Annotated in this window: 43 protein-coding genes, 4 tRNA genes and 1 pseudogene (1 of these 48 running past the window's edge); 19 read left to right on the top strand and 29 right to left on the bottom strand. The window is 44.6% G+C overall.

Translation table 11 applies throughout. The features are described 5' to 3' along the window. The 10 genes from ACWJAO_RS04785 to ACWJAO_RS04740 all read right to left on the bottom strand — a co-directional run. Positions 1 to 2,763, bottom strand: the 5' portion of a protein-coding gene (locus tag ACWJAO_RS04785) for a UvrD-helicase domain-containing protein (protein ID WP_449139442.1). Its footprint begins 450 nt before the window's first position; the window shows 2,763 of its 3,213 coding nt (coding positions 1-2,763); its start codon is at positions 2,761 to 2,763; the stop codon falls past the left edge of the window. 71 nt (positions 2,764 to 2,834) lie between these two features. Continuing rightward, positions 2,835 to 4,961, bottom strand: coding sequence for a DUF5686 family protein (locus tag ACWJAO_RS04780; protein WP_449139441.1), 2,127 nt, complete (start codon positions 4,959 to 4,961; stop codon positions 2,835 to 2,837). Between the two features lie 64 nt (positions 4,962 to 5,025). Then, a complete protein-coding gene (locus ACWJAO_RS04775) occupies positions 5,026 to 5,898 on the bottom strand; it encodes a sigma-70 family RNA polymerase sigma factor (RefSeq protein WP_006846722.1) in 873 nt (290 codons plus the stop codon). A gap of 117 nt (positions 5,899 to 6,015) precedes the next feature. Beyond that, complete coding sequence (locus tag ACWJAO_RS04770) at positions 6,016 to 7,686, bottom strand: GH25 family lysozyme (RefSeq protein ID WP_449139440.1); 1,671 nt, start codon at positions 7,684 to 7,686, stop codon at positions 6,016 to 6,018. Further along, entirely contained in the window at positions 7,683 to 9,032 is a 1,350-nt protein-coding gene (tilS, locus tag ACWJAO_RS04765; RefSeq protein ID WP_449139439.1) for a tRNA lysidine(34) synthetase TilS, read from the bottom strand. The genes ACWJAO_RS04770 and tilS overlap by 4 nt, the downstream gene beginning before the upstream one ends. 34 nt (positions 9,033 to 9,066) lie before the next feature. After that, on the bottom strand, positions 9,067 to 9,810 hold the full coding sequence (kdsB, locus tag ACWJAO_RS04760; RefSeq protein WP_449139438.1) for a 3-deoxy-manno-octulosonate cytidylyltransferase: 744 nt from the start codon (positions 9,808 to 9,810) through the stop codon (positions 9,067 to 9,069). A 172-nt stretch (positions 9,811 to 9,982) separates the two neighbouring features. Next, positions 9,983 to 11,221: an ABC transporter permease gene (locus tag ACWJAO_RS04755; RefSeq protein ID WP_449139437.1), complete on the bottom strand. Its 1,239-nt coding sequence runs from the start codon at positions 11,219 to 11,221 to the stop codon at positions 9,983 to 9,985. Positions 11,222 to 11,325: 104 nt separating this feature from the next. Then, positions 11,326 to 12,102 (bottom strand): ABC transporter ATP-binding protein, encoded by a 777-nt coding sequence (locus ACWJAO_RS04750; RefSeq protein ID WP_449139436.1) that lies wholly within the window; start codon positions 12,100 to 12,102, stop codon positions 11,326 to 11,328. An 11-nt stretch (positions 12,103 to 12,113) separates the two neighbouring features. Continuing rightward, entirely contained in the window at positions 12,114 to 13,295 is a 1,182-nt protein-coding gene (locus tag ACWJAO_RS04745) for an efflux RND transporter periplasmic adaptor subunit (protein ID WP_449139435.1), read from the bottom strand. A gap of 66 nt (positions 13,296 to 13,361) precedes the next feature. Further along, complete coding sequence (locus ACWJAO_RS04740) at positions 13,362 to 14,696, bottom strand: TolC family protein (RefSeq protein WP_449139434.1); 1,335 nt, start codon at positions 14,694 to 14,696, stop codon at positions 13,362 to 13,364. 350 nt (positions 14,697 to 15,046) lie between these two features. Here ACWJAO_RS04740 and metA point away from each other — a divergent pair, with 350 nt between their 5' ends. The 4 genes from metA to ACWJAO_RS04720 are packed head-to-tail and all read left to right on the top strand — an operon-like array spanning position 15,047 to position 21,415. Next, the gene (metA, locus tag ACWJAO_RS04735) at positions 15,047 to 15,964 is read left to right on the top strand and encodes a homoserine O-acetyltransferase MetA (RefSeq protein ID WP_006846715.1); all 918 of its coding nucleotides are present in this window, start codon (positions 15,047 to 15,049) and stop codon (positions 15,962 to 15,964) included. Positions 15,965 to 16,000: 36 nt separating this feature from the next. Then, on the top strand, positions 16,001 to 18,064 hold the full coding sequence (locus tag ACWJAO_RS04730) for a peptidase U32 family protein (RefSeq protein ID WP_449139433.1): 2,064 nt from the start codon (positions 16,001 to 16,003) through the stop codon (positions 18,062 to 18,064). After that, entirely contained in the window at positions 18,065 to 18,991 is a 927-nt protein-coding gene (locus ACWJAO_RS04725; protein WP_118064184.1) for a zinc ribbon domain-containing protein, read from the top strand. It begins immediately after the preceding gene. A 42-nt stretch (positions 18,992 to 19,033) separates the two neighbouring features. Further along, positions 19,034 to 21,415 carry a TonB-dependent receptor gene (locus tag ACWJAO_RS04720; protein WP_449139432.1) on the top strand — a complete coding sequence of 794 codons (2,382 nt, stop codon included), beginning with the start codon at positions 19,034 to 19,036 and terminating at the stop codon, positions 21,413 to 21,415. 78 nt (positions 21,416 to 21,493) lie between these two features. Here ACWJAO_RS04720 and ACWJAO_RS04715 read toward each other — a convergent pair whose 3' ends face one another. The 11 genes from ACWJAO_RS04715 to trxB form a co-directional block, all read right to left on the bottom strand. Next, complete coding sequence (locus tag ACWJAO_RS04715) at positions 21,494 to 22,738, bottom strand: type IX secretion system plug protein (protein ID WP_287894231.1); 1,245 nt, start codon at positions 22,736 to 22,738, stop codon at positions 21,494 to 21,496. Between the two features lie 104 nt (positions 22,739 to 22,842). Then, a tRNA-Glu gene (locus ACWJAO_RS04710) sits at positions 22,843 to 22,914 on the bottom strand. A gap of 69 nt (positions 22,915 to 22,983) precedes the next feature. Further along, a tRNA-Glu gene (locus ACWJAO_RS04705) sits at positions 22,984 to 23,055 on the bottom strand. A gap of 28 nt (positions 23,056 to 23,083) precedes the next feature. Next, positions 23,084 to 23,170 (bottom strand) — tRNA-Ser (locus ACWJAO_RS04700). Between the two features lie 523 nt (positions 23,171 to 23,693). After that, positions 23,694 to 24,323: an HD domain-containing protein gene (locus tag ACWJAO_RS04695; protein WP_449139431.1), complete on the bottom strand. Its 630-nt coding sequence runs from the start codon at positions 24,321 to 24,323 to the stop codon at positions 23,694 to 23,696. Between the two features lie 65 nt (positions 24,324 to 24,388). Then, a complete protein-coding gene (gene menA, locus ACWJAO_RS04690) occupies positions 24,389 to 25,306 on the bottom strand; it encodes a 1,4-dihydroxy-2-naphthoate octaprenyltransferase (RefSeq protein ID WP_449139430.1) in 918 nt (305 codons plus the stop codon). Between the two features lie 55 nt (positions 25,307 to 25,361). After that, positions 25,362 to 27,710: a putative porin gene (locus ACWJAO_RS04685; protein WP_449139429.1), complete on the bottom strand. Its 2,349-nt coding sequence runs from the start codon at positions 27,708 to 27,710 to the stop codon at positions 25,362 to 25,364. Beyond that, positions 27,710 to 28,060, bottom strand: coding sequence for a mechanosensitive ion channel protein MscS (locus ACWJAO_RS04680; protein ID WP_287861963.1), 351 nt, complete (start codon positions 28,058 to 28,060; stop codon positions 27,710 to 27,712). Before ACWJAO_RS04680 ends, ACWJAO_RS04685 begins: the two co-directional genes overlap by 1 nt. An 11-nt stretch (positions 28,061 to 28,071) precedes the next feature. Beyond that, positions 28,072 to 28,893 (bottom strand): DUF4468 domain-containing protein, encoded by an 822-nt coding sequence (locus ACWJAO_RS04675; protein WP_264899803.1) that lies wholly within the window; start codon positions 28,891 to 28,893, stop codon positions 28,072 to 28,074. A gap of 54 nt (positions 28,894 to 28,947) precedes the next feature. Then, positions 28,948 to 29,036, bottom strand: a tRNA-Ser gene (locus tag ACWJAO_RS04670). Positions 29,037 to 29,146: 110 nt separating this feature from the next. After that, positions 29,147 to 30,079, bottom strand: a complete 933-nt coding sequence (gene trxB, locus ACWJAO_RS04665) for a thioredoxin-disulfide reductase (RefSeq protein WP_264899802.1) — start codon at positions 30,077 to 30,079, stop codon at positions 29,147 to 29,149. A 226-nt stretch (positions 30,080 to 30,305) separates the two neighbouring features. On the opposite strand from trxB, the gene ACWJAO_RS04660 reads away from it, so the two are divergent. After that, positions 30,306 to 31,406: an AAA family ATPase gene (locus ACWJAO_RS04660; RefSeq protein WP_449139428.1), complete on the top strand. Its 1,101-nt coding sequence runs from the start codon at positions 30,306 to 30,308 to the stop codon at positions 31,404 to 31,406. Positions 31,407 to 31,619: 213 nt separating this feature from the next. Here the strand turns inward: ACWJAO_RS04660 and ACWJAO_RS04655 are convergent, their stop codons facing one another. From ACWJAO_RS04655 to rsmG, 7 genes are all read right to left on the bottom strand, one after another. Continuing rightward, the gene (locus ACWJAO_RS04655) at positions 31,620 to 31,706 is read right to left on the bottom strand and encodes a smalltalk protein (RefSeq protein WP_449139448.1); all 87 of its coding nucleotides are present in this window, start codon (positions 31,704 to 31,706) and stop codon (positions 31,620 to 31,622) included. 81 nt (positions 31,707 to 31,787) lie between these two features. After that, positions 31,788 to 32,462, bottom strand: coding sequence for an HU family DNA-binding protein (locus ACWJAO_RS04650; RefSeq protein ID WP_449139427.1), 675 nt, complete (start codon positions 32,460 to 32,462; stop codon positions 31,788 to 31,790). 1,242 nt (positions 32,463 to 33,704) lie between these two features. Continuing rightward, a complete protein-coding gene (locus ACWJAO_RS04645; RefSeq protein WP_449139426.1) occupies positions 33,705 to 34,214 on the bottom strand; it encodes a hypothetical protein in 510 nt (169 codons plus the stop codon). Between the two features lie 30 nt (positions 34,215 to 34,244). Next, positions 34,245 to 35,735: an ATP-binding cassette domain-containing protein gene (locus ACWJAO_RS04640; RefSeq protein ID WP_449139425.1), complete on the bottom strand. Its 1,491-nt coding sequence runs from the start codon at positions 35,733 to 35,735 to the stop codon at positions 34,245 to 34,247. 5 nt (positions 35,736 to 35,740) lie between these two features. Next, complete coding sequence (ruvC, locus tag ACWJAO_RS04635) at positions 35,741 to 36,316, bottom strand: crossover junction endodeoxyribonuclease RuvC (RefSeq protein ID WP_006846693.1); 576 nt, start codon at positions 36,314 to 36,316, stop codon at positions 35,741 to 35,743. 36 nt (positions 36,317 to 36,352) lie between these two features. After that, positions 36,353 to 36,997: an MBL fold metallo-hydrolase gene (locus ACWJAO_RS04630; protein WP_040552607.1), complete on the bottom strand. Its 645-nt coding sequence runs from the start codon at positions 36,995 to 36,997 to the stop codon at positions 36,353 to 36,355. A gap of 104 nt (positions 36,998 to 37,101) precedes the next feature. Beyond that, a complete protein-coding gene (gene rsmG / locus ACWJAO_RS04625; RefSeq protein WP_040552760.1) occupies positions 37,102 to 37,728 on the bottom strand; it encodes a 16S rRNA (guanine(527)-N(7))-methyltransferase RsmG in 627 nt (208 codons plus the stop codon). Between the two features lie 185 nt (positions 37,729 to 37,913). Between rsmG and ACWJAO_RS04620 the strand changes: the two genes are divergently transcribed. From ACWJAO_RS04620 to ACWJAO_RS04555, 14 genes are all read left to right on the top strand, one after another. Beyond that, positions 37,914 to 38,597 carry an HAD family hydrolase gene (locus ACWJAO_RS04620; RefSeq protein WP_449139424.1) on the top strand — a complete coding sequence of 228 codons (684 nt, stop codon included), beginning with the start codon at positions 37,914 to 37,916 and terminating at the stop codon, positions 38,595 to 38,597. Between the two features lie 36 nt (positions 38,598 to 38,633). Next, positions 38,634 to 39,452, top strand: coding sequence for a 3-methyl-2-oxobutanoate hydroxymethyltransferase (panB, locus tag ACWJAO_RS04615; protein ID WP_449139423.1), 819 nt, complete (start codon positions 38,634 to 38,636; stop codon positions 39,450 to 39,452). 69 nt (positions 39,453 to 39,521) lie between these two features. Then, on the top strand, positions 39,522 to 40,742 hold the full coding sequence (locus ACWJAO_RS04610; RefSeq protein ID WP_449139422.1) for an MFS transporter: 1,221 nt from the start codon (positions 39,522 to 39,524) through the stop codon (positions 40,740 to 40,742). 188 nt (positions 40,743 to 40,930) lie between these two features. Beyond that, positions 40,931 to 41,926, top strand: coding sequence for an AAA family ATPase (locus tag ACWJAO_RS04605; RefSeq protein WP_287798256.1), 996 nt, complete (start codon positions 40,931 to 40,933; stop codon positions 41,924 to 41,926). Between the two features lie 97 nt (positions 41,927 to 42,023). Then, on the top strand, positions 42,024 to 42,893 hold the full coding sequence (locus ACWJAO_RS04600) for a DUF58 domain-containing protein (RefSeq protein WP_337501353.1): 870 nt from the start codon (positions 42,024 to 42,026) through the stop codon (positions 42,891 to 42,893). Between the two features lie 90 nt (positions 42,894 to 42,983). Further along, entirely contained in the window at positions 42,984 to 44,060 is a 1,077-nt protein-coding gene (locus ACWJAO_RS04595; protein WP_449139421.1) for a hypothetical protein, read from the top strand. 85 nt (positions 44,061 to 44,145) lie between these two features. Continuing rightward, entirely contained in the window at positions 44,146 to 45,144 is a 999-nt protein-coding gene (locus ACWJAO_RS04590) for a vWA domain-containing protein (protein WP_449139420.1), read from the top strand. 146 nt (positions 45,145 to 45,290) lie between these two features. Beyond that, positions 45,291 to 46,328, top strand: a complete 1,038-nt coding sequence (locus ACWJAO_RS04585) for a vWA domain-containing protein (RefSeq protein ID WP_449139419.1) — start codon at positions 45,291 to 45,293, stop codon at positions 46,326 to 46,328. 30 nt (positions 46,329 to 46,358) lie between these two features. Next, positions 46,359 to 47,096, top strand: a complete 738-nt coding sequence (locus ACWJAO_RS04580; protein WP_449139418.1) for a tetratricopeptide repeat protein — start codon at positions 46,359 to 46,361, stop codon at positions 47,094 to 47,096. 38 nt (positions 47,097 to 47,134) lie between these two features. Next, positions 47,135 to 49,735 carry a BatD family protein gene (locus ACWJAO_RS04575; protein ID WP_449139417.1) on the top strand — a complete coding sequence of 867 codons (2,601 nt, stop codon included), beginning with the start codon at positions 47,135 to 47,137 and terminating at the stop codon, positions 49,733 to 49,735. 30 nt (positions 49,736 to 49,765) lie between these two features. Further along, a complete protein-coding gene (locus tag ACWJAO_RS04570; RefSeq protein WP_144154277.1) occupies positions 49,766 to 50,470 on the top strand; it encodes a phosphatase PAP2 family protein in 705 nt (234 codons plus the stop codon). A gap of 47 nt (positions 50,471 to 50,517) precedes the next feature. Beyond that, positions 50,518 to 51,792, top strand: coding sequence for an S-adenosylmethionine:tRNA ribosyltransferase-isomerase (locus tag ACWJAO_RS04565; protein ID WP_287618801.1), 1,275 nt, complete (start codon positions 50,518 to 50,520; stop codon positions 51,790 to 51,792). A gap of 53 nt (positions 51,793 to 51,845) precedes the next feature. Next, positions 51,846 to 53,828, top strand: a complete 1,983-nt coding sequence (locus ACWJAO_RS04560; RefSeq protein ID WP_449139416.1) for an ABC-F family ATP-binding cassette domain-containing protein — start codon at positions 51,846 to 51,848, stop codon at positions 53,826 to 53,828. Positions 53,829 to 53,860: 32 nt separating this feature from the next. Further along, complete coding sequence (locus ACWJAO_RS04555) at positions 53,861 to 55,894, top strand: M13 family metallopeptidase (RefSeq protein WP_449139415.1); 2,034 nt, start codon at positions 53,861 to 53,863, stop codon at positions 55,892 to 55,894. Between the two features lie 223 nt (positions 55,895 to 56,117). On the opposite strand, the pseudogene ACWJAO_RS04550 reads toward ACWJAO_RS04555, so the two are convergent. Further along, a pseudogene (locus ACWJAO_RS04550) lies at positions 56,118 to 56,279 on the bottom strand (ATP-binding cassette domain-containing protein); the annotation flags it as partial. Positions 56,280 to 57,671: the final 1,392 nt, after the last annotated feature.

Here is a 57,671-nt window from a genome sequence, read left to right as displayed (position 1 = left end):
CTGTTGTTCTTCTGTTTCATCACGCTTTATAAAGTCACGGCTCTGGTTACTCTGTCTGAATTCTGGCATTTCAGGCGTAACATTTATTTTAATTTCTAAAGGTTGAGAATAGGCTGAGAGCACGTTTGTATCCTTCTTCTCGTTTGATTTCTTGGAAGAATCAGGTACATATATTTCATTATAGCAGAAAGATATGTCATCTGTTTTGGCATCAGAACCTATTCCTGTTAACTCCATCTTTACATCATTAGCTTCAAGTCGACTGGCTACCTTGTCGAGTACAGATTCAATAATGGCAGAACGGTATGCACTATTAGCTCGTTTGCCAATTACAATCAGGTTGTGACTGGCACGTGTGAAGGCTACATAAAGCAGATTCAAATTGTCGACTATGTTTTGCAGATGTTCATGATTATAATCTGCTTCATATATACTTTGCTTCATCAGTTTAGCACTGAAATCTATAGGTACCAGTGGAAGCTCGTTGTATGGAGCTTCTTGCGGTGTGCACCAGATAGTGTTGGCTTTTTCTATTTGCCAGTCACAGTAAGGCATGATAACATGATCGTATTCCAGTCCCTTACTCTTATGTATAGTAAGGAATCTTATACCTCCATCGCCATCGCTATGAATGCTTTTCTCGTGAATACGGTTATCCCACTCTTTCAGAAATCCAGTGATATCACTACTGTTATCTGTGAGATATTTACTTAAGCAATCATAAAAAGTACAGATGTAGGCAGTTTGCTTGATCATGTCTTTTATTTCGCCAAGTTTAAGTTCTGCAAAAAGGCGTTCTGTGAGATCGAACAGTGGCATTTCCAGATACTCAGAACGATTGGTCAAAAGTTGTTCCGGCATATTTCCAGCTACAGAATACGTGTCACAAAACTTGTTGAGAGTTGCTAATGCAATATTGTCATTTGGGTGTATCAGTATGTAGAGAGCGTTAACCAATGTGCATACTGCTTGGGAGGCATCCAGCCTGAATGCCTCATCTGAAACCAACGGATAGTCGGAATGGTTCATAAAATACTCTGCAATGTCCTGTATGTTACGGTTGCTTCTTACCAGGATTGCTATTTTGTTGCAAGGAACACCTCTTTCAACCAACTTGTCTACAGTGTCCAGTGTGGTTTGCATCATTCTGTCTTCAATATTTTCACCGCCCAGGAGCTGAATACTTATAGAACCATTAGGATTAGAATGGTGGACTGGTACTTGCTGGCAGACATCGCTATATGCGCTTTCCAGCTGTTTACATTCCTCAGGACATATATCTTTCAGGTCTTTAATCTCCAATTTAACTGCTTCTGTGAAAAAAGCATTGTTGAACTCAATGATGTTTCTATCAGAGCGGTAGTTGGTACCCAAAGTTTCTATGCTTACTTTTGTCGCGCTTTTATTAAATTCTTTATCGATATTATTGAGCAGTCTCCAATCGCCGGATCGCCATCTGTAAATACTTTGTTTTACGTCACCAACAATGAGGTTACCTGCATCTTCTCTACTCATGGTTTCTTCGAGCAGCACTTTAAAGTTCTTCCATTGGATGGTGCTAGTATCTTGAAACTCGTCAATCATTATATGGTCGAGTTGAGTGCCAATCTTTTCAAAGATGAATGGCGAATCGCTATCCTTTATCAGTGAGTTGAGCAAGGTCTGAGTATCGCTCAAAAGGAAACGGTTTGCCTCTCTGTTCATCTCCCTGACTTTTTTATCTATGCTTCCCAAAAGGCGGAGCTGATTAAGATGCTTTATGGTCAGATCGGTACTTTTGAAGATTCGGGTGAGTCTTGGACGATTATCTTCTGCAAACAGCAAAATAGGGTAGAGCACCGATTCTACATAATTGAAGATATCAGTACAATTTTTTACATCTGATTTTTTGACCCATGCTTCCGGACTTTCCCGACATTTATAGAAAGTATCATTATATAGATCATCATCACTGTATTTGCCATTTTTCAGCTTGTTGAAATAGCTCCAAATACCTCTCGTTTTTCCAGCTAAGTCGTCTGACGTAAAGCCTTCTTCTTCAAGGGAATCGAAAAAAGTAGCAGCAATTTCTTTAAGCTGCTCTTTTGCCTTATCGCGCTTTTTCTTCATTCGGTCGGTAAAATCCTTGAAGAAATCTTCTTGTTCCATCAATTCTGTCAACTTGTCGGAATGAGCTTTGTAATAATCCTTGAATATGTTCTCACCGAATTTCTTGATCTGTCCTATGACATTCCAACTCTTATCATCATCAATATTTTCTTTGATATAATCCATAATCCAGAAAAGTAGACGATCGGTATCTTCAAGACTTTCTATAAGTTCATCAACGGCATGCTGTTCTATTTGATAGTCATTGAGTTCTATCCGTAAATTGGCAGTCAGATCAAGTTCACGTGCTAGATTTCTCAATACACTCTGAAAGAACGTATCGATGGTCATAACCCGGAAATAGTTATAATTATGTATGAGCAAATGCAGGGCTGATTCTGCATTTTTCTGAATTTGTTTGGATGAAAGATACGGTAAAGCCTGCTGTATTTGATTTACATAATCGTTTGCTTCTGGTAGTCCGTGTGCAATTTCGTATAATTTTCCTAAGATACGCATTTTCATTTCTTCAGTAGCTTTGTTGGTGAAGGTTACTGCAAGAATGGTTCTGTAGGAAGCAGGATTAGCTATCACGAGTGTCATATACTCGCGAGCCAAAGTAAATGTTTTACCTGATCCTGCACTTGCTTTATAAACAGTTAGTTGTGAACTCATATTTTGATTTTTTTATGATGTTATTGATATTGTGCCCTAGAAATCATGTTTTATCCATGCTTTTATGAATATTACCAATCTCTAAATAGTTCAAAACCGAAGCGACAGCCTATGCCATTAAACTTCGTGTTTTTGAAGGCTGCAAAGAATCCTAATGTAATAGCTCTTGTTGTTACTCCATATCCCCATTCTGTATATGGGTGTAAATGGTTTACAACAAGACTGCTTACATACAGACGCTCTGCTTCTATATATTTCCCAATCAAGGGGAGCCATGCAGTTGCAATCATGGGAGCTTCATAAGTGAAATTTCCGCGAACGTAATAATCACTGGCATTATACCATTGGGATGGTAGTAATTCGAATTCTCCACTCCAGCTATCATTCCAGCCTCCAGGAATATTGTTGTCATGGAAATTGGTATAGTCAACGAAGTCCCAATGGTCACCTTTGCGGGTATAAAAACCTGCTCCTAATCTAACAGAATATGATTGACGGCGTGATGCTTGAAAAATAGTTTGTGCATCTACTTCTACCCGTTCGTAGTCTATGTTTGAACCTAGTAGGTTTTTCCATCCCTTTTCATAGTCTATTTTAAAGATAGAGCCTTTCTTACCCCATGGTAACAGTTCTAAAGCTACTGCTGGTGCTACTGACACATATTTGCTTGGGTAATTAAACAGTTTATAGAAACTTTCAATCACAGCTTTTCGGGTATGTGAAACCAAGCCAATCTCAAAACCTACATAGTCGTTGAAACTCCAGTGGTTGATAAGACGAAGATAATCATCTTTAAACTCTGTTAGTTTTCTGTTGTTTGCATCAATATCTGTTGAGATTTCCGGTAATGATAATCCTGGATATTCTGAGAATAGTGGATATAGAAAATTGTTATCTTCAGGTTTGCTGATGCCTAACATCTTTCGTGCAACACGATTATTCGATATTCTATTACCGTTACCGATTTCTAACTTCAGATATCCATTGTGCTTCTGGTTATAGTTGAATGTCAATGGTATATTGAAATAAAATCTGTGTTGTTTCATACTGTAACCTCCTTTAAAGCGAAGGCCCAATTGCAGATTTTCTGTAAACCTATAGCCTCCCTTCAGATCAAATTTGTATACAATTCCTTTTCGCTCGGAATATCCCATATAGAGTGGGTTGAAAATAGGACTGATACGGAAGTAGCCTTGGTTTTGCTTTCCGAAGCCTTGGGAAATTCTGTTTAATACATTGTCACCGATAACATCCCAAAGTATGTCTTTTGCAAAGTTTTTCTTTGGTATGGTGTTATTCAAGGAATCTGTTATTTGTTTCCTTTTTTCGTAGAATCTTTTGTATATGTCTACTTCTTCTTGGTTTAACTCAATAGGTCGCACTTTTGCCATTAATGCTGTATCAGCAACATTATTGAGTGAATCACTTAATATTTTCGGCAGTCCGTATACAGTTGTATACATGCCCGTTATCTTGTTACCCATAAAACTGAAGTTGGCTCTCATGCTGCACCTTGCAGGAGAAAGTGAACCAAATCCGTCTTTACCCATAATGATCGAGATATAGAAACGGGTCATATCATATTCGCCCTCAAAGTCTACCATGCTTATCTTTCCGCTTTGGGAATCAACAATGGCACGTGCTTCAATAACTTGGGTGTTTTTGAGACGTGGATATACGTAGATTTGTGCTTTGCCGAATGGTAATTGGGTGACGGCATATTTATAATATCTGCGATTCTTATAGTGGAAAGGAGAAAGAATATTAGTTTCGAAAAGTGTTTCTCCGTATACCGTTGGAGTCATGTATTTCAAAACTGATGACAATGTGTTGCTTCTATGCGGAATGGTGCTTATGTTCAGCAAACGCTTGGCAACTGGTCTGCCATTTGCGTCTAGCGTCATTTGGGTATAATACTCGCTGATGAATCTTCTGCCACCGCCATGAGCCACTGCATACATTGTCGGTACTAGCATGAGTGTTGCATTACGTTTGTTTGTTTTGATTTGAAATTTAGTGTAGGCATAACTCTTGTGCTCAGCTCTACCTGTTGTGTCAACAGATTGTGAATATTTAAATACCAAACACATCACCGAGTCACTAAAGGCGTCTCTCGGTGACATTCTTCTTGCATGTGCTGCAAAAGCCATCATGCAGAAGATAATCGTCAAAATGATGTGTGTTTGATATTTCTTCATTTATTATGAGTTAAGATGTTACTTGGCAGAAGAACTGTGCCAAATATTTTGGACAGCAGCTTTCCTAACCAAGATATTTCATAAGGATTCCTATCTTCCCGGATTCTCTCAGTTTGGTGATGCTTTTTTCTCTTATTTGGCGAACTCGCTCACGGGTCAGCCCCATTTTATCACCAATTTCCTCGAGCCCCTTTTCGGTTTCCCCGATTCCGTAGCATGCGCAGATAATTTTCAGTTCGCGATCCTTGAGGCAAACTTTTAAAACCTGTCTTAGGTCTTGTGCCATACTTTCATGGTCAACCTGCTTGTCTGTTCTGGCATCGTCTCCGCTTGCCATTACATCTGCCATAGAGTTGTCATCGTCATCACTGAATGGAGCATCGATGCTTACATGATGACCACTGGCAGCCATGCTCTGAGAAATCTTGTCCTCGTCAACACCCGTTCTGGCAGCAAGTTCTTCAACGCTTGGACGGCGTTGGTTTTCCTGCTCAAACTTATTAATTTCCTGGTTTACCTTATTGAGTGATCCTACCTGGTTTAGGGGAAGTCGAACGATTCGACTTTGCTCTGCTATTGCCTGTAAAATACTCTGACGAATCCACCAGACGGCGTATGAGATAAATTTGAACCCTCGTGTTTCATCGAAGCGTTCTGCAGCTTTGATGAGTCCGATGTTTCCTTCGTCAATCAAGTCTGTCAAGGTGAGTCCCTGGTGCTGATATTGTTTTGCTACCGACACCACAAAACGTAAGTTGGCTTCAATCAACTTATTTTTTGCTCTTTCGCCAGCTCTACCTCCCTTGCGGATAGCTTGAGCCAATTCTATTTCTTCATCAATAGAAACCATAGGGGCTCTACCTATCTCTACAAGATATTTGTCGAGAGCCTCGCTGTTACGATTGGTTATACTCTTTTGTATCTTAAGCTGTCTCATTATCTTTTCCTCTTAGTTACACATTGCACAATTGACGCAAAGATAATAAAAATATTGATACGCAACTAGATTTATAACTTACTTTAACGTAATTAACCTAACTTATTCATTTAAAGGTTATTTTACCGTCTTGTTCTTAACAAAACTTTGAAAAGCGTCATCGTATCCGTTAAACACGTTGATGTCTACCTCTCCATGTATTCCTGCTACTCTTCCGTCGGGGCAGAGTTGCCAATATACCAATCGGATGTCTGGTTTATACTCTCCATATCGTGCAATCCAAACCTGGTAGTTATGTTTCAGATCGGGAGCCTGTGGCAGATAGCGATTTACGAAAGTTTGGTTGATGTAAAGAATAGGCTTAACACCAGTTGCTCTTTCTACAATTCTAAGCCAAGTTCTAATGCGTGCAAACAATACTCTAGCCCCTCCCATTTTCTTGATTTGACTAGGAAGCGGTTCAATATCAAGAACTGGAGGAAAATCGCCTTTCCTAATGATACTGTGTTTCAGAAAGTGTCGTGCCTGTTCGGCAGCAGGTGTTATGGTGGTAAAGAAGTGATAGGTTCCAACCTTGTAACCATGTGCTTTTGCATCACGATAATCTTTTCTATAATATGGATTTAACATCGATTTACCTTCTGTACTCTTGATATAGATGAAGCGAATAGGGAAGTTTACTGTTCCTGACACTGTCTTTTTGCTGAGACGTCCAAGATGTGTAATGCGTAAACGGTTCCAGTTGATAGCATATTTTTTTCTGCCTTTTCCATGTTGGTATTTGCTCAGATCAATGCCATAAATACGTTCCGATGTATATACGAGTCTTTCGCCTTTATAGCGGTCATTTTTCCATTCGCCTATTCGTAATGGCTTCTTGGGAGCAATGCTGAATCCGAATCCTTCCCGTTTCCCGTTTTTCCAGTAACCCTCATAATAGGTTCCATCGTATCCTTGCCAGCATCCATGACCGTTTGGTCGATAGATACTGTCGGTTGTACCCCGATAATATCCTAGAGAATCAGGTAAGAGGGTATAATCAATAGAGCGTCGAAGTGTGACTCCATGAGCTGTTGCTAAAGATACTGCAAGTTGAGGTGAAATAGCTTTAACTCCTTCAGGAGTTGTTTCTGAGGAAAGTTGGAATGTGTGGCTTCCTTGTGCAGTTTCTCCATTCATTGCTTTGATGAGTTTGCATGCCTGACTCTTCCATTTTCCGTTCTCGTCTCTATAATAGGCTTGATATGAAATGGAGCGTTTCAACTTGAAATGTCCCTTTTTCTGTACATGTTTCAGGGAATCAATCAGTTTTTTGGCAGAATCGCGTAGTTCCAGTTCGTGTTGGGTATAAGCGCAAATAGAGTTGTAGCCTACATCCAGGACAGAATGAGAGTGAATATAATAGTTCAGTTCTCCAACTTTCCATTTGGAGTCTCTATACAAACTGTCTAAAGAATCAACTTTCTCTTTAAAGATGCTATCCGCATCTTTGCCAAGATAGTGATTCCGGCTGATGCTGTTGTTGTAGCAGGCGGCAAGTCTTCCTTCACATGAAGGAATCAACGCCCAACGATTCATAAAGTTGGCAGCCAGTGTTGTGGTGTCTTCGTCAAACCGGAGTATTGTTTTTCCATTTTGAATTAATTCATAGTGACTGTATACTTTTATGTTTGCTTTTGCCTTGTTCACTCTATCATTTGATGGGTTCAGGCAATAATAGCTCCATGTGCTGGCGGCAGCCAGCAGAATGAGAACTAAACTTGTGATATATAATATTTTCTTTTTCATTTGATGATGACCTCCAATATTTTCTTGGTGGTTTCGGTAATCTTCGTTTTTTCTGACGTACGTTCGCCGATAAGCCAGATGATTTCACCTTTACTATTAGTTAATACATGCTGTGTCTTCTTTTGTATATAGTCAAATTTCTTATCCGTCATATAGTCACTCAACAGTTTGCTTCCCTTCATGCCGAAAGGTTGAAATCTATCGCCTTCTTTTACCAGTCGGTAGGTGAGGGGAAAACTGACTTTTTCAGCATCCAAAGTGATACGTTGAGATTCTTTGCTTGGCATGAAGTCACCCATATGCGAGAAGATTCTTATTTTGATTTGGGTTCCTTCGTCCATGTTGTAAATGCCTTCTTCTGGCAGTCGGAACGCTCTTTGCTCCTGAATGTTATTCAAGTCTTTTATGTTAGAAATCAACAGCTGTTCTCTGTCGATGACTATCATATAGTCTTCGTTTTTCCAAATTTTACCGACACCACGATCCTGACTGAAGAGGCTTTCACAGATGTCATCAATGACATTGCCATGAAAACCATATCTGCCTAATTCTTTATGGAGTATGAATTCCGGACTTGGAGCATTCATGACAGAAACTTTGGGGATACTTATAACGTTCCTATAAGAGTCGGTTGTACTGATGCTATCCATGCTCTCAAGTATACTTTTCGCTTGGCGTATGTATTTGGCAGTGAGAGCGATATTTTCACTTGCTGCTGGGTTGATACTTTCTAAAAGAGGTACTACATGATGGCGAATTTTATTTCTTAAAGCATCGTCTTCCAAATTTGTTGAATCTGTGACAAAATCTTGCTTTTTTTCTTTTAGGTATTGCAATATATCCTGTCGGCTGATGCAGAGAAGAGGGCGCAGAATATTTCCGTTTTTGGGGGCGATGCCTGCTAATCCGTCTACTCCAGATCCTCTTAACAGATTCAGAAGTAAAGTTTCTACATTGTCATCGCGATGATGGGCCACACAAATGCCTCCTGCATGCAAGTCTTTTACTAATTGGGCAAAATAGCTGTAGCGTAAGTTGCGTGCAGCCATTTCGATACTTACCTTGTGCAAATGGGCATAAGCATAAGTATCAAAATGAATTCGAGACAAACTGATTCCCTGTTGTTGGCACAGATTTACACAAAATTGCTCGTCTCTGTCACTCTCTTCACTGCGAAGGTGAAAGTTACAGTGCGCAGCAGTAATATTCAGTCCTAAATGTTTCAAGATAAGCAATAGGGCAACGCTATCGGCACCTCCAGACAAGGCAACGATATACGGTGTTTGCCACTTGAACATATCGTGGTGAATAATATATTTTTTGACGATGTTTTCAATTTTGTTCATTCTGCGATACTTTAAAAGTATATGATGCTTCTTATTATTTTCCGTTTTTCAAAAAATCTTCTGCCCGCTGCAAATCTTCTGGCGTGTCGATGCCTACAGTTTCTACATCTGTAGTACCAACTTTTATCTTGTAGCCATTCTGTAGCCATCGAAGCTGTTCCAGGCTCTCTGCTATTTCTAGTGAGCTTTGTGGCAGCTGAGTTACCTCTTTTAAAACTTCTTTGCGATAAGCATAGATGCCCAAATGTTTCAGATAAGGAAAACTCTTGAGCCATTCTTCCTCTTCCTTTCCTCTTACGTATGGAATGATGCTGCGAGAGAAATACATAGCAAAGCCTTGATTGTCTACAACAATCTTTGGACTATTAGGATTTTTTACAGCTTCCATACTGGTAAAGGCTTTTCCTAAAGTGGCAATTTGGGTTGTTGGGTCATCAAAACACTGGCAGATGGTTTCCAGTTGACTCTTGTCAACAAAAGGTTCATCTCCTTGAACATTGACAATGACATCCCAGTCTCCACCAATTTTTTCGATAGCTTCTTCTATGCGGTCAGTACCGCTCTTATGATCCTTGCGCGTCATAACAGCTTTACCGCCAAATGCTTCTACAGCATTGAAAATTCGCTCATCGTCTGTTGCAACATAGGCTGCTTCTAGACAAGTTGCAACTTTCTCATAAACATGCTGTATCACTGGTTTGCCATCTAACATGGCAAGTGGCTTTCCCGGGAAACGTGTTGATGCGTATCTTGCAGGAATAATTCCTATAAATTTCATAATCTTCTATATTTAAACCTGTTTACTATTCAATTCATGCGATTCGTTTAACTTCAAATAAAAAAGTTGCACTTCCGCAGACGCAAAAGTACAACTTTATTTTGTATTCACCAAAAAACTTTTTGTTTTTTTTGAAAAACCTCAGAGAATATTTAATGTTCTTCCATCTTTTTTATTCGTATCTGATAGCCTCGATAGGGTCGAGCCTTGCTGCCTTCTTTGCAGGATACCATCCAAAGAAAACGCCAGTAAATGTGCAGACTGCAAAACTCATAATAATGCTCCAAGGCTCTATTTGGGTGGCTATATGGAAGAAAGAGTTCAGGCTGAGCGATAAACTAACTCCCAATATCACTCCTATAATACCGCCAGTTACAGAAAGTAAGATAGCTTCAATCAGAAATTGGTTCAAAATATCAATACCTCGTGCGCCCACACTCATTCGAAGGCCTATTTCGCGGGTGCGCTCTGTTACAGATACATACATGATGTTCATGATTCCGATGCCGCCTACCAGCAGCGAGATTCCTGCCACGGATCCGAGCAGGATGGTGATTGTAGACATGGTAGAATTCATCATGCTTGAAATTTCCTCTTGAGAGCGGATATTGAAGTCATCTTCATCTGCTTCAGTAGTATCTGTTGCGTCTTTCAATTTGTGGTTGCGTCGCAATATTTCTGTAATCTGATCTTGGGCAGGTTGAGAAGCCTCTTCGGTGATAGCTGAGCAGACGATGCCTCCTAAATAGGTTTGTGCCATAATTCGCTTCATTACTGTTGTATAGGGGGCAAGTACCAAATCATCCTGGTCCATACCCATACTATTGTAACCTTTCTTCTTCAAGACACCGATTACTCTGAATGGAATGCTGTTAAATCGTACAACCTTACCGATAGGATCACTGCCATCAGGGAAAAGATAGTCAACTACTGTCTGTCCTAAAATACAAACTTTAGATGCAGCCTTAATGTCTGTATCAGTAAACATTTCTCCATCTGCCACTTTCAGTTGTCGGATGGAAAGATAGTCTTGGTTTACACCATAAATGGAACTTAGGGTGTTGTTGTTTCCGTAGATCCACTGTCCGGAACTGTTTACGGTAGGAGAAATAGCTGAGATATAATTATATTCGTCTTTGATGCTCTGATAGTCGGCTTGCTTGAGCGTCTCCATTGACGACGCATCCTGTCTCACACCGCCACGCATGTCTGCACCTGGTGAAATCATAATCATGTTTGAACCCATCTCTGCGATGTTTGCTTTGATGCTGGCTTTACTTCCTTGTCCGATGGCAAGCATGGTAATAACCGCAGCAATACCGATGATGATGCCAAGTGCGGTAAGGAAAGAGCGCATTTTGTTGGCAGCAATGGCGCGGATGGCTATTTTGAAAAGATTCTGATAATTCATTTTACTTGTTGTAATGTTAAATGTTAAATGTTAAGTGTTAAGTGAAAACTTCGTTTGCTATTGGATGCTAAGTAATTTAACATTCAACACTTAACATTGAAAACTTATTCGTCCGTGTTGGCCGGCAAGGCTGCCAGACCTTCGGCTGCCGAGAGAATATGTTCGTTATAGGTGTCGCTGATGATGTGACCATCACGCAGTTCGATATTACGACTCGAATAATTTGCAATGTCTGGGTTGTGGGTAACGAAGATGATGGTTCTTCCTTCTGCATAAAGTTTCTGGAAGAGTACCAGAATCTCGAAACTGGTTCTGGTGTCGAGATTACCCGTTGCCTCATCTGCGAGTATCACAGCGGGGTTGTTGACCAACGCACGAGCTATTGCTACACGCTGCATCTGTCCTCCAGACATCTGATTACTCTTATGATAGAGACGTTCTCCTAGACCAACAGCTTTCAGCGATTCGATAGCACGTTGCTTTCGCTCTTCTGCACTTACGTTCGGGTTGTACATCAGTGGAAGTTCTACATTTTCTACACTTGTAGTCTTCGGTAGAAGATTGTAGTTCTGGAAGATGAATCCAATCTTTCGGTTTCTAAGAATGGCGCGATCATTACGTGACATCTTTCGTACGCTTACTCCATCCAGATAGTATTCGCCACTGGATGGGGTATCGAGACAACCTAGCTGGTTCAGTAGGGTAGATTTACCTGATCCAGACTTACCCATGATGGTAACAAACTCACCTTCGTATATTTTAAAGCTTACACCTTTTAGGGCATGGACTGTTTCGTCGCCCACAAGAAAGTCGCGACGAACATTGTCGAGTTCTATCACAACTTTCTTTTCGCTGTTTGCTTGAATATTGTCGTTTGCCATACTTTTATTCCTTATTTTTTCTTTCCTCTAGGTCCAGGACCGCTAATCAAACCTTGACTTTGTTGAGGCTCCTCATCCTCTTCAGGAGTATTAACTATGATTTCTGTAACAATCTTCTGTCCCTTCTTCAATCCTTTGGTTATTTCCGTATGAATACCATCACTCTGACCAATGGTTACAGAATGAGCTGTAAGGGTGTTGTTGGCAAGAGTCCAAACTTTGTTCTTTCCTTTGCAGTCCACAATCTTGATGTTCTTACCCACTGTTTCCTTGGTTGGAGTAAAGCGGAGTGCTTTGTTGGCAACAGCAAGAATACCAGCACGTTCTTGTGTAAAGATGGTAACATTTGCTGTCAAGCCTGGTTTCAACTTGAGATCTGCGTTGGGTGCAGAGATGACAACCTCGTAAGTGACAACATTGTTTGTTGTAGTAGCTTCCAGACGAACCTGTTTTACTGTTCCTTGGAATACATCGTCAGGATAAGCATCTACTGTGAAATTAACGCGGTTGCCTTCTTTTACACCGCCAATATCAGCCTCGTCAACATTTGCAATCACCTGCATGTTGGTCAGATCTTTAGCGATAGTAAAGAGTTCTGGAGTATTGAAACTTGCTGCTACAGTCTGTCCTTCCTCTACACTTTTTGAGATGACAGTTCCATCTATTGGCGATGTAATTGTAGCATAGCTCAGGTTGGTTTGGGCTTTCTGTACATTCTCCGTGGCAGAAGCTACTTGCTCTTTCGCCTGGCGATAGGTGAGAAGCGCATTTTCATAATCGTCAGCACTTACCAAACCTTTCTTATAGAGGGTCTGGTAGCGGCTCATGTTTGCACTCTGATAGTTCAAACTGCTTTGCGCACTTGCCAGGTTAGCTTTGGCAGTATTCAACTCGCTCATCAGGTTGGTTTTGTCGAGCTCAGCTATGACTTCACCTTTTTTTACCTGCGAATTGTAATCAACATAAAGCTTGTTTACAATACCGCTCACCTGTGTACCAACCGTTACAGAAGTTACCGCTTCAATAGTACCGGTTGCAGTAACACTATTCTGCAAAGTTTGTGTGGTTACGGCTTCCTGTTTGAAGTCTATTTGCTCTTCGTTTTTACTTCCCGAGAACAGCCATGCTGCCACAGCTACGATGATTACCACAATCATGGCAATCCAGATTTTGCTGATTCTAAGTTTTTTCATAAAAAATGTATGTATACCTATTAATGATTTGCAATATGTTTTCGGATGCTAATACCAATCTTTTCTTTAGATTCTGCCGTTTTGGTAGAATTTCAACATGTTGATATTCAGAATGGTAAGATACTTTGCCTGAAGCTCGTTCTGCTTAGCCTTCAGAAGATTATCTTTGCCTGTTCTCAACTCTACGATGTTCTTTAATCCCAGTTTAAACTGTTCACTTAACAAATCGTAGCTGGTTTGTGCACTCTCGCTGCTCACCTTGGCTGCCTTAAACTGGCTTTGGTTTGTATTAGCTTGCAACCAATAGTTTTCGATAGTAGAGTAGAGCTTAGTTTGCTCATTCTTTATATCGAGCAGGATGCTTTCACGCTGAATGAGTGCTTTGTTGACAGAAGTCTTGGTTTGTCGGTTATCAAAGAGAGGAATGCTGACACCGATTCCACCACCCAGACTGAAGTTGGTTTTCATCTGGCTGCCCCAACCATTTTTGTTCATGGATGTGGTGCTGGTTGTAGCTCCTGCATTTGCGCTGATGGTTGGCAACTTTCCTGCCTTTGCAATTTTGATGTTCAGATCGTTCTGGTCGAGTTGGTTTTGATAGCTCAAAAACTCAGGGCGATTCTGAAGCGCAGCTGTATAGACACTGTTCATTCCTGGGATAGAGGCCAGAGCCATCTGGTCAGTTGTGCTTGGAATAGCGATGTCGAAAGCTTCTTCACTGGTAATCTGCAGGAGTTCCTTCAACTGTCGTTTATAGTTTTTAACGTTACTTTCAGCCTGCACGATGTTAAACTCATCTTGTGCTCTTTGTGCTGTAAGTTGTGCTAAGTCTGCTTGGCTCATCTTGCCAATTTTTACCATTTCCTTACCACGCTCTTCGTTTTGAACACTCGACTGATAACTTTCTTTGTTTACGTTGATAGCCTCTGTAGAGTAGAGTATCTGTACGTAAAGTTGAGCTATCTGTTCTTGCAGGTTGAGGGCTTGTGCTGTCGAATCGAGTTGTGCCGCTTCCTTTGCCAGCTTGTTCAGTTTCACCTGATTTCTGTTTTTGTTTCCGTTCCAAATCGTGTAATTGCCCATCACGCTATAGCTGCCATTGTAATATACCTTGTCGATGGAAGCTTTGCTGAAACCTTCTCCGCTGATTCCATTAGAAACCCAAGGCGTATAGTTTACGCTTTGGTTGGTGCTGGCAGAGAGCGATGGCAGAAGTGCTGACTTTGATTGCAGATAGTCCTCTTGAGCTGAAGCTTTTGTGAGTTGAGTCTTCTGCAGTTGAATGTTGTTAGCCAGTGCGTAACTGATACAATCCTGCAGTGACCATTGCTTAGCTTGTACAGCGATAGGAGTCGACATGATGATCAGCGCTACCGCCATGTTTTTTAAACTTACGTTCATACTCTTTTTACTTTTTGTTTTCATCTTTACAGAACATTCTTTCTCTGTTCTGTTTAAATGTGGATTAATGTTCTTACTTTCCATAATTGCAAATCTTAATAGGATACATCATTTTTAACTTTGACGTAAGCGTCGCCTATAAAGTTGCAACTGATATGATTTTTTGATTAAAAACGAGTTGATAGGTTTAATATTAGCATTTATCTTTAACAATCCTTTTCATGGTGAAAGGTTTCTTTTGCTTTTCCACATTAATTTATTTATATTTCTCAAAAAAATGTTTCTTCTTTCGTTATCTTCGCTGAAATTGTGTAACTTTGCAGAAAAATTTTAAGAAAGGAATAAAATAAATGCCGTTAAGATTACCAGATAAGCTTCCAGCTATCGAACTGCTGAAGCATGAGAATATATTCGTGATGGACGAAAGTCGTGCGCATAAACAGGAGATTCGTCCGTTGAAAATCTGTGTGCTCAATCTGATGCCACTCAAGATTACGACAGAGACTGATCTCGTTCGTCTTCTGTCGAATACTCCTCTTCAGTTAGAGGTTTATTTTATGAAGTTGAAAAGTCACACGCCAAAGAATACTCCAATAGAGCACATGATGATGTTCTACAAGGATTTTCAGGAACTTTCCAAACAGAAGTTTGATGGAATGATAGTTACCGGTGCTCCTATCGAAACGATGGCTTATGAGGAGGTAGAATATTGGCCTGAAATCAAAGAGATTTTTGATTGGGCCCGTACCCATGTTACTTCAACACTCTATATCTGCTGGGGTGCCCAGGCTGGTCTTTATCATTTCTATGGTGTTCCTAAGTATCCTTTAGAGAAGAAGATGTTTGGTATTTTTAAACAGAAGCCTCTCGATTTGTCACAGCCAATCTTCCGCGGTTTCGATGATATCTTTAATATGCCTCATAGTCGCCATACAGAGGTAAGACGAGAGGATATTGAAAAAGTGCCAGGACTTGATATCATTGCCGAATCGCCTGAAAGCGGTGTCAGCATTGTGATGGCCAGAAACGGCCGCGAATTCTTTGTAACGGGTCATCTTGAGTATGCGCCAAACACGCTGGATAAGGAATATAAGCGTGATATGGGCAAGCGTGATGATGTAGAACTGCCAAAGAATTATTATTATCATGACGATCCGAACGAAGAACCTCTGGTGACATGGCGTGCTCATGCCAACCTCTTCTATAGTAATTGGATCAACTATTATGTTTATCAGGAGACTCCTTACAATATTGACGAAATCAGTTAATTTGAAGGAGTTGGATGATTTCGAGAATGATTTCTTATGCAAACATTAGAATTATTGGCGCCTGCCAAGAACTTGGAATGTGGTATTGCTGCCATTGATCATGGTGCAGATGCCGTATATATTGGTGCACCTCGTTTTGGTGCACGAGCAGCAGCAGGCAATTCGCTGGAAGATATCAGACAGTTGTGTGATTATGCTCATCAGTTTGGAGCAAAGGTTCACGTTACTGTGAATACAATCATCTATCAGGATGAGATGTTGGATACGCTTAAGATGATCCAGCAACTTGATGAGATTGGTGTTGATGCACTTTTGCTGCAGGATATGGGTGTGCTTACTGAGGTGAGGGCGCAGAATTTGTGGAGTAGAGAATTGCATTCCAGTACCCAGTGTGATGTAAGAACTCCAGAAAAGGCGTTTTGGCTTACCACGTTAGGTTTCAAACGTATTGTTCTGGCTCGTGAGCTTTCGCTTGATGAAATCAAGGCGATCCATCAGGCGATTCCTGATAGAGAAATAGAGGTCTTTGTACATGGAGCGCTCTGCGTAAGCTATTCGGGTGTCTGTTATGTTTCTGAGAAGTGTTTCGGGCGCTCTGCCAATCGTGGAGAATGTGCACAGTTCTGTCGTATGAAGTTTGATTTGCTTGATTCCAATGGACAGGAGATAGAACATCAGCGTTATCTGTTGTCGCTCAAGGATCTTTGTCAGCTTGATCATCTTAAGGATCTTGCTGATGCTGGAGCTACTTCGTTCAAGATAGAAGGAAGATTAAAAGATATCAACTACGTCAAGAATGTGGTGGCTGCCTATAGCAGTCAACTCGATGCAATCGTAAAAGCTGAACCGCGTAAGTATCGCCGTGCATCGGTGGGACATGTTCAATATAATTTTACACCTAATCTGAAGAAGACTTTCAATCGTGGCTTTACCCATTATTTCCTGAATGGGCGACAGCCGGATATTGCTTCTTTCGATACACCGAAAGCTATCGGCGAGTTTGTGGGTAAGGTTAAGGAGATACGTGGCAATATTTCTTTCAACGTTGCCACAGTAGCCAGCTTTAAAAATGGCGATGGACTGTGTTTTATCAATGATGACCGTGAGTTGGAAGGCTTTCGTGTGAACAGAGTAGAGGGCAATCGCCTCTATCCGTTTGGAATGCCTGAACATTTGCGTCCGGGCATGGCTCTTTATCGTAATAACGATCGGGCTTTCGAGGCTTTGCTGGCTCGTAAGTCTGCTGAACGTAAAATCTATATTGTCATAGCAATGGAGCCTGTGATGGGCAATGAGTTCAGGGAAGAGCCGCAGGGGGTAAAGGCTGTTGTCAACATCATGAAGACGATAGAGGCTGATGGAGGCTTGATTTATCAGGTGGCTGAGGTGTTTAAAGAATTGAAGCTCGAAAAGGCGAAACGCCCACAGGGCGAAAATATAAAGGCTCAGATGAGCAAACTGGGCGATACGATTTACGAAGCTTACCAGGTAGAACTTCTGAAGGGAATGGAGACATACTTCGTTCCGAACAGTATTCTCACTGCTATCCGGCGTGAATTGATAGATGAACTTACCAAGGCAAATCAGAAACAGCTTGATAAGTCGTTGTGGGGTGGATGGGATAGAACCTTGTTCAACAATGGTTTTGGATTCAGTCAGCCTGGTGAACACCGACTTACGAAAGAGGAATTTACTTGGCAGCCGGAATACGGAAAATGGGGATATCTCTATAATATAGCTAACTATGATGCAAGAGATTTTTATCAGATTCATGGTCTGTCGCCAGTAGTTCCGGCATTTGAGTTGGGTAAGAATATTCCTTCTGCATGGGATGCTAAGACCCAGGAAGAATATGATGAGAATATAGAAAAAGACAAGGCAAACCGAAGTATGCAACCTAAGTATACCAACGAAAAGGGAGAATCGCTCCTGATGCAGTGCCGCCATTGTATCCGCTATTCGTTGGGCTACTGTGTGAAGCGTGGAGGCAAGAAACCATCCTGGAGAGAGCCTCTCTTCCTGCAGTTGGGTGATGGTCGCCGCTTCCGTCTGGAGTTTGCGTGCAATGAATGTCAGATGAACTTATATAGTGAGAAATAAATGAAAAAGAAATGGACGATACAGATTCTTTGTATGCTGGGCATCCTCTTGATGTTTAGCAGTTGTTATCATCGCCGTGCTCATCACCAGATGCATGCAGCCATGGTAGAGTACAGTAATAAACAACTCGATTCCATTTCGTTTTCTACTACCCATCATTATACCAACAAATTCAATTTTCTGGTATTCAAGGATTCCCTGGAATTGATAGCGCAACAGCCTGAAGAATTTTTGAGCAATTTGCCTATCGACTCCTTTGCCGTCCGAAAGAACCGCCTGCTGGTGGTTACGGATATCCGTATGGTTCCTCAGGATTCCATAGATTCAGTTTGGGTGCAGTTGGCAACAGAAGATAATCAGTTTGGTTGGACCCGTGAGTCCCGTCTGCTGCCGAAGGTTGTGCCCGATGATCCTATTTCAGAGTTCATTATGACCTTCAGCAATACTCACTTGCTCATCTTCCTGGTTATCATTATCATCATAGCCGTAGCCTATACAGTTCGTAAGATTTTCCATAGTAATGGTAAACTGGTTCATTTTAATGATATTGATTCACCATATCCTACAGCCTTGGTGCTTATTGTTTCGATATCAGCAACCTTCTATGCAACCATTCAGTTGTTTTTGCCAGAAGTATGGCGTCATTTTTATTTTCATCCTACGCTCAATCCTTTTGCCGTACCGCCGATATTGGGCTTTTTCCTGGCTACAGTCTGGGCGATATTGATAGTAGGACTGGCTTGTGTTGATGAGGTGAAACACCGTTTGCCGGCAGGCGATGCAGTTCTGTATCTGGGTGGTTTAGTGGGTGTTTGCGCCATTGATTACATCATTTTCAGTGTCACTACCTTATATTATATAGGTTATTTGCTACTCGTAGCCTATATATGGTTTGCCATACGGGTTTATCTGTTTCCTCATAAATAAGGATAGGGGGTGCAGGAAAAAATATGTACCTTTGCACCCGTTATGAAAAGAATAGTATTTTATAGTAAAAAGAGCGTATGCATAGGTTTGGCAGCGGTAGCATTGCAGGCTAGTGCTGCGGATAACGAAAGGGCTACTTGCTCTGACTTGTCATTGGGTACGAGTGAAAAGTTTACAGAAGCTAACGGCTTGCTGGCTGATAGCAGCCGAGTTTATGACATTGATGAAGTTGTGGTTGTTTCGCAGCCTAAGGAGAATTTCCGTCTTCGTCAACAGCCTCTCAGCAGCACTTCCTTCGGTTCTTATCAGATGCAGCGACTGGGTTCACGCGATTTGCGCGAACTTTCCTGCTATGTTCCTAACTTCGTAATGCCCAACTATGGCTCGCGTTTTACCAACGCCATGTATGTGCGCGGTATTGGAAGCCGTATCAACAGTCCGGCTGTAGGAATTTATCTTGACGGAATTCCGGTGTTGAGTAAGGCAGCTTTCAATCTTCACCATTATCAGACTAGTCGTATAGATATTCTCCGAGGTCCACAGGGAACACTCTATGGTCAGAACTCTGAAGGTGGTTTGGTGCGCATCTATTCCCGCGATGCTTATGATAGCAAGGGCACCTACGTTAATCTGGGATTGGGTTCTCATTTCTACCGTAATGTAGAAGCGGCTCATTATATGAAGCTTTCACCTCGTATCGCATTAGGGGTAGCTGCTTTTTATGATGGACAGAAGGGATTCTTCCATCGTGCAGGAACCAGCGATTATGCCGACAATTATGATGAGGCTGGCGGTAAGTTTAATCTTAAGTTCCGTTTTGATAGAGGATGGAGCATGGATTTGCTAGCCAATTACCAATTTGTCTATCAGCATGCATTTCCTTATGGTCAGCTGGATTTAAACAGTGGCAAGGCTGCATTGCCAAATACTACATTCCCTGGGCTTTATCGCCGCAACATGCTGCTTTCGGGTGTCAATCTTCGCCATGAAGGAGCGAAATGGGATTTTGCTTCTGCTACCAGCTATCAGTTCCTGGATGATAATATGAAGATGGATCAGGATTATCTTCCTGAAGATTATTTGAGTTTGCAGCAAGACCAGTTGCAGAATTCTATCACTCAGGAGTTTACATTTAAGAGCCGTCAGCCTTTCTTCGGTTTCTGGCATCTTACACAGGGTGCATTCTTCTCCCATGTGTGGTTGAAGACAAATGGTCCTGTAAAATTCGGTTCAGCATTGACGAAGCCTATCAGTAACGTTATCCAGAGTCAGATGCAGCAGGCAATGCCTCCGGCAATGGCTAGCGGAGTTTCTGTCAATGTAGATATGGGAGCTCCGGGTTTGTTCCATACTCCTCAGAGCAATTTGGGTCTCTATCACGAGAGTACGTTTGATCTTTCTTCCCGTCTGAAAGCAACGCTTGGTTTGCGTTATGATTTCATGCATACAAGTATTCATTACGATACTTATGCTTATATGGCGATGACAGCTAAGGTAATGGGCAGGGAGGCTACTTATACTTTGCGTTCAATGCTCAACCGCAAAACGGGTGATGATTACAACCAGCTTCTACCAAAATTTGGCTTAAGTTACCAGCTTGATGAGCAGGGTAGCAATGTTTATGCCACGGTGAGCAAGGGCTATCGTGCAGGCGGTTATAATATCCAGATGTTCAGTGACATCTTGCAGACCGAACTGAATGCTAACCGTCAGCATGCGATGCGAGGCAATTATGACGTTCCTCATACCGATGAAGATTATGATAGGGTGAATCAGACTATTGCCTTTAAGCCGGAAACCTCATGGAATTATGAGGTTGGAACGCATCTCAATCTTTTTGATCATCGTCTTCATTTCGATTTGAGTGCCTTCTATATGCAGGTTCGTAATCAGCAACTCTCTGTGATGGCAGGAACCTATGGCTTTGGCCGAATGATGGTTAATGCAGGTAAGAGTCACAGTTGTGGTATTGAAGCCGCGCTCAAGGGTCAGGCTTTCGACGGTGCTTTTGATTGGGGTGTAAACTATGGTTTTACACGCGCCGTATTTGATGAATATACTGATGGCGAGGGTGATAAGGCTGTGAATTATAAGGACAAGAAGGTTCCTTATGTTCCCCAGCATACGATAGCAGCCATGGCTGACTATCATTTAGGACAGTTTACCTTCGGATTGAATATGAATGCGCAGGGCAAGACTTATTGGGATAATGCCAATACCTACAGCCAGAAGATGTATTTCGTGATGGGTGCGCATTGTGATATTGATTTCAGCAAGATGAGCATCAGTATCTGGGGTAGGAACCTCACAGATACTAATTACAATACCTTTGCTGTTGATAATGCAGCAACAGGAAAGAAACTGTATTTTGCCCAGCGTGGCAATCCTTTCCAATGTGGTGTTGATCTGAAATTCCACTTTTAGGATTAAATAGAAAAGGAGTTCCGGCATTCTGAAATGCTAGAACTCCTTTTTCTTTTTAATCTCGTTTATTTCCTTTCTTTATTTTAATTCTCCATATCCTACCAGCCGGTCGGTGCGGTCGCTCAGAGCCCGATAGTAAACCAGTACATTGTATTTGTTCTGGGTCTGGTAGAAATTTCCTTCTGATGGGAGCAGCCTGATGCTTCCGTCCTCCATCTTCATGAGATACTGATAACTGTAATAACCTTGCTTCATGAAGAGACGTGCGTGATAGGTTTTCGTCATTTCATCATATTCCATCCGGTATTCTGGGAGGAAACGGTCGTAGGTCCAATCTGCGTTCAGATAAACATCGCCTGGCAGTTTTGGAGCTTTCAGGGTAAAGTGAATCTGTGCATATTCGCAGTTGTTGTTGTTTTCTACGTTGTCGCTGTTGCGGATATAAAACGAACCTTTGGCAGCTTCGTCGTAAACGTAATTGGGGCGAGGGCTGTCAGTCATTACTTTAACCTGATAGTCGCTTCCATCCCAATCTATAGCGTCTATTCCCATGGTTGGATGATCGGTGTCCAGAAATTCAAACTTTCTGTATTCGTTGCCCGCATCGAAAATCAGAGCTCTTACATGCTGCCAACTCATTTTTCCCGCACTCAGGTAGTCGGGTTTAGGATTAATGACAGCATTGTCCCATCTTCCGTTCTGAAGCACTACGATGTTCAGCTGGTTGGGATGAGTGATTCTCAGCTGGCTGTGATCCAGTTCCATTTTCAGTTGCTGATGGTCCTTCTGGATATCTATATCTGTTGTAGAAGTAGCTTCTAACTTGAGTTTAACCAATGGCTGAGGCTCCGTAATCATCAAGCAGGCTGTAAACATTTTGCCTTCTTCCTCGTTTTCCGCATTGTCGTCATAAACCGTCAGTCTGTAGTTGCCACTCATGGTAAGTTGGCAGTCGGCATTGGGAATTGCCAGATGATAATGAGTGTAAGGATGATTGGTGTTGATGGATTGCTCTACATCTTCAATAATCTGATTGCCGTTGAAGCCTCTCATATAGTCGCTTTCAAAGAGCGAAGCAGATACGTTCCAGTTTGCATCACAATGTTCAATCTTGTAGCTGTACCGATGATAATCGTGCGTCATGTCGTCAAAATCGATATGGATAGGTTCTCCACCCAGTGACGATACTGGGAGCGATAACCAGTTGGTTCCGCCTACAACCTGTAGGGTTCTGATGCGCTGGTTGAATATCTCGTGCTGCTGCGCCCAGGCAGGATAGGTAAACAGAAAGAGAAGGGAGATGACAGTGTATAATTGTTTCATATGGCTTCGTACGTATATATAAAAAAATAACTTGCAGTAGCCTTTTTGACAAAGAACTAAATGCAAGCTTAAACAATCTAAATTAATACATGAAAACACTTTTGTAGTCGATAGGGGAATCGAACCCCTATGCCAAGATTGAGAATCTTGTATCCTAACCATTAGATGAATCGACCATTCAAAAAATCTCTATTGGTCTCCCGACTTATAGAGACTTATAAATCTAATACCATGAAAAACACATGTAGTCGATAGGGGAATCGAACCCCTATGCCAAGATTGAGAATCTTGTATCCTAACCATTAGATGAATCGACCAACGGTACATTTTTCAGACGATAGCTTGCGGAAGGTGGGGGATTCGAACCCCCGGTACGGTAACCCGCACGGCAGTTTAGCAAACTGCTGGTTTCAGCCACTCACCCAACCTTCCAGTCGGATTCTTAACCGAATCAACCAAGCATCGTTCTTAAATGCGAGTGCAAAGGTACTACTTTTTTCTGATTCTACCAAATCTTTTTGCAACTTTTTTTCGATAAAAATGCATTTTCTTTGTAACTCCCACATTATCAGGGGTTGTTTTCTTTCAGTATTAGGAGTACTTTAATTCCTAAACGAGCAGAGGCGGATTTCTTTCTCAGAAATCCGCCTCTTGTAAAAGAAAGGGCCGCTCGATGATGTGATGAAACTCCGAATGTATAAACATTTGAGAGTCCTCCGCCTTTGTAATCCACCGGCTTTTCAGCTTACCTGCCTGCTGCAGTTTATGTGGCCCGCCATGAGCAAGAGAATGTCCTCTCGGTTTCAATAGTGTAATTTGATGAGTATCCCGATCGAACCGAAACGACCCTTATTCCTTCTGGCACCCATGCATCATCACGATGCAACGGTGCAAACATCTTAGTCATTATTTGATAATGCAAAGATAATGCAATATTTTGAAACTACCAAATGTTTTAGCTGTTTTCTTCGAATATTTTTTCGAAATATTTTCTCAACTCCATTTTGTCCTCTATGATATTGCGCAGTTCGTTGAGCGCTTTCTCGTTAGGGGAGTTGGGAATCCATAACCTGATGTATCCGTTTCTTGAATATTTTTCGTCCATGTGCTGGCTGAACCGCTCCCATTGCTGCTCCTTGTCATTATCTGGATTATTTTCTTTGCCATACTGTATGGCGCGCAGAAAAATTTCGTGAACATCAATATCGCGATCGGCTTCTGCTACAATCTTGCCATAGATGCTGCGAGGCTGACGGCTGGATGAAGCCCGATGGTCCTCAACAGCTTCTTTCATGATTTTAATCTGCTCCGGACCGAACCAGCGCTTCAGTCTTGCATCTGCCTGCAGAATCTTACCGCTGGTAATATGATGAATGGCACGCGGACCGCTCATCCCCAGGTCGTGGTAAGCGGCTATTACATACACCATATCGATGTCGGCTCCGGTTACCGGAACCAGTTTCAGAGAGTTTCTGATGACTCGGGTAACATGTCTGAGTCCATGACTTTCGCCAAAAGCATTATATTTGGGGAGAATCTGTTTCTCCACAAAGTCCATGATTTCGAGATTTACCTGTTGCTTCATAGATATTCCTCCACTTTATTTATATAATAAGGTACGCGCGTACATTATTATTAGCTTATTATTGTTCAATTCGCCATTCCGATGATGATCAGGGATGATACAATGCCGAAACAGAAGATGTTCAGAGCTGTTTTGCCTAGAATTCTGTTCAGTTCTCTGCCTTCGCCTATCTTTTTCATCTCCATATAGGTTCTGTTGTGCAGAACGATATAGAGTGCTGCAAACGGCAGGAAGATGCTGCTGGCTTCATGCTGAAATACTTCGTAGGTGGTTACACCTATTATGGTGATGATTCCCAAATTGCCCAATGCGCAGTATAACCGCTCGGCATTCTTCTTTCCTATGTGAACCACAAGGGTCTTCTTGCCGGCTCTCAGGTCGTTGTCATGATCGCGGTAATTGTTCAGAATGAGCAGCGTATCAACTACCAGTCCGCAGGCTACAGATACGAGAACCGCTTCCATGCTTACTCCCTGCATGGTTTCGGGCATTACGAGATAATAAGTGCAGCATACGGGTACAATGCCGAAGAAGAGCAGTACCAGAAGATCGCCCATGCCCAGATAGCTGAGACAGGTAGTATAGAGAAAACAGAAGACTATGCAAAAGATGCCTACGATAACCATTTCCCAACCTCCGAAAAGAATCAGCGGAAGCCCTATGGCGCAGCCCAATAGAGTAGTGAGGATGATTCCCCATTTCATGGCTCTCAATGTTATCCAGCCTTCAGCGCAGGCACGTTTCGGTCCCAGCCGGGTTTCATCGTCATTACCATGTTTGAAGTCGAAATAATCATTCACCAGATTGCTGTCTATCTGCATCACCCATGCAAAGAGCAGGCAGAGTAGGGCTGGCAATGTCTGTATCTGCTGAGCGTCTTTATAAGCCAGCGCAATACCCAATAAAACAGGAACAGCCGCCGCCGTCAGAGTCTTCGGGCGAGCGGCTAGATACCATGCTTTTATAGAATTTGTTTCTATCATATTCTGAAAAGATTAAAATTGAATCTTCTGAAATTCTTAAGGAAAATCAGGAAGATTAATTGAAGAAGTTCCAACTTACTCCAATACGGAACACTCGCTCGTTCATAGGATAATGAGGAGCGAAGAAGTAGTTCTTGTCGCCCTGTCCTGCATTGATGTGGCTCATCATTACGAAGAAACGGGTGTGCTTGATGTGAACGTTGGCGTAAACATTGACGATAGGATAGTTGCCTATCTTTACGTTGTTCTCGCCGTTGCCCTGTACCGTATACTGTCCCATATAAGGTGAATAGTCGGGAGCTTCATAGCTTGTAAAGTAGCGCATGTCAGCACCCAGATCTACGTTCAGCACCTTTACTATCTTGAACTTGATGTAGAGGTTGGTGTAGGCATTGAAGGCTGGTACTGGCAGTACACTCTCCTTGCTTGAGTGCTGATAGGTAAACTGGTTTTCCCAGTTCAGAATGCCTAGTCTGAAGTTCTGTTCCAATTGTGCTGTCAGCAGGTTGATTCCTCCGCTTTCCTGCATTGGTGTAACCATGACTCCTGTTCGCAACCCTTTTTCTGTAATGTCATAGCTCTGCGAGAAGTAGGTGTAGTTCTTGATTTCATCTACAGCCACTCTCAGCTTGGTGCGTGTCTTAGGGAAGGAGAGCGTACCCATGATGCGGGTATGGATGGTCTTGTCGCGATCATTCTCCCACCACAGATGGCGGGCGTGATAGTTGCGGTAATAGAACGATGGGGTTTCTCTATGGAAGAAAGCATCGCCTCTTACCTGAAGCGTGTCGCCCAGGAATGGGATGTTCACGTCTACATTACCATCTATGGCAAGGGTTCCGGCGTCAACACCCGTCAGTCCTATTTCTGCTACGGCATTGTAGTGGAGGGTCTTGCCTTCCTGCTTGCTCAGCTGTCCGCCTACGCTCAGCACATGCTCGTTGTATTTTTCTAAACCGCCTTCCATGGTTGGCAGTTCATAGTGACGGAGGTCGTAGCTGGCGAAAGCCTTCAGTCCTGCCTTTGCCCATTTATTAAAACCTTCAAGCATGGCAATGGCGAAAGTATTCTTCATGTGCCAGTGCTTGGTCTGGTCGTAGATGGAGTCACCGGTCAGCCTGCCTGCATCGTAATATTCGTTCAGATAATAGTCGGCTGGGGTCTGATAAGCTTCGTAAATACGGCGATAGTTGTCAAATTTTACCGTATGGATGAAGCTCGTTACCGGAACATATTCGCTCTTGTAGAAAAGCGAGTCTTCGGCATTTTTCTTCTGGATGGCCAGAAGACTGTCGGCAGCAGCTTTTCCGTTTACTGCGATTCGGGTACTGTCGTTCCTGATGTCCTTTACGGCTAAGTCTTTAGCCGGTTCATCGCCTGCAATCTTGGCTCCGTCAGGACGGCCGCTGAATTTAGCTCCCTGCTGTTTGTCGTAGGCTTTTTCATCAAATTTCTTGCCTTGTTCCTTGGCTTTCTTTCTGGCTTCTTCCTTTGCATCCTTATCAGCATTTTCCTTTTTCGAAGCCATGGCAAATTTCTTTGCCTTGATTTCTTCTTCAGTCATCTTTACCTTTCGGCTGAAACCTACGTTGTAGCGGTGGGTAAAGAAGATGTGCTGGTTGTCCAGTCGGTTCCAGTTCTGTTCCAGAACGGTAGGAATTTCATTGGTGGCAAACGATTCGGTGTAGATTTCCGGATGTTTGATGTAATCATCGTTGGTAATACCGCCGTTCTCGGTCATCTTCTCATGATTGGTACTGAAGAGGAAGTGTGCCTGATAGCGGTCGCCCAGGTATGATGCCCACATGCTGTATTTAAAGTGGCTGGTACTCTGTGCGTTATAATATCCTCTGCCATACTTGTAGTCGAATCTGAAACCGGCGCCTAGCCTTTTGTTGGCATTTACTGCAAACATGGCCTTGAAGTCGTCTTCTCCCGTCACCTTGTCGCCGCAGCTGTTCAGCGTTATGTTCGTAATGGGTGAGTAGGTGTTGGTGAAATGGAAGTCGCTTACCGGATTTACGATATAGTCGTAGGGCTCTGTAAAGATGAAGTTGCCCTGCGTGTTGCGGCGGTCGATGAAGATTCGGTTCAGTCGGGCAGTACCCATGTTTCCGAGAGTATTGTATTCGCCTCTCAGTCCTTCCGTGAAGGTTGTGTTCATATACATGTGCTGCAAGGTGTCTACTACCGCAGCCTTTGTGTCGCCGAAGCGTTCGTCTACGGTCCATACTCTGATGCCTTTCGGAATCTCCTTGTCTGAGCCTAGTGAATCGGTGTTCACCTTGCGGTTGGTTTGAGGACGGAACTGCGAATCTTCGTTATAGTTAAAATCATTTTGTGCCGCAACCGGGATGGTTGCAGCACAAAATAGGAGTGATGAGAATATAATTTTCTTCTTCATTATTTCTTAAATAGTCGGATACATACTTCGGCAATCTTGAGCACTACACCCACGATGAGTACGATGTAGGCGATATTGCGGCTTTCTTCCAGCTGGGTCCAGAGTATTACCCCTACGATGGCGAGCAGCATGAAGGCGATGTTGAGATAGTTGCGCACCTTCAGCATGTTGTTATGGTCGCTGTAGGCCAATGGGCGAAGCCGGTGGTGCTGAGGTCTTACGGCGTAGCTGGTAGGCTGCTTCTGCTCAGTCTGTTCTGCGCCCTGCTCAGCTGTAGGCTGGGCTGTAGCGTTTGCAGGCTGCTGTGCCTCGTTCTGTTGTATCTTATTGTCTGTATTCTGATTATTCATTTTTCTTCAACTTATTGTTTTACTAATGCAGCTAACTCTGCGAATATCTGGTCCTTGCGGTCGATGGTGCATCTGCGGAACTTTCCGAAGATCTTAGCCAGGTCGTTCTGCTTCTTGTTGAGCGCAATCTTGTCACTGATTACCTCTTCTGCAGGTTCCTTGAAACCGGTGCTTCTTCCTTCCTCGTAGTTGTAGATGATGCGGCCGAGCGAGAGATTCAGATGATTGTCTGAAATCCTGGCTACCAGCTGGTATTTGAATTCCGTGCGGTCGAGCGAGATGAATGACTGGCTGAAAACGAGCCATTCGTCCATCGTGTTGGCGATGACGTGTTCAGCATCGTTTACCAGTGCTACCCGGCTTGCTATGTTCTGGTCGTTCTGTGTCAGTTCACTCATGTATTTTAATACGATGTCGTAAATCTGCTTGGCAGTTTTTCCGTTAGCATCCGTATCGAGTGTGAATTCTATCTTGTTTTCATCATTATATGTGATAGCGCCTGCCAGATATTTCATGTCCACTTTGGCTATTGTGCCATTTGCCAGCTTGTTGGCAGGCTTGGCAGCCTCCTTTGGCTTAGCGGCTACGGCAACAGGAATCGCCCATCCCGTGGTTGATGTGGTTGGCGCCTTGGCGCTTGCAGCGTTGATGCTGTCGGCTTGGGCCTTCAGTTTGGCAGCCTGTGCTTTAATCTTAGCCACTTCCAGTGCCTTCTTGGCAGCTTCCAGCTGTTTCTGTGCCTGCTCCAGCTGCTGCTCTTCAGTCAGCACGGTTTGGGCCTGTGCAGTCATCAGCGGGAGGAGCATAAATATGGGGATGATGATTTTTTTCATGTCGAGTTGTTTTTATGAAACTATAAAATGACGGTTCCTGATTGCGGAACTTAGCGGAAGATGAGGGATTCAAACCCCCGATACCCCGAAGAGGGTATACCGGATTTCGAGTCCAGCGCATTCGGTCACTCTGCCAATCTTCCTTTTTATTTTATCAGATGCAAAAGTAATACATTTTTTGCATCTGACAAAATATTGCTGTTATTTTTTAACTATATTAACCCCGCTTTATAGGATTTTATACTATAGTTTTTTACTGTTGCTGCAGGAATCTGTCGGCCTCGATGGCAGCCTTGGCTCCCGAGCCTGCGGCAACAACACCCTGGCGGTAGATTGGGTCGGCTACATCGCCTGCTGCGAAAACACCCGGAATGTTGGTGGTGGCAGTACCTGGCACTACTTTGATGAAGCCCTGCTCGTCGAGATCTATCTGCCCCTTGAAGAGGTCGGTGTTAGGCTTATGTCCGATAGCCAGGAAGAATCCGTCGATGCTGATGTCAAACTTCTCTTCATTGGCTTCGCCCTTGTGGCGCACGAGATGAGCACCTTCTACACCGTTCTTGCCGAAGAGCCCCAGCGTATTGGTTTCGAACAGAATCTCGATGTTCTCCTTGTTCTTTACACGCTGCTGCATGATTTCTGAAGCACGGAGATAAGGCTTGCGTACAATCATGTAAACCTTCTTGGCAAGTCCGGATAGATACATGGCCTCTTCGCAGGCAGTATCGCCACCGCCCACTACGGCTACGGTGCGCTTGCGGTAGAAGAATCCGTCACAGGTAGCACAGGCTGAAACGCCCTGTCCGCGATATTTCTCTTCATCGGCAAGACCCAGATATTTGGCTGATGCACCTGTGGCGATGATCACGGTTTCTGCCTCAATCTCGTTGTCGCGCTCATCTGTAAGATGAAATGGGCGTGAGCTGAAATCTGCCTTCACGATGCTTCCGTCTCTCATTTCGGCTCCGAATCGGGCTGCCTGTTCCTTCATGTCCATCATCATCTGTGTTCCGTCTACGCCGTTAGGATAGCCCGGAAAGTTTTCTACCTCTGTGGTAATGGTGAGCTGTCCGCCCGGCTGCATACCTGAATAGAGTACTGGCTGCAGGTTGGCTCTGCCGGCATAAATGGCAGCAGTATATCCTGCAGGACCGCTACCTATAATTAATGTCTTTATCTTTTCCATTTTTTATCTTATAGTTATGTTTTTGTTTCCGATGGCTCGAAATGAGCCATTTTTCTCTGCAAAGGTACATCAAAACAATGAGAAATCAAAATAAAAATACAATATTTTTCTTTTCTTGCATAAATTATTGCTTTCGTTTGAAGAATTATTGTTATCTTTGCACCCGAAAATAAGATGCTCCGGAAAGAACATCAATTAGACGAAACGAAAAATATTTACTTGATATATGAATCAGATTAAGAAGATTGTACTGACGGGTGGACCTTGTGCGGGCAAGACTACCGCTATGGTTAAGGTGATTGAACATTTCTCCAGTCTCGGCTATAAGGTCTTTACCATTCCCGAGGTTCCAACCATGTTCACCCAGGCGGGCATGAATTATCTCACCTCCAACAAGGATTTTTTCTTCGAGGGCGAGAAGGCTACTTTCCAGACTCAGATCAACCTGGAAGACAGTTTCCTGCGCATGGCTGAAACATTGCAGCAGCCGGTCATCATCGTCTGCGATCGTGGTACGATGGATATTTCTACCTATCTCACTCCCGATTTCTGGCACCGCATCATCTCTGAAGAGGGCTATACAGATGCCCAGCTTCGCGACCGCTATGATGCTGTGCTGCATCTGGTGAGTGCTGCTGATGGTGCCGAGCAGTTTTATACTACAGCCAACAATGCGCAGCGCCTGGAGAAGGCCGATGAAGAAGGACTGAAGATAGCGCGCGAGTTGGACAAGAAGATTGTTTCTGCATGGAAGGGGCATCCTCATCTCAGGGTAATCAATAACCACGAAGATTTCAACAACAAGCTGAACCGTGTGCTCAAGGAGATAAGCAATGTGCTTGCCATTCCGCAGCCGATAGAGGAGGAGCGAAAATATATCGTGAAGCTGACGGGCGAGGTTCCTAATGCGATAGACAGCGATATTGTTCAGACTTATCTTACGGGTGAGCCGAGCAGCGAGATTCGTCTTCGCCGTCGCGGTTTCGAGGGAGGCAAGTATGTGTATGTTCACACCACCAAGAAGCGTCTTTCAGACAATGAGCAGATTGAGACAGAGCGACAGATTAATGCCAATCTTTATGAGAGTATGCTTCAGCAGGCTGACCCTTACCGCCAGCGCATTCATAAGCATCGCAAGAGCTTTATCTGGAAGGGTCAGTATTTCGAGCTCGACGAGTTTCTTGAGCCGGTTTCCGATCTGATGATTCTTGAAACCCGCGGCATTTCAGCCAACGAGAGCGTGAAGTTTCCTCCTTTCATCCAGGTGCTGGAGGATATTACGGGCAACACTAAATATTATAATTATAACATAGCGCTGAAGCGGTAAAATCGGCCGGTTATAACTGATTCAAGTAAGATAGAGGGTGTTGAGGAATATTTTTGAACCCCGAAATCCTTAATGACCTTAATGACCTTGACCTTAATGACCGGATTTCTAGGCAGGAACGAAAAAGACCGCTCTCCTCATGATTATTTTCTGAGGTGAGCGGTCTATTTTATGATTGAGTCTCCTTATTATAATAAGGTGGACTCAGGGGCTTTATCCCATGCAGCTCGTTACTCCGAGCGTAGTAGCGATAGCGGTCAGAATGCTGATGGCTATTTGAAGAATTGTTTTCCAAGGCATAATTTTAAATGTTGAATTTTTTTTGGGGGGCGGATAGGCTGGGCTAGGGGCTAGCAACCTAGCCAGTCTATCCTTTGGGGGCTATTCAAGGCCGTCGCCAGTATCGTCCTTGCCGGTAGTGCTGCCGCCTGATTCAGAGCCTTGGCCATCGCTGCCGGTTTGACCGGTGTTTGAACCACCTGGGGTAGAACCGCCTGGCGTATTCTCCGGAGTGGCTGGGGCGTTGAGGTCAACGTTGGTCTTACCCTCCTTAATCGCCTTGATAACGGCTGCCTGAGCACTGCGGCTGGCTACGAGATTGAACTCGGCGTCATCGCGAAGATTCTTAAACTCCTGACCTGGCTCCCACTGAACCTTCACGCCGGTGATGTTCTGTGCGGTGAACTTGTCGGCATCCTCAGCACCCTTCGAGGTGAGAAGGAGAGAGAAATCACCGAGGTCGCCCAGACGAATCTTCTTGCCCTCGAGCAACATCTCACGCATGCAGTCTACGGCGATGTAGAGGATGGCGCTGATGTCAGCTCTCGAATAAACACTACCATGAGAGGTGATGTGCTTGGCAAACTTCTCGATGGTCATGATGTCGGTGTACTGCGAGATGGCGAAAGCATTCTGCTTCTCGGTCTTTACGAGTTCCAAGTCCTTTGGATCAGGAGTCTTGCCCTCCTTCTTTGCCTGGTTGATGCGTGACTTAGCCTGGTTGATTTCCAGAAGATTTGCGTTCACGCTACGCATTACGATGCTGTAATTAATCATAGTCTGTAGTATGTTTAGAGTCCTTGTTTTGCAACTCCCCAGAACGCCTCGTTCCTGCCGTTTTCGGGGTCTTCATTGATGACCGGCGCCTGCCATCATTTATGACCCGTGTAGGTCTTAAGAGAAGACCCGAGCAAGGCACAAAAGGCTGTTCTTTCGATTGCCGGTGCAAAGATACAACATTTTCGGGCAGAATACAAGCTTTTACCCTAACTTTCTATGCGAGAAAAGTTATAAGTGGCTGTAATACAATAAGTTCTATCGATTTTCTATCTGAACTTTATTGCAGACAAACAGAAAAGCGCTGAAACATGCGATGGAGAACTAGAATAGCTAAGCGGTCATTTCCGGTCATGGTCATTTTCGGTCATTTTTAAAAAGAGTTTGGTCATTTTGAGCTATAGTAAATATAAATAATTATTTATATTATACTATAGATGACCATTTCTCCCCCGAAATGAAAATGACCGGAAATGACCATGACCGAAAATGACCAGATTATAATCTTAAAAAAGAGAGAATATAATATGATGCGATGTGAGCTAAAATATTGTGTATTAGTGAGTATACGCTTTATGTGTGAACTCTCTTTAATCCTTTCTGTATAGTAATAATCTACATTCTCTAGTGCGGAATACTGTCCGTTACACGGCTCTGCTCTCCATTTTCTACTTTCTGATTTGCTGAATTTTGTCACAAAATCTACCTTCTGAGCGCATTTTAGGGTCTGAGGAGGAGCATTTTTCACCCCTAGTAGAGGGGGTAAAACTCCTTTCTAACCCTCTAATTTTTCTTTTTTCTTCCTAAAATGCAAAATTCTGCTTGTATTTTGCCTCTTTTTTATTTCTGTATTATGTAGGTAAGAAGTATTTACATCCTTGAAATATTAGTGTTAGGTTATTATGCTTCCTGTAGCCAATTTCTAGGTACGTTTTGTAAATACGCCTAGAAAGAATGCGTATTCTTTCTTTACAAAAGTGCTTGAAGTTTCTCTGAAAGGACTAAGTCTTATAATCGCATTTTTCACTATCTTTCAGCAGTTATCTCTCTCTTTTTGCAAGAAATGAGACTAAAAATAGCACAAAACAGACCGTTTTCCCTTAGTTTATTATCTTCAAAATGAAGAAAAATAGTGTGTTTTTAAAAGAAAACCTCTTCCTTAACGCGTCGTTCGTTAAGGAAGAGGTCTGTTTTTACTGGTCTTTTTGAAGACCAAATTCGTTAGAAATATGATTCGTTTTCTTAAAGTTTTGACCAGTCGATGCTGCGGATAAAAGCCAAGGTTGAAACCCAATCGCAGTCTAGGCAGAATGGAGTAGGAGCATCTGGAGTGTTGTAATAAGCCAGGGTAAACTCTGTATCTGCATCCTTAAATGCCTTGTGGTCGATGGTTGCCTGCTTGAAAAACTGGGTTACGAGCGGCTTATTTTTGTTTGAAGCCTCCTTCAGGCGCTTCTGGTAGAGCGTAATATAAACACTCATGGCGTAGGCCTGCTCGTTGAGATAGCGAACCTTTATGTTCAAGGTGTCCTTGCTCAGATTTTTGTCGAGCATTACATACGGTGGCAGAATCTTGCTGCGCATGTAGGTCATTGCGTCAAACTTGAAGAGGGCTGTACGGCGCTCGTCCATGCTCTTCGTGGTGTCGTTGAGGATTGCATCAGAAGTGCGGAGCACCTCGTTTAATACATCCTGGGCGCTTGCCTTAGCTATGCTGAGGGTGAGCGCAAATAATAATATTATGTATCTCATCTTTTTGAAATTATTAATTATCAATTCTTTTTAATCGTTGGTGTGGCGCAAGAGGAAGATGCTGTGGTCGATGCACGCTGGCAATTCTTCCTTATAATGCGTTACCATGATCATGGTTTTGTTCTGGCGGCGACAGAAGGCTTCGATGACGTCTTTTACGAGTCGGCGGTTGCGGTTGTCGAGTCCGTGGAGCGGCTCATCGAGAATCAGCAGTTCCGGGTCCTTGACAAAGGCACGTGCCAGGAGAACGAGGCGCTGTTCGCCGCTGGAGAGCTTCAGGAAACCACGGTCTTCAAGACCTTCCAGTCCGAAGACTTTCATCCAGAAGCGGCACTTGTCCATGTCTTCTTCCTTCGGCTTTACATAGAGACCTACGGAATCCATCAGGCCGCTTGCTACGATGCGGATGGCTGGCAGGTCGCGCTGGTAAGAGCGGTGAAGCTCAGGCGATACGTAGCCGATGTGCTTCTTGATGTCCCAGATGCTTTCGCCGCTGCCTCTTGGATTGTCGAAGAGGGTAATGTCGCAGGCGTAGCTCTGCGGATTGTCGGCACAAACCAGACTGAGAAGCGTACTCTTTCCGGCTCCGTTCTGTCCGCTCAAAGCCCATCGCTCGCCGTTCATCACGGTCCAGTCGAGGTCGTTGAGGATGATTCGCTCGCCATACTGTATGCGTACCTTGTTCATCTTCACCACTTCCTGGGTGTGATATTCGCGGTCGCTGTAAGGCTGGTCTACGATGGCCTGTTCCATCTCCGGGCTCAGCACATGGGCAGGCACGGATTCTCTGCCGGCAAGATATTCGGCGAGGGTTACCTTAGGCAGAACCTTCATATCCTTCACTTCTACCACGTGGGTGATGAAATCGGGAATATCATCGCTCTTGCTCAGTACGAGGATAATCTGCAGGGCTCGCTCTGAAGAGAGAGTCTTGAGCAGTTCCTTGAGCTGGTCGCGGGTTTCAGCATCGAGTCCGATAAACGGATTGTCCATGATGAGCACGCGAGGCTCTGAGAAGAGGGTAGAGGCTAGTTTGAACTTGCGGAGTTCGCCACTTGAGAGCAGGATGGTGTATTTCTCCATCAGATGCTGCATGTGGAAGAGTTTGTAGATGTGCTGCTGCAGGGCTCTGCGCTCCGGAGTGTCTTCGCCAGCCATCTGGTAGGCTTCTTCCAGCTTGTCCTTTACGATAGGCGTGTTCTCGTCTATTTCGAGCTGGTTCCAGCGCTGCTGCAGGAAATAAGTGCGGTCGTTATCGCCTCCGTAGCTGTCGCGGAAGGTAATATACTTGATGTTGTCGCTCACCATTGTTTTCTGACTAGGTGAGAAATCGTAATCTGGGTCGTGCCTCAGGAGTGGGTGGCGACCTACGATGATGTCGACAAACATTGATTTTCCTCCACCGTTCGGACCTACGATAGCGATGTGTTCACCATCGCACGCCTCGAAGTTTACGGGTTCTGCCATACGCCATTCAGGCATGCGGGTAACACCATTTTTAATGCTAATAATCTTTTGCATCTCTCTTATTTTTTTATTCTACTCTGATTCTTTGTTGCAAAGTCTTTCCAGCTGCTGTAGTGCTTGGCGTCGGTCTCCGGGCGGTTCATCTGCAGAAAGTGGCAGTAGGCTGCCCCCAGCGCATCGGTAGCGTCCATGAACTTCGGCATTTCGTCTTGCTGAATATGGAGCAGTCGCTGCAGCATTCCCGCCACCTGTTCCTTCGAAGCCTGTCCCTGTCCTGTAATGGCCATCTTGATTTTGAGTGGCGCATATTCGTGGATAGGAACGCTGTGATGAATGGCGGCTGCGATGGCTACTCCCTGCGCTCTGCCCAGCTTGAGCATCGACTGCACGTTCTTGCCGAAGAAGGGTGCTTCGATGGCCATCTCATCGGGCAGATAGCTGTCGATGATGCCGGTTACGCGGTCGAAGATCTTGCCCAGCCGGAGATAGGGATCGCTCTCCTTGCGCATGTCGATGACGCCCATCACCACCAGTTCGGCCTTGTTGCCGATGATGCGGATTACGCCATAGCCCATCACGTTGGTTCCGGGGTCAATGCCGAGAATGATCTTCTCTGTATTCGATTTCTTGATCATCGCTGATAAATCTCCTGACTTTTTTAGAATGCTGTTTTAACGGTCCATATATGGATTGTGAGCGAGCTCTTCGCCTATGCTGGTGTATTCGCCATGACCCGGGAGAACCTGGGTTTCGTCAGGCAACTGACCGAGATGGCGCAGACTGTTGATGATGCGGAACATGCTGCCTCCAGGGAAATCGGTTCTGCCGATAGAGTTGTGGAAGAGGGTGTCACCGGTGAAGGCTACGTGCTCTGCCTCGCAATAGAAGGTGACGGAACCGCTGCTGTGGCCCGGAGTGGCGATGACCTGGAACTCGTGGTTGCCGAACTTGATGACCTCTTCATCTTCGAAGAATCTGCCAATAGGCGGAAACTGGTAATCGAGTTGCATCTGATAGAAGGTTTCTGCCTGTTTGGCGAGTCCCTTCATCAGGTTTTCATCAGCTGCCGATACTTCCGGTTTCAGTCCGAACTCCTGGTAGATGGTGTTGTTGCCGAAGTTATGGTCAAGATGACCATGGGTTACGAGCAGGTGAACGGGTTTGAGCTGGTTCTCCTTAATATATTGTGTAATAGCCGTGCGCTCTTCCGGATAGAAGGCGCCGCAATCGATGATGACGCATTCCTTGGTCTCATCGCTCACCACGTAGCAGTTTTCCTGCAACATGTTTACTTGAAATCTTTCTATATGTAACATTTCTTACTTTGAACTTTATGATTACTTTGAACTTTGAGCTTTGAACTTTATGATTAGCAAAGCAAATGAATTCTTCACTCTTCGTTCTTCGTTCTTCACTTCTATTACGCCGGAACGTAAACCAGTTGCTTGTCCTGACTGAACCATTCTTCATCGAAGAAAGTGCTGAGCGGAGTGATTTCTGAAATCTTGAAGTATTGCTTCAGTTCTTCTTTCAGATTACCGCCCTTCAGACACAGAAGTCCGTTAGGCAGAGCGTTTTGTCCCTTCTGCTTAAAGTTTTTCTTGATAATCTTCATCAGGTCAGGAAGCTGCATTACCGCACGGCTTACCACGAAATCGTATTTGCCTTTTTCGTCCTCTCCGCGCAGGTGCTCTGCCTTGAGATTCTGCAGATTGATGGCCGTAGCCACCTCGTTGCAGACTCTGATTTTCTTGCCCGTTCCATCTATCAGCTTGAACTTGCATTCAGGGAAGAGGATAGCGAGCGGAATGCCGGGGAAACCTCCGCCGCAGCCGAAATCGAGAATCTCTGTGCCCGGACGGAAATGGATGGCCTTGGCTATTGCCAGAGAATGGAGCACGTGGTGCTCGTACAGATTATCGATGTCCTTGCGGCTGATGACATTGATCTTGCTGTTCCAGTCGCGGTATAATGCATCGAGTGCCTCGAACTGCTTTTTCTGCTCTTCCGTGAGGTTCGGGAAGTATTTCTCTATTATTTCTATCATATAATTATATGTATTCTTCTTTATTTCTACCGATTTTTCTGCAAAGGTAGTGTAAAAAATCGGAAAACACGTAATAAAAACATCAAAATCTGTCAGATTATGCTCGTATATTAAGTTTTTTGCGTAACTTTGCACCCGTTTTCAATATAATTTAAGCAAAAATTGATAAAAACAGACAAGGAAATATGATAAAAGCAGCACTCTTCGATCTGGATGGTGTGGTATTCGATACAGAATCGCAGTACTCCATCTTCTGGGGAATGATAGGCAGGGAGTATCATCCGGAAATGCCCGATTTCGAATATCGCATCAAAGGACAGACTCTGGTTCAGATTTACGACAAGTATTTCACCGATGAAGCCGTCTTCGCCCACATCGAAGGTTTTACAGGCGCAAAGGAGGAACAGGCTAAGATTACAGCCCGACTGGATGAGTTTGAAAAGAGCATGCAGTATGAATATATTGCAGGGTTCGAAGATTTCATCAGCGACTTGAAGCAGCATGGCGTAAAATGCGCTGTGGTAACGAGCAGCAACATTCAGAAGATGCTGAATGTCTACGACCGTCACCCGGAATTCAAGGCTTATTTCGACCGTGTGCTGACCAGCGAGGATTTCGCCGAGAGCAAGCCTCATCCAGACTGCTATCTGAAAGGTGCAGCCTATTTCGGTGTGGAACCGGAGGACTGTGTAGGACTGGAAGACAGCTTCAACGGACTGAAGGCGGTGAGAGCCTCAGGAGCCTTTACCCTAGGTCTCGCCACAACGAACAGCAGAGAAACCATCCAACCGCTATCCGACTATGTGATAGATGATTACAGAGGTTTCAGCTTTGCTGACTTGCAGCGCATCGTGGAGAATGCGAAATAGATTCAACGCAGAACAATAAATAAATCAAAATAAAAAATGGGATATTTATCTACTGACAAGAAGAAAATTACCACCAAGACCTTCGCAGAAATGAAGAAGGCTGGCGAGAAAGTAACCATGCTGACAGCATACGACTTTACAACAGCCGGAATTATAGATGCTGCAGGAATTGACTCTATATTAATAGGTGATTCGGCCAGCAATGTGATGGCAGGAAATGCAGACACATTGCCGATTACCGTAGACCAGATGATTTATCACGCCCGCAGCGTGGCACGTGCCTGCCATCATGCATTCGTGGTTTGCGACATGCCTTTCGGCAGCTATCAGATCAGCAAGGAAGAGGCGCTGCGCAATGCTTGCCGCATGATGAAGGAGACGGGTGTAGACGCTCTGAAACTGGAAGGCGGCGTAGAAATCTGCGAAACCGTTAAGGCGCTGGTTAATGCCGGAATCCCGGTTCATGGTCATCTCGGACTTACCCCGCAGAGCGTGAACAAGTTTGGCGGTTATGGCATTCGTGCCAAGGAAGAGGCTGAGGCACAGAAACTTATCAGCGACGCCATTGCGCTGGACGAAGCAGGCTGCTTTGCCATCGTGCTGGAGAAGGTTCCTGCTAAGCTCGCTGCTGAAGTAAGCAAGAAGGTGAAGGCTGTAACGATTGGAATCGGTGCTGGTAACGGCTGCGACGGACAGGTTCTGGTTTATGCTGATGCACTCGGAATGACACAGGGCTTCAAGCCTAAGTTCCTGCGCCACTTTGCTCAGGTAGGCGAGGAAATGACCAAGGGTGTGAAGGCTTATATTGATGCGGTGAAGACCGTAGATTATCCTAGCGCTGAAGAGAGTTATTAACATTAACTCTCTTTTTAGCGAAGTGTAAGAGAGTATAAATACGATAGATTCATAAAAGAGTTTAGAATAATGGATACACAAAATACACCAGTACATATCAAGCTGTGGCACAAGGACTTCTGGCGATTATGCTTTGCCAATCTCTTGCTGATGTCGAGTGTGTACATGCTCATTTTTGCCATTCCTTATATCCTGCTTCAGGAGAAGTATCAGATGTGGCAGATAGGGTGTGTGCTTCTTGCATACGGCTTTGGACTTTTCCTGTTTGGCGGCTTCTGCTCTTATCTGGTGCAGCGCTACCGCAGGAATATGGTCTGTCAGCTTTCCATTTTAGGTGTGGTTGTTTGCCTTTCGGTTCTTTACTATCTGGATACATTCTGGAACGTCAGGTTTTCTTTTGAGATTCTTCTGGCGGTTCGTTTCCTGTTGGGAGCATTTCTGGGGCTGGCTCAGATGTCGCTAGCCAGTACGCTGGTTATTGATTCCTGTGAGTCGTTCCAGCGCACCGAGGCTAATTACATTACCTCCTGGTTTGCCCGCTTTTCGGTAGCCGTAGGACCCTTGGTGGCATGTTTTGTTTACAACTATTTCGGCATGGGCTATGTTTTCCCTACGGCTTCGTTGCTGGCTTTGGGAGCCTTCGTGCTGGTTTCTCGCGCCAAGTTTCCTTTTAAGGCACCAGCCGAAGGAATCAAGGTTTTCAGCCTCGACCGTTTCTATCTGCCACAGGGAACTCCACTGTTTGTCAACATCATCCTGATTACTTTTTCTGCGGGATTATACTTTTCTTTGCCTCATTCCTCTGGCATTTTTCTGATGATTTTCGGAGGATTGATCTTGGCGTTCCTGGCAGAAAAGTTTGTCTTTGCTGATGCAGATCTGAAGAGTCAGATAATAGTAGGTCTGGTACTGCTGGGAGCAGCTCAGCTGATTTCGTTCGCAAGTCAGGAGTTTGCCGTAGAAATCGTGGTTCCAGCCTTGCTGGGTTTCAGCTTGGGAATCATCGGAAGTCGTTTCTTGCTCTTCTATATCAAGCTTGCCAAACATTGCCAGCGCGGCACGAGCGTGAATTCGTTCTTCCTGGCTTGGGAATTGGGATTGAGCTTGGGACTCGGTCTCGGATTCCTGTTCCATAATCTTCCGGCGAGAGCGCATTTTGACGTAGATCATCCTGTATATAATATGGTTGAATCAGGGATGTTGCACTATGCACTTCTTTTTACAATCGTATCGTTGCTGGTGTACAATTTCTTGGTTCATCCTTGGTACATGAAGCATAAAAACAGATAAAATATTTGAAATCTCGTTTGTTTCATAAAAGCTATTCTTTAAAAGAACCTAAAAATAGCTTTTATGAAACATTTTTAATATTATTTAGATAGCTTTTTTCGCTTTTGTGGCTTAATTTGAGTACTTTTGCGTTTAGTTTTGGAAATATATTGTTTGAATTAAGAAATTAAACGTAAAAATATAGAATTATGGCAGAAGCTATTGATATCCGCGAATTGAATATCCGGATAGAACAACAAAGTCAGTTTGTTACCAATCTGGTAATGGGCATGAATAAGGTAATCGTAGGTCAGAAACACCTCGTAGATTGCCTTCTTATCGGTCTTCTCTCTGATGGTCATATCCTGCTTGAGGGTGTGCCTGGACTGGCGAAGACACTTGCAATCAAGACATTGTCACAGCTTATCAGCTCCGACTATAGCCGCATTCAGTTTACTCCTGATCTGTTGCCTGCCGATGTGGTGGGAACTCAGATTTATTCACAGAAAGATGAGACATTCCATGTAAAGCGCGGTCCTGTCTTCGCCAATTTCGTCTTGGCAGATGAGATTAACCGTGCCCCAGCCAAGGTGCAGAGTGCGCTGCTCGAAGCCATGCAGGAACACCAGGTTACCATTGGTGATGAAACCTTCAAACTGCCTAGTCCGTTCCTGGTAATGGCTACACAGAACCCTATCGAGCAGGAAGGAACCTATCAGTTGCCTGAAGCACAGGTAGACCGTTTCCTGCTGAAGGTAATCATCGATTATCCTACACTGGAAGAGGAGAAACTCATCATCCGTGAGAATATTCAGGGTGGACTTCCTGAGGTTACTCCTGTAACATCTGCTGAGGAGATTCTGAAGGCTCGCAAGATTGTAAACGAGGTTTATCTCGATGAGAAGATTGAGCAGTATATTGCCGATATCGTCTTTGCTTCACGTTATCCTGAGCGCTACGGACTGGGCGAACTGAAAGACATGATTACCTTCGGCGGCAGTCCTCGTGCCAGCATCTCTCTTGCCAAGGCTGCCAGAGCCTATGCGTTTATCAAGCATCGCGGCTATGTGATTCCTGAAGATGTAAGAGCTGTGGCCCACGACGTAATGCGCCATCGTATCGGTCTTTCTTACGAGGCTGAGGCAAGCAATGTGACAAGCGAGGAAATCGTGAGCCGCATCATTAATAAGGTGGAAGTGCCTTGATTCGGTAAGTGAAGAGTGAAGAACGAAGAGTGAAAAATTCGCTTGCTTCACTAATCATAAAGTTCAATGTTCAAAATTCAAAGTTCAAAGTAATAAGTTGGATACACAAGATATCTTAAAAAAGGTTCGGAAGATAGAAATCAAGACTCGCGGACTGAGTCAGAACATCTTCGCTGGTCAGTATCATTCTGCCTTCAAGGGCAGGGGAATGGCCTTTGCCGAGGTGCGCGAATATCAGTATGGCGATGATGTGAGAGACATCGACTGGAACGTGACCGCCCGCTTTCATAAGCCTTATGTCAAGGTGTTTGAAGAGGAAAGGGAACTTACGGTGATGCTGCTCGTAGACGTCAGCGGTTCGCTCGATTTCGGTACGATGAAGCAGATGAAGCGCGATCTGGCTACTGAGATTGCTGCCACACTCGCCTTCAGTGCCATTCAGAACAATGACAAGATAGGTGTCATCTTCTTCTCTGATCGCATAGAGAAGTACATTCCGCCTAAGAAGGGAAGAAAGCATATTCTCTATATCATCAGAGAAATGCTCAACTTCCAGCCGCAGAGCCAGCGAACCGACATCGGCTGCGCCCTGGAATATTTCACCCGCGTAATGAAGCGCCACTGCACGGCTTTCGTAATCAGCGACTTCTACGATCATAAGAATTTCCAGCATCAGCTGCAGATTGCCAACCAGAAGCATGATGTAGTAGCCATCCAGGTTTACGACCCGCGTGCCAAGGTGCTGCCTGATGTAGGACTGCTCAAGGTGATGGACGCAGAAACCGGACATGAGATGTATATTGATACAAGTTCGAAGAAACTTCGAATGGCTCATACACAGCAATGGCTGATGCAGCAGGAGAATCTGAAAACCGACTTTGCCAAAAGCAAGGTAGACTGGACTTCGATTGCCACTAACGAGGACTTCTCGAAGGCGCTCCTGATGCTTTTCAAGCAGAGGGGTTGAATTAAGTGAAGAGTGAAGAGTTAAGAGTGAAGAATTCATTTGCTTTGCTAATCATAAAGCATAAAGTTCAAAGCTCAAAGTAAAGAAACTATGTTTAAAGTAAAGAATATCATATTGTCGCTCGCTCTCCTGGGGTGCTCAGGCTTAGCTCAAGCCCAGCAGGTAGAGCAACGCATCGACTCGCTGCAGATACTGATAGGACAGCAGACCGTGCTGCATCTGAAGGCTTCGGTCAAGCAGGGCGATAAGGTGCAACTGCCATCTTTCAAGCCGCAGCAGCAAATTACGCCGGGAGTGGAAGTGGTAGAGCAGAGTAAGGGCGACACTTCGCACATAGGCGACGACCGCATGGTGGTGAGCCGCGACTATACGCTGACATCGTTTGATGAAAAGGTGTACGTGATTCCTGCGCTCAATGTGAAGGTAAACGGCAAGAACTGTCATGGCAACCAGCTTGCGCTGAAGGTGCTCACCGTGCCCGTAGATACGGTTCATCCCAACCAGTTCTATCCGCCTAAGGATGTTCAGGATAATCCTTTCTCCTGGCGCGAATGGAGCGCACAATTCTGGTTGAGCCTATTGCTGTTAATCCTCTGTGGCTTATGGCTTTATCTGCGCAACAGACTGAAGAACAACAAGCCAATCATCACCCATATCCGCATCGTAAAACGTGTTCCGGCTCATGAAAAGGCGCTGAATCAAATCAACGTCATCAAGCAGCAACATGTAGAGAATCAGGAAACACAGAAGGCTTACTACACCCAGCTTACCAATACGCTGAGAGAATACATCGTGAGCCGTTTCGGATTCAATGCCATGGAGATGACCAGTATGGAAATCATCGAACGTTTGCGTGAAGCAGGCGACCAGAAGATGATTGATGAACTGAAGGAACTCTTCCAGACTGCCGATCTCGTGAAGTTTGCCAAATATGAAACCTTGGTGAATGAGAACGATGCAAACCTGGTGAATGCCATCAACTTCATCGACCAGACCAAGACAGATGAGAAACCTACTGAAGAAAAGGTAGTTCCGCAGCTGACCAATGAAGAGCAGAAGACGCAATCTCAGCGCCGCCTCATCAAGTCGCTCCTCTGGATAGGAGCCATCGTAGGTCTGGCTCTGTTGGGTTACATCATCTATCAGTCAGCCATACTGCTGATGTAAAGCAGGGTGTTCTTATGAAACGTTTCGCCGGGCAAAGCGGTTTTCCGATAACTCTTTGCCTGGCTATAAATAGAAAAATAAAGAAATGGAATTTGCAAGTAAAGGCTATTTTCTGTTGCTCCTGTTGCTGATACCTTATATATTATGGTATTTCCTCTACAGGAAGAAGAATGCGCCAACCATGCGCATGAGCGACACGAAAAAGTATCAATATGCTCCGAAGAGCCTGCGTGTGCGTCTCATCCATCTGCCAATGGTGCTGAGATGCATCTGTTTCGTGCTCATCGTTTGTGCAATGGCTCGTCCGCAAACCCATACGGCTTGGGATAACAAGACGGTAGAAGGCATTGACATTATGTTGGCGATGGACGTTTCCACCTCTATGCTTGCCGAAGATTTGAGACCAAACCGTATGGAAGCGGCTAAGGATGTGGCAACAGAATTCATCTCGGGAAGACCGAACGACAACATCGGTCTGACTATCTTCGCCGGTGAAGCCTTCACCCAGTGCCCTATGACAACCGATCATGCCAGTCTGTTGCGCCTCTTGCAGGCAACTCGTACGGATATTGCTGCCCGAGGACTGATTGACGATGGAACCGCAGTGGGAATGGGACTGGCTAATGCCGTAAGCCGACTGAAGGATTCTAAGTCAAAATCGAAGGTCGTGATTCTTCTTACCGACGGCAGCAACAACATGGGTGAAATTTCGCCAATGACAGCAGCAGAGATTGCCAAGAGTTTCGGAATCCGCGTTTACACCATCGGAGTAGGAACCAACAAGGTGGCTCCTTATCCAATGCCTGTAGCAGGAGGAGTACAGTACGTCAATATTCCGGTAGAGATTGATACGAAGACGCTGAGCGACATTGCGCAGACAACCGATGGTAACTTCTATCGCGCTACGAATAATAACGAGCTGAAGAAGATTTACAGAGACATCGATAAACTGGAAAAGACCAAGTTCAATGTCAAGCATTTCGCTAAGCGATACGAAGCTTATCAGCCATTCGCATTGGCAGCTCTCCTGGTATTGCTGGTAGAAATCCTGCTCCGCATTACCTGGTTCAGAAGAATTCCGTAATCAGGATGTAGAGACTTAACCGGTTTCGGAGATATTCCGCTATCTTTCGGAGATATTTCTCTATCTTTCGGAGATATTTTACCAGTTATCGGAGATATTTTACTGATTATCGGATAATCGAATAGAAGATATAATTAGAATAGAAAATGTTAAGATTTGAAGATCCTATATTTCTCTGGCTGTTATGGCTTATACCAGTACTGATTCTGATCAGACTGATAGGATGGAGAAGAAGAAAGGCTAAACTGAAGAAGCTCGGCGATCCTGAACTTCTGAAGCAGCTCATGCCCAACATCTCCAAATATCGCCCTACAGTGAAGTTCGTGCTGATGCTCGCAGCCTTGGCGCTTCTCATCGTGATGGTGGCTCGTCCACAGATGGGCAGCAAGATTTCTCACGATAAGCGACATGGCATTGAAACCATCATCTGCCTTGATATTTCAAATTCCATGCTCTGTCAGGACGTGGTTCCATCCCGTTTGGACAAGAGTAAGATGCTTATCGAAAATCTGGTCGACAACTTCAACAACGACAAGATCGGACTCATCGTCTTTGCCGGCGATGCTTTCGTACAGTTGCCAATCACCACCGATTATGTTTCGGCAAAGATGTTTCTTCAGAACATAACCCCTGGACTTATCCAGACCCAGGGAACCAATATCGGCGAGGCAATCGATTTGGCTTCCAAGAGTTTCACCCAGCAGGAGAATGTGGGCAGAGCCATTATCGTGATTACTGATGGCGAAAACCATGAGCCTGGCGCACAGGAGGCTGCAGCTGCTGCCAACAAGAAAGGCATTAATGTCTTCATCCTGGGCATTGGTAACACCAAGGGAGCGCCAATCCCTATGGGCGACGGCTCTTATCTGAAAGACAATGCAGGCAACACCGTCATGACCGCGCTGAATGAGCAGATGTGTAAGGAACTTGCCCAGGCAGGTAAGGGTCAGTACATTCATGTAGACAATACCAGCGATGCGGAAAGAGCATTGAATGATGATATTGCTAAATTGCAGAAAGGCGATGTGACGAGTGTGATTTACAGCGCTTATGATGAACAGTTCCAGGCTGTAGGTATTCTCGTCATCCTGTTGCTTATCATCGAAATCTGTCTGCTCGAGGTAAAGAATCCTCTGCTCAGAAACATCAGGTTCTTTAAGAAAGACATCAAGAAGCCTTTCTGATAAACGTTTATACATTATTATATAATAGGAATGAGATATTTAAGATATATATTGGTTTTTGCCCTGATGGTGCTGGGCTTGGCGAAGGTGGGAGCGCAGAACGACCGCAACTTCATCCGCCAGGGAAACCGAGCCTATCATAAACAGAAGTGGGCTGCAGCCGAAACGCAATATCGCAAGGCTATCTCCAAAAATCAGAAGAATGCGCAGGCTGTCTATAATCTGGGTTGCGCCCTGATGATGCAGCAGAAGGATTCGATGGCGATGATACAGTTTGAGAATGCTTCGAAAATGGAAACAAACAAGATGCGACGCGCCAGAAGTTACCATAACATGGGTGTGGTTATGCAGCAGCATCAGCAATATGCTCAGGCAATCGGATGTTATGAGAACGCCCTGCGCTGCAATCCGCAGGACAATGCAACCCGATATAATCTTGCCCTCTGCAAGAAACTGCTCAAAAACCAGAAGCAGAACAAGCAGAACGATAAGAACAAGAACAATAAGGATAAAAACAAGGACAAGAACAAAGACAAGCAGAATAAGGATCAGAACAAAGATCAGAATAAAGACAAGAACAAGAACGATAAAGATAAGAACAACCAGAATAAGAACAATCAGCAGAATCAGAACAATCAGGACAAGATGAGCAAAGATAATGCTGAACAACTCTTGAACGCTGCCATCCAACAGGAAAAGGATACAAAGCGCAAGATGCAGAAAGCGATGAGCCAGCCTCGCCGCAAGCAATATGAGAAAAACTGGTAAACTAATAAATAACACAACGAGTATAATAAATTTAGAACATGAAACATATAGGTTGGTTTATTATTATATGGGCAATGCTTCTGGGCTTCAGTACGCAAATGAAAGCCCAGCATATCAGTGTGTCGGCACCAACACACGTGGCGGCGGGAGAAAACTTCCGTGTGGCCTATACCATCAATACACGTGATGTTGAGGAATTCCGCCTGGGCGGAGTAGGAGAAGGACTTGAGGTAATCGCAGGTCCTTACACCTCATCGCAGTCCAGTTATCAGATGATCAATGGCCATACTTCCTCTTCATCGTCGGTAACCATTACCTATACGCTCTACGCAGCTAAGAACGGAACCTTTGGCATTGGTGCCTCTCATGCCATCGTAAATGGTAAGAAACTCTCTTCCCATCCGGTTAAGATTACGGTTTCTGGCCATGCTGCACGCAACAACGGTGCACCTTCCATGCACGGACAGGATGATTATGCTGAACCACGTATGCGAACTGCCGGATCAAGAATATCAGGCAGCGACCTCTTCATAAAGGTTACAGCCAACAAGCGACGTGTTCACGAACAGGAACCGGTGCTCCTTACTTATAAGGTTTATACGCTGGTAGACCTTACCCAGCTGGAAGGCAAGATGCCTGACCTGATGGGATTCCACAACCAGGAAGTTCCGCTGCCTCAGCAGAAGACTTTCCATACTGAAATCGTAAACGGCCGACCTTACCGATGCGTTACATGGAGCCAGTATGTCATGTATCCGCAGATGACGGGAAGCCTCACCATTCCAGCCATTACCTTCAAGGGAATCGTAGTTCAGCAGAACAGAAACGTTGACCCGATGGAAGCTTTCTTCAATGGCGGTTCTGGCTATGTTGAAGTAAAGAAAGATATTATAGCTCCTAGTGTGAAAATTCAGGTTGATCCATTGCCTCAGCGCCCTGCCAACTTCTCGGGCGGTGTAGGTAAATTCAACATTACTGCTTCCATCGACAAGAAGGAAGTGAAGGCTGGCGAACCTATCACCATCCGTGTCGTGGTAGGAGGAATCGGAAACCTGAAGCTGCTCAAGCAGCCTGTCATTACCTTCCCTAAGGATTTTGACAAGTACGATGCAAAGGTGACAGACAAGACCCGTCTCACAGCCAATGGTGTAGAAGGCAATATGATTTATGACTTCCTGGCTGTGCCTCGTAATCAGGGAAATTATACCATTCCTGCGGTAGAATTCACCTATTATGATACTTCGGCTAACAAGTACAAGACAATTAAGACCCAGCCGTTTACGCTGAACGTAGGGAAGGGCGATGGAACATCAGACAATGAAACCTCAGATTTCAGCAACGAGGATAAGGACATTCATGCGCTGAAACTGGGCAAGTCTAAGCTCCATGATATTGACGATATGTTCTACGGAAGCTTCGGCTACTGGACCAGTCTGCTGGTTCCATTGGCAGCCTTCTTTGCCCTGCTCATTGTTTTCCGCCGCCGTGCCCTCGAGAATGCCGACCTTGTAAAGGTCCGTTCCAACAAGGCAAACAAGATAGCAACCAAGCGCCTGAAGAAGGCTCATCTGCTGATGCTCGGTGGCAAGCAGGAAGAATTCTACGATGAAGTGCTCCGTGCTTTGTGGGGCTATGTAAGCTACAAGCTCAACATGCCTGCCGAAAAGCTCTCACGTGAAAACATTCAGACTATGCTCGAAAAACATTGTGTAGAGGAGAAAACTATCGAGAAGTTTACAACTGCACTCGATGAATGTGAGTTTGAACGCTATGCGCCTGGCGACCCTGCCGGCAATATGAACCGTACATTCGACTCAGCTATGACTGCTATTATGGATATAGAAAATGCTATCAATGCAACGCGTAAGCAGCGCAAGAAGAGTGTAACCGGATATTCGTTCGTCATGATGATCATGGTGATGTTGGGCTGCTCTGTTTCTGCAGGCGCTGTAACCAAGAACAATGCTGATACGGAATATCAGAAAGGTAACTATCAGCAGGCCATACGCGACTATGAGGAAATATTGAACAACTATGGTGTTTCTGCCGAAGTTTACTATAACTTGGGCAATGCTTATTACCGTACAGACAATATTACCAAGGCTGTGCTCAATTATGAGCGTGCCCATCTGCTCTCGCCAGGCGATGAAGACATCAGCTTCAACCTGCAGTTTGCACGTAGCAAGACCATCGATAAGATTACTCCGGAAAGCGAGATGTTCTTCGTAACCTGGTGGAAGGCGCTGGTCAACTTTACGAGTGTTGACTGTTGGGCTAAGACAGGCATCATTGCCATCATCATGGCACTGGTTCTGGTATTGGTTTATCTCTTCGGACCGCATCTCGTGTTGCGCAAGATTGGTTTCTTCGGTGGAATCTTCTTCGTGGCAGTCTTCTTGCTGAGCAATCTCTTTGCTTACCAGCAGCGGCAGATGCTCATTAACCGTACGGGAGCCATCATTATCGCTCCTTCTGTCAATGTGAAGAAGACTCCAGCCAAGACGAGCGCTGACCTCTTCCTGCTGCATGAAGGAACCCGGGTTGATATTACCGATAAGGCGATGAAAGGCTGGTGTGGAATCAAGGTTGGAGACGGCAGAGAAGGCTGGATTGAAACCAAGGCAATTGAGGAAATCTGATTAAGATAAAATCTGATTAAAATAAAGAGAATGGATTTTAGTAGGATACAAGATTTTGACATGCAGCTGTTGCATGTGTTTAACGGCAGCGAGAATGTCTGGCTCGATCAGATGGCGATGGCGCTTACGTCGGGCTGGACATGGATTCCGCTTTATATCGTCCTCTTCGTTGTTGTGATAAGAAACAACGAGATGATGGGGCAGATTGCGCTCGTGGTTGGAGGAGCAGTGCTCTGTATCTTTCTGGCTGATGGACTGGTGGATGGAATCATCAAACCGCTGGCTGAAAGATGCAGACCTTCCAACGACCCGATGTTCAAGTATACGGTCCAGGTGGTTGACAATATGCGCCTCATGAGTTTCAGCTTCTGTTCGGCTCATGCGGCTAATACGCTTTCTATAGCCATCTTCTTCTCGTTGCTTATCCGTAGCAGACTGGTTACGTGGACCCTGTTATTATGGTCGCTCGTAAACTGTTGGACCCGTCTTTACCTGGGTGTTCATTATCCGGTCGACATTCTTTGCGGTCTGGCTATCGGAGCTGTGGTGGGAGTTGTCGTTTATCTTATCTACATCAGGATGTATTACCGCATCTCCCCAAAGATTAAGTATATTTCCAACCAGTATACGAGTACGGGTTATGACTATGATGATGTAGATAAAATCATGACCGTAGTGATATTTACCCTTATCATGGTTGTGCTTTATGCCACCTGCCAGATGGCAAATCTTTAGTACAAGCATAAAAGTTCAAAATAGAAAGTTCAAAGTAAAAATAAATAATGGATACAAAACACATTAAGATTAGTGATTATAATTATGATTTACCGGATGAGCGCATCGCAAAATTCCCTATTGCCCAGCGCGACCACAGCAAACTGCTGGTTTATAAGCACGGCGAGGTAAGCGATGATGTTTTCCATCATCTTCCCACATATCTCCCTCAAGGAGCCTTGATGATATTCAACAATACCAAGGTGATACAAGCGCGTCTGCACTTCCGCAAGGAAACAGGTGCGCTTATTGAGGTTTTCTTGATGGAGCCTGCAGAACCTACTGATTATGAACTCATGTTCCAGACCACCGGACATTGTTCATGGCTCTGCATGATCGGTAATCTGAAGAAATGGAAAGAGGGAAGCCTGAAGCGTGATTTCGAAATCAAGGGCAATAAGCTTACGCTCAGCGCTACCATGCGACGCGGAGATGCTCTCGGTTCTGAAGCGCAGAAAATGGTTGCCAAAGGCGGAGGAACCAACTACTGGGTTGATTTCGATTGGGACAACGACAAGGTGTCTTTCGCTGAGATTCTCGAAGCAGTAGGCGAGTTGCCTATTCCACCATATCTCAACCGCAAGACAGAGGAGAGTGACAAGACCACCTATCAGACGGTTTATTCTAAAATCAAGGGAAGTGTGGCTGCTCCAACTGCCGGACTTCACTTTACCGATGCGGTTCTCAAGGATCTTGATGCGCATGGAATCGACCGCGAAGAAGTAACCCTGCATGTAGGAGCCGGCACATTCAAACCGGTGAAGAGTCTTGAAATCGAAGGTCATCAGATGCATACGGAATACATTGTTGTTCATCGCCGCAGTCTGGAAAAACTCATCAAGCACGAGTGCCGGGTCATTGCCGTAGGAACCACCAGCGTCCGTACCATCGAGAGCCTCTATTACATGGGCGTTCATCTGCTGAAGCATCCTGAGGCAAACGAAGAAGATCTGCACGTAAACCAGTGGGATCCTTATGAGCTTTCTGAAGATGGCAATCTGGTAGATGGAATCACTCCGATGCAGGCTATCCAGGCAATCATCGATTATCTGGACCGCAACGGCTTGGAGGCTCTCCATTCCAGCACGCAGATTATCATTGCTCCAGGCTATCAGTATAAGATTGTGAAGATGCTGGTCACCAATTTCCATCAGCCTCAGAGTACGCTCCTGCTCCTGGTGAGTGCTTTCCTCAAGGGCGACTGGAAGAAGGTTTACGATTATGCTCTTTCGCATGATTTCCGTTTCCTGAGCTATGGAGATTCATCCCTGCTCATTCCGTAAAAGGAGTTAGTAAAACTATAAATTATTAATTGTAAATTATAAATTAAAAATAGATGATTTCAGTAGAAGGACTGAAAGTAGAGTTTGGCGTCAAGCCTCTCTTTCATGATGTAAGTTTCGTCATCAACGACCGCGACCGCATTGCCCTGGTGGGTAAGAATGGTGCCGGAAAATCTACGATGCTCAAGATTCTCTGCGGTTTGCAGAAACCTACTGATGGCGTTGTGGCTATTCCTAACGAAACCACTATCGGCTATCTGCCACAGGTGATGAAACTGCAGGACGATACGACCGTGAAAGAGGAAACCCGCAAGGCTTTCGCCCATAATACCGAGATGAAGGCGCGTCTTGACAAGATGCAGCAGGAAATGGCTGACCGCACCGACTATGAGAGCGAAAGCTATGCTCAGCTCGTAGAGAAGTTTACCCAGGAACATGAACGCTACATGATGATGGGAGGCGAAAACTATGAGGCTGAGATAGAGCGCACCTTGAGCGGTCTTGGCTTTACGCGCGATGATTTCGAGCGCCCAACCAAGGAGTTTTCCGGCGGTTGGCGAATGCGTATCGAACTTGCCAAGATTCTGTTGCAGAAGCCTGATGTCCTGCTCCTCGATGAGCCTACCAACCACCTTGATATTGAAAGTATCCAGTGGTTGGAGCAGTTCCTGGCGCAGAGTGCCAAGGCTGTGGTTCTGGTGAGCCACGACCGTGCTTTTATCAACAATGTAACTAACCGTACCCTCGAAATTACTTGCGGAAGGGTAGAAGATTATAAGGTGAAATACGATGAGTATGTGGTGTTGCGTGCCGAACGCCGCGAGCAGCAGCTCCGTGCTTACGAAAACCAGCAGAAGGAAATTGCCGACATCAAGGATTTCATCGAGCGGTTCCGCTACAAGCCTACCAAGGCGGTTCAGGTGCAGAGCAGAATCAAGCAGCTCGAGAAAATCGTGCCTATCGAGGTAGATGAGGTTGACAACAAGCAGATGCACCTCAAATTCCCTCCTTGTCTCAGAAGTGGCGATTATCCTATCATCTGCGATGAGGTGCGCAAGGATTACGGCGCACACACCGTCTTCGACCATGTTACCTTTACCATCAAGCGTGGCGAGAAGGTGGCCTTCGTGGGTAAGAACGGCGAGGGTAAGTCTACCCTGGTAAAATGTATCATGGGTGAGATTCCTTTCACCGGAACGCTCAAGATTGGTCATAATGTGCAGATTGGTTATTTCGCCCAGAATCAGGCGCAGCTCTTGGATGAGAATCTTACCATCTTCCAGACTATCGACAATGTGGCAACAGGCGAAATGCGTCTGAAGGTGAACGATCTCCTGGGCGCCTTCATGTTTGGCGGCGAGACTTCAGAAAAGTTTGTCAAGGTTCTGAGTGGAGGAGAACGCAGCCGACTGGCTATGATCAAGCTCCTGCTCGAACCGGTGAATCTCCTCATTCTCGATGAGCCTACCAATCACCTCGACATGCAGTCGAAGGATGTGCTGAAAGAAGCCATCAAGGCTTTCGATGGAACAGCCATCATCGTGAGCCACGACCGTGAATTCCTCGATGGTCTGGTTGATAAGGTTTATGAGTTTGGCGGTGGTAAGGTTCGTGAGCATCTCGGTGGTATTTACGATTATCTCCGTGCCCATAATGCCGAGAACATCAATCAGGCTCTTGCCAACCAGAGCATGGCTTCTGCCGGTTCGCCTTCAGCCAACACTTCCGGCCCTTCTGTTGCATCAGGTTCTACAGCCGACAGTCTTGCCTCTGCCACATCCGGCAAGCAGAGTTACGCTGAACATAAGGAACAGCAGAAGAAGATTCGCAAGGCTGAGAAAGCCGTGAAGGAATGTGAGGCGAAGATTGGAAAACTGGAAGCTAGAAAGAAGGAGATTGATGAACTTCTGATGAAACCGGAAAATGCAACCAACATGGAACTCGTTACTGAATACACCGAACTCATGAAGGGTCTCGATGAGGAGAACGAGCGCTGGATGCTCCTTTCGGAAGAACTGGAAGAAGTTTCGAAATAATAGTAATATTAATATAAAATAAAGAGAAGAAAATGAAAATGAAAATGATCTTACCGATGATGCTGATCGCAGCTCTGCCATTAGGCGCTGATGCTCAGAACAAATCGGGTCTTGTCATGAGCAATCTCGACCAGACAGTGAAGCCAGCGGACAGTTTCTATCAGTTTGCTACAGGCGGATGGCAGAAGAACAATCCTCTTCCTGCCGCTTACAGCCGTTATGGCAGTTTTGACCAGCTGGCTGAGAACAACAACAAGCGCATCAACACCATTCTTTCTGAACTCCAGAAGAAGACTTACAAGGCTGGAACCATTGAGCAGAAATTGTCTGATTTCTACAAACTCTCTATGGATGTTGACAGCCGCAATAAGGCTGGAATCGCTCCAGTAAAGCCTCTGATGGATGAGATAGAAGCTGCCAAGACCAAGGACGAGCTTCAGAAGCTTCAGGTTAAGTATGCATGGATGGGTCTCGGTTTGGGCTATGGTGCAGGTTTCGCTGCCGATGAGAAGAACGTAACCATGAACATCTACAACCTGATGCAGGGCGGTCTTACTCTCGGTGCCAAGGATTATTACCTCAACAACGATGCTGCAACTGTAGCTATCCGTGAGGCTTATAAGACTTACCTCAGCAAGATGTTCCAGCTCTACGGTTTCTCTGCTGATGAAGCTGCCAAGAAGGCTGCAGCCGTATTCCTTCACGAAACAACGCTCGCTACTTTCTCAAAGAGCCGTACCGAACTTCGTGATCCTCAGGCCAACTACAACAAGATGACCTTGGCAGAATTCAAGGAGAATTATCCTAACATTCCTCTCGAGTCACTTGCCAACGCTGAGGGAATCAAGAGCGAATATCTCAAGGAGATGATCGTAGGTCAGCCTGCTTTCTTCGCCGGTTATGACAAGGTAGCAGCTGCAGAATGTGCAGGCACATTGAAGGCTTTGATGGAGTGGGACGTCATCAGTAGTTCTGCTTCTTACCTCAGCGATGAGATTCGCGAAGCCCGTTTCGAATTCTTCGGCAAGACTATGAGTGGCCGTAAGGAGGATTATCCTCTTTGGAAGCGCGCTACTACTCAGGTAGAGGCTCAGTTGGGCGAGGCGCTCGGTCGCATCTACTGCAAGCGCTATTTCCCAGAAAGCTCTAAGAAGATGATGGAGGCACTCGTGAAGAATCTTCAGATCAGCCTCGGTCAGCGTATCGATGCTCAGACCTGGATGAGCGATGCTACAAAGAAAGCTGCTCACGACAAGCTCGACAAGTTCTATGTAAAGATTGGTTATCCTAACAAGTGGACTGATTTCAGCAAACTCAGAATCGACCCATCTAAGAGCTATTATGAGAACGTAATGGCTTGCCGCAAGTTTGCCAACGATAAGGAGATTGCAGAGAAGGCAGGAAAGCCAGTAGATAAGGATGAGTGGTTCATGACTCCTCAGACCGTGAATGCTTACTATAATCCTACTACCAATGAGATCTGCTTCCCAGCCGGTATTCTCCAGTATCCTTTCTTCGATCCTAAGGCTGATGCAGCATTCAACTATGGTGCTATCGGCGTAGTAATCGGTCATGAGATGACTCACGGATTCGATGATCAGGGTCGTCAGTATGATGCTAGCGGTAATCTGAAGGACTGGTGGACAGCTGCTGATGCAGAAGGTTTCAACAAGCGTGCTGATATGTATGCTGATTTCTTCAGCAACATCAAGGTGTTGCCTGACCTGAATGCTAACGGCCGTTTCACCCTCGGAGAGAACCTTGCCGACCATGGTGGTTTGATGGTTTCATACAATGCCTTCAAGAATGCTACAGCCAAGAAGCCATTGAAGAACAAGGATGGTTTCACTCCTGACCAGCGTTTCTTCCTCGCCTATGCAGGTGTTTGGGGACAGAACATTACTGATAAGGAAATCCGCAACCGCGTAAAGAATGATCCTCATTCTCTTGGCAAGTGGCGTGTTGATGGTGCGCTTCCTCATATCGATGCATGGTATGAGGCATTTGGTGTAAAGCAGGGCGACAAGCTGTTCATTCCTAAGAACCAGCGCCTGGAGCTTTGGTAATTCCCAGAAGGAAATTTTTCCGAATAGAATTTTTCGGGAATGGTTTTCCGAATAGATAGAAAAAATAAAGTCCTGATATTTCAAACAAATGAAACATCAGGACTTTTTGTTTTATGCTTGAAATATTTTTTGATAAGAAAACAACAGAATCGGGGTTATTACTTCTTCTCCAGTTCCTGAAGATTTTCCATCTTCTTCGATTCCAGAAATTCGTAAATGCCGCAGAGATATTTCTCACACCGGCGATGATCTTAAGCAATGTGCTCTTTCCTGCGCCATTCTTGCCCATCAGGGCTATACGGTCCTTCTCGTTGATCTGGAAGGAAATGTCTTTGAATAGGGTGGTGCCGCTAAATTCTATGGTCAATCCATCAACTGTAATCATATTATTTTCTTCTTGTTCAAATTTTTGTTTCTTTAAGCAACTCCCCAGAATGCCCCGTTCCTGCCGTTTTCGGGGTCTTCATTGATGACCAGCGCCTGCCATCATTTATGACCCGTGCTGGTCTTAATAGAAGACCTGAACAAGGTGCAAAAGGCTGTTCTTTCGATTGCCGGTGCAAAGATACAACATTTTTGGGCAGAATGCAAGCTTTTACCCTGACTTTCTTTCGGAGAAGTAGTGTAAGTGATTGATTGATACTGATTTCTATTGGTTTTCTAGCTGAACTTTGTTACAGAAACAATGAAAAGCAAGAAATAGACTCGGAAGTAGCTGAAGAAATGAAAAAGGGTCATTTGGTGTCAATGTCATTTAGGGTCATTTGAAAAAGTAAATGTCACTTTGCTGCTATAGTATATATAAATATATATATTTATATATATCTATAGTGACTTTTTTACTCTCGGAAAACATAATGACCCTAAATGACTTTGACCTAATGACCCACTAAGTGTAATGCTTGAATTGGTTGTTTGTTAGAGTATTTGATAGTTCTAAATTGCTTGTATATGAGATGATTACGAAAGTTTATGTAAGTTGTGCTTTATTTGTATGTGTATAATAATAATCTACATATTCTGGTGTGGAATACTGCACGCTGTACCGCTCAGGTACTCATTTCCTATATCCCAATTCATTGTATTTGTCAAAAATACCTACCTTTGAAGCATGATTTCGAGTCAGAGGAGGTGCATTTTTCACTCTTAGTAGAGGGGGTAAAACATCATCCTACCCCTCATATTTTGCTTTTTTCTTCGAAAAATCACTAAAAAGCACTGATTTTTGCCTCTTTTGGTTTCTGTTTTGAATAGGTAAGGATAATTTACATAACTCAGACTGATTGTACTTCTTGCTCCGTTTCTTTTAGCGGATTAAAAATCCATAATAGTTCGATCTGTACGGTTGAAATTACCCAATACGCCCTGAAAGGGCAGAAGTTCATAATTACCCAGGCCGATGCCCTGGGCTAAGAGCTTTTGGGCTTTCAGCCCGTCTTATACCACATGTGAATGTTCTGTTTTCTTAACAAAAGTATTCTGAATTGCCCCTAAAGAACTCAATCTTAAAATCACGATTTTTCCCTATGTTTCATCTCTTATTTCCAATTTTTACATGAATATGGAGCATTTTTAATCAAAAAAGACCCTGATTGCAGAACGCAACCAAGGTCTTCGGAGATTATATATTTAACCTATTGAAATCTCGCTAGATTAGATCTGCTCGCTCCAGTCCTCCTGGCTCTTACGAACGTAAGTCTGGTAACGGAGCTTAGCCATCTTCTCTGCCTGAGAGAAGAGCTCATCAGCCTCCTTAGGGAATGCCTTCTGTACAGAG

The sequence above is a fragment of the Segatella sp. genome (genome assembly GCF_977051555.1).
The sequence above is the reverse complement of the archived record's forward strand: the minus strand, read 5'-3'. Positions and strand labels throughout refer to the sequence as shown.

Excerpts from the sequence above, each read along its gene's own strand:
- rsmG (WP_040552760.1), bottom strand. The coding sequence starts at position 37,728 with ATGATAGAAATAATAGAGAAATACTTCCCGAACCTCACGGAAGAGCAG.
- ACWJAO_RS04630 (WP_040552607.1), bottom strand. The coding sequence starts at position 36,997 with ATGTTACATATAGAAAGATTTCAAGTAAACATGTTGCAGGAAAACTGC.
- ACWJAO_RS04745 (WP_449139435.1), bottom strand. The coding sequence starts at position 13,295 with ATGAAAAAACTTAGAATCAGCAAAATCTGGATTGCCATGATTGTGGTA.
- ACWJAO_RS04580 (WP_449139418.1), top strand. The coding sequence starts at position 46,359 with ATGAGATATTTAAGATATATATTGGTTTTTGCCCTGATGGTGCTGGGC.
- ACWJAO_RS04750 (WP_449139436.1), bottom strand. The coding sequence starts at position 12,102 with ATGGCAAACGACAATATTCAAGCAAACAGCGAAAAGAAAGTTGTGATA.
- ACWJAO_RS04775 (WP_006846722.1), bottom strand. The coding sequence starts at position 5,898 with ATGAGACAGCTTAAGATACAAAAGAGTATAACCAATCGTAACAGCGAG.
- ACWJAO_RS04585 (WP_449139419.1), top strand. The coding sequence starts at position 45,291 with ATGTTAAGATTTGAAGATCCTATATTTCTCTGGCTGTTATGGCTTATA.
- metA (WP_006846715.1), top strand. The coding sequence starts at position 15,047 with ATGCCGTTAAGATTACCAGATAAGCTTCCAGCTATCGAACTGCTGAAG.
- panB (WP_449139423.1), top strand. The coding sequence starts at position 38,634 with ATGGGATATTTATCTACTGACAAGAAGAAAATTACCACCAAGACCTTC.
- ACWJAO_RS04675 (WP_264899803.1), bottom strand. The coding sequence starts at position 28,893 with ATGAAAAAAATCATCATCCCCATATTTATGCTCCTCCCGCTGATGACT.
- ACWJAO_RS04565 (WP_287618801.1), top strand. The coding sequence starts at position 50,518 with ATGGATACAAAACACATTAAGATTAGTGATTATAATTATGATTTACCG.
- ACWJAO_RS04680 (WP_287861963.1), bottom strand. The coding sequence starts at position 28,060 with ATGAATAATCAGAATACAGACAATAAGATACAACAGAACGAGGCACAG.
- ACWJAO_RS04620 (WP_449139424.1), top strand. The coding sequence starts at position 37,914 with ATGATAAAAGCAGCACTCTTCGATCTGGATGGTGTGGTATTCGATACA.
- ACWJAO_RS04715 (WP_287894231.1), bottom strand. The coding sequence starts at position 22,738 with ATGAAACAATTATACACTGTCATCTCCCTTCTCTTTCTGTTTACCTAT.
- kdsB (WP_449139438.1), bottom strand. The coding sequence starts at position 9,810 with ATGAAATTTATAGGAATTATTCCTGCAAGATACGCATCAACACGTTTC.
- ACWJAO_RS04645 (WP_449139426.1), bottom strand. The coding sequence starts at position 34,214 with ATGAGATACATAATATTATTATTTGCGCTCACCCTCAGCATAGCTAAG.
- trxB (WP_264899802.1), bottom strand. The coding sequence starts at position 30,079 with ATGGAAAAGATAAAGACATTAATTATAGGTAGCGGTCCTGCAGGATAT.
- ACWJAO_RS04570 (WP_144154277.1), top strand. The coding sequence starts at position 49,766 with ATGGATTTTAGTAGGATACAAGATTTTGACATGCAGCTGTTGCATGTG.
- ACWJAO_RS04575 (WP_449139417.1), top strand. The coding sequence starts at position 47,135 with ATGAAACATATAGGTTGGTTTATTATTATATGGGCAATGCTTCTGGGC.
- ACWJAO_RS04560 (WP_449139416.1), top strand. The coding sequence starts at position 51,846 with ATGATTTCAGTAGAAGGACTGAAAGTAGAGTTTGGCGTCAAGCCTCTC.
- ACWJAO_RS04685 (WP_449139429.1), bottom strand. The coding sequence starts at position 27,710 with ATGAAGAAGAAAATTATATTCTCATCACTCCTATTTTGTGCTGCAACC.
- tilS (WP_449139439.1), bottom strand. The coding sequence starts at position 9,032 with ATGAACAAAATTGAAAACATCGTCAAAAAATATATTATTCACCACGAT.
- ACWJAO_RS04720 (WP_449139432.1), top strand. The coding sequence starts at position 19,034 with ATGAAAAGAATAGTATTTTATAGTAAAAAGAGCGTATGCATAGGTTTG.
- ACWJAO_RS04660 (WP_449139428.1), top strand. The coding sequence starts at position 30,306 with ATGAATCAGATTAAGAAGATTGTACTGACGGGTGGACCTTGTGCGGGC.
- ACWJAO_RS04640 (WP_449139425.1), bottom strand. The coding sequence starts at position 35,735 with ATGCAAAAGATTATTAGCATTAAAAATGGTGTTACCCGCATGCCTGAA.
- ACWJAO_RS04740 (WP_449139434.1), bottom strand. The coding sequence starts at position 14,696 with ATGAACGTAAGTTTAAAAAACATGGCGGTAGCGCTGATCATCATGTCG.
- ACWJAO_RS04595 (WP_449139421.1), top strand. The coding sequence starts at position 42,984 with ATGTTTAAAGTAAAGAATATCATATTGTCGCTCGCTCTCCTGGGGTGC.
- ruvC (WP_006846693.1), bottom strand. The coding sequence starts at position 36,316 with ATGATCAAGAAATCGAATACAGAGAAGATCATTCTCGGCATTGACCCC.
- ACWJAO_RS04730 (WP_449139433.1), top strand. The coding sequence starts at position 16,001 with ATGCAAACATTAGAATTATTGGCGCCTGCCAAGAACTTGGAATGTGGT.
- menA (WP_449139430.1), bottom strand. The coding sequence starts at position 25,306 with ATGATAGAAACAAATTCTATAAAAGCATGGTATCTAGCCGCTCGCCCG.
- ACWJAO_RS04770 (WP_449139440.1), bottom strand. The coding sequence starts at position 7,686 with ATGAAAAAGAAAATATTATATATCACAAGTTTAGTTCTCATTCTGCTG.
- ACWJAO_RS04650 (WP_449139427.1), bottom strand. The coding sequence starts at position 32,462 with ATGATTAATTACAGCATCGTAATGCGTAGCGTGAACGCAAATCTTCTG.
- ACWJAO_RS04605 (WP_287798256.1), top strand. The coding sequence starts at position 40,931 with ATGGCAGAAGCTATTGATATCCGCGAATTGAATATCCGGATAGAACAA.
- ACWJAO_RS04725 (WP_118064184.1), top strand. The coding sequence starts at position 18,065 with ATGAAAAAGAAATGGACGATACAGATTCTTTGTATGCTGGGCATCCTC.
- ACWJAO_RS04610 (WP_449139422.1), top strand. The coding sequence starts at position 39,522 with ATGGATACACAAAATACACCAGTACATATCAAGCTGTGGCACAAGGAC.
- ACWJAO_RS04755 (WP_449139437.1), bottom strand. The coding sequence starts at position 11,221 with ATGAATTATCAGAATCTTTTCAAAATAGCCATCCGCGCCATTGCTGCC.
- ACWJAO_RS04780 (WP_449139441.1), bottom strand. The coding sequence starts at position 4,961 with ATGAAGAAATATCAAACACACATCATTTTGACGATTATCTTCTGCATG.
- ACWJAO_RS04590 (WP_449139420.1), top strand. The coding sequence starts at position 44,146 with ATGGAATTTGCAAGTAAAGGCTATTTTCTGTTGCTCCTGTTGCTGATA.
- ACWJAO_RS04655 (WP_449139448.1), bottom strand. The coding sequence starts at position 31,706 with ATGCCTTGGAAAACAATTCTTCAAATAGCCATCAGCATTCTGACCGCT.
- ACWJAO_RS04695 (WP_449139431.1), bottom strand. The coding sequence starts at position 24,323 with ATGAAGCAACAGGTAAATCTCGAAATCATGGACTTTGTGGAGAAACAG.
- ACWJAO_RS04555 (WP_449139415.1), top strand. The coding sequence starts at position 53,861 with ATGAAAATGAAAATGATCTTACCGATGATGCTGATCGCAGCTCTGCCA.